The following is a 57671-nucleotide window of genomic DNA, read 5'->3' on the forward strand; positions in this document are numbered from 1 at the left end:
AAATTCGCGGATAAATGTCTGCGCCGTACCCGCTACCGAGGCGGTATCGTTGCCCAGCAGCGTGGCCAGCACGAACCGGTTGACAAGGGAATCCTGGAATCGGGGATACGAAACGGCGAAATACGTCGTATCGGTCGTCTCGCTGGTTTTGATCAGGTTTTCACTATACTTAATGTATTCCTCGTATTCGTAGGTCAGTGTGTCTGCGGCGGCCGTTTGCTTATCCGCATCGTCCTCGGTGTTGGCATTGAACTGACACGCGCCAAAGAACAAGAGGCCAATCAGGCCCGCCATATTTTTAATTGCTTTCATTCAGCTAAGTAAAAGTAAAAATCTAAAATCGTCAAGCTACCATCCATCCAACGACACATTCATCCACCCTCCATCAAAAGATGCACCATATTTTTTGTAGAAGTTGATGGCGGGTTCATTCCAATCCAATACTTGCCATACCATTCCGCTGTATTGCCGTCCACGGCACAGTTTCAACGTTTCTTCAAAGAGTAATTTGCCGATGCCCTTGCCCCGCATGTTTTCGGTGACGATGATATCTTCCAGATAAAGCCGTCGGCCTTTCCAGGTAGAATAGCGGATATAAAAAAGTGACATGCCCACCAGCGCGCCATCCACTTCAGCAACGAACGCCTCCCATACGGGGGTATCACCAAATCCAGCATCCACAAATTCTTCCATCGTTACCGTCACCGCCTCGGGCGCCTTTTCATACCTGGCCAGTTCGTTGACAAGCTCCAATAACTGCGGACAATCGGCCGCCTCCGCTTTGCGTATGGTTGTTTTCATTTCTTTTGTACATCACCGTCACCCTCCACCAATCACCGTTCACCGTCCACCGTTCACCGTCCACCGTCCACCAAACACAGTGCTTCCCAGGCGCACCATGGTGCTGCCCTGCTCGATGGCGATCTTATAATCAGCAGACATACCCATTGAGAGCGTGCTAAAATACGCAGCGTCTTTAAAAAAACTCGTCTTGACGCCGTCAAATAAGGTTTTTAGTTCACGAAACTCCTCCTTGACCTCCTTTTGATTGGGTGTGTTGGTGGCGATACCCATCAGTCCGATGATACGGATATTGTTCAATTCCGCAAATGCTTCAGATCGCAATAATTCGATGAGTTCAACATGGTCGAGTCCAAATTTGGTGTCTTCAGTGGCGATATGCACCTGCAATAGGCAGTCGATCACGCGATCGTGTTTCTGCGCCTGCTTATTGATCTCCGTCAAGAGCCTGAGACTGTCTACGGAATGGATTAAGGAAATGAACGGTGCGATGTATTTTACCTTGTTGGTTTGCAGGTGGCCGACGAGGTGCCATTCGATATCCTTAGGCAACACTTCTTGCTTTTCAACCAGCTCTTGTACCATGTTCTCACCGAACGCCCGCTGTCCAGCATGATAGGCTTCCAGTATTTCTGCCGGTGATTTGGTCTTCGAAACGGCGATGAGCGTCACCCCTAGGCGATTCAACTCTTCTGTAATAGCGTTAATCTGATCAGCAATACCCATAAATCCGGCCTTAATTTTGTATTTTTGCACAAATTTGCACAAAGCTACGAAACCCGGGGGTATCCACCAAGGCGGATTAGAATTTGAACCATGCGGCAACGGTTATTGATTGGATTGATCCTATTATTTTTTTGCGTTTCATGCGGAGACGGTATACCCGATGACGTCATCGCGCAGAAACAGCTGCCTGCACTGCTGGTAGACATGCATCTTGTCGATGGGCAGCTGGTGTCCATGCCCATCGATTCCGCCCGGACGTACCGCGAGGTGTATTACCAAGCGGTTTTCAATCGGTATGGTATTGATTCCAATCAGTTCCGGCGTAGCGTCGAATTTTATTCAACGCAACCGGCCATCATGAACGACGTGTATATCGATGTCGAAAAGCGATTGCAGGCTTTGAATACAGCTGAGCAGCAGGTCATAGACGAACAATACGCCGCGCAGCGGCGGGCGGACTCTATCAAGAATGCGCAACGGCTGGATAGCCTAAACCGCATCAGGCTGGATTCATTGGCCGTGCAGCGTGGCCGCCATTTGCTGTTTCTGTCCTATCCGGATAGTTTGGACAGTGTCCGGGTAATGCCGCGCTATGAACAATTCAGTGATCAGTTACTGGAGGCCGTTGGAATAAGAAGTACGCCAGCCAAGCGGGAGCCGGTACGGCCCGTCAATCAAGTGCGCCAGACACCCCCTAAGCCGGTACCGAAGGCTGGACAACAGCCGCTATTGCGGCCATTGGAAAAGATAAAATGAGCATGATCTACCCGGATAACGCTGTTGACAAGCTGGGCTTTGCCGATATAAAAGCATTGATCACCGCCAAATGCCTAAGCGAAGCAGGCATGGAGATGGTGGCCAAAATACAGCCTCAAACGCGGTTTGACCAAATCGATAAATTCCTTCGGCAGACCTACGAGTTCAAGCAGTTGCTCACCAATGATGCGCAGTTGCCGGTAGATCATTTGTACCCCATCCGTCCATTGGCGGAGAAGGCGCGCGTAGAAGGCACTTTTCTGTCTGAGGAGGAGTTTTTTAGTGTCTTGTTGTCCTTGAAAACAGTGTTTGCCATTATCCGCTATTTCAATGAGCGAAGCGGACAATACCCCAACCTGGAGGCCTTGTTTGAGCACCTTCCCATTGAAAAAGGCTTGGTAGCAGCTATCGAGCAGGTCATTGACGCAAAAGGTAAGATAAAGCCCAATGCATCGCCCGTATTGGCGGACATCATCGGCAACATTGCCCGGGCAGAGCAGGAAGCACGTAAGCGCATCGACCAGGTGTTCAGGATGGCCCAGCAAAACGGGTGGACGGCAGATGGCAACCTGACGGTGCGTGATGGCAGGCTATGTATCCCCGTGCTTGCTGAAAGTAAACGGAAGATTAAAGGGTGGATACATGATGAATCGGCCACGGGCCAGACCGCGTATATCGAACCCGAAGAGGTCTTCCATCTGCATAATCATGTGCGGGATCTCGAATTTGATAAGCGCCGCGAAATCATCCGCATCTTGACCGCCCTGACCGACGAGCTGCGGCCACATGTCGCCCTGTTGATCGATTATCATAAGTTGCTCAGTAAAGTAGATGCGGTACGGGCAAAGGCATTGTTTGCCATCGACATTGAGGGCGAGATGCCCGAGCTGAGCAAGGAAGCAGCAATCTCCCTGGTCAACGCCAGGCACCCCTTGCTACTGCTCAATTTTCGGGGAACCCAACAGACGGTGGTTCCGCTGAATGCCCGGATCGACGAACATCAGCGGATCATCGTAGTCTCCGGACCCAACGCGGGCGGCAAATCGGTCTGCATGAAAACGATCGGGTTGCTGCAATTGATGGTACAGGCGGGATTGCTGATCCCGGCAGATGCAACATCCAAGATGGGGCTATTCCGGCAGGTGTTTGCCGATATCGGCGATGATCAGTCCATCGAGAGCGACCTGAGTACGTATAGTGCACACCTATCCAAGATGAAATACTTCACCGAGCATGCCGATAGCAAAACGCTGGTGCTGATCGACGAGTTTGGCACCGGTACAGACCCGCTGTTTGGCGGACCCATCGCTGAGGCGGTACTGGACGTGCTCAACCGTCAGCAGGCACGGGGGGTGGTGACTACCCACTATTCTAACCTCAAAGTATTCGCCAGCAATACTGAAGGGCTCGAAAATGCTTCCATGCTGTTTGACAATGCGGCGATGCGCCCCCTGTATATCCTGCAAACCGGCAAGCCCGGCAGTTCGTACGCGTTTGAAATTGCGCAGAAAATCGGACTCAACGCCGCCATCCTGGATGCTGCCAAGCAAAAAGTGGGTGTTCAGCAAAAACGGGTGGATACCCTGCTGGTGGATCTGGAACGGGAGAAGAAAACCATCTATGACACCCAGGTAGCCGTAGCCCAAAAAGAACGGCAGCTGGCCAAATTGAAGGAGGAGAATGAACGCTTGCAGGCGTATCTGGAGGAAAATAAAAAGACTATCCTCACCAAGGCGAAGGAGGAAGCGCGCGACATCATCCGGAATGCCAATAAGCTGGTCGAAAATACCATCGCCGATATCAAGGAAAACCAGGCCGATAAGGAAAAGACCAGGGTACTGCGCAAACAACTGGATGACGAATTTAAGCGGCATGCCGCCGATCGGCCAAAACAACGGCCGGAAGTCAAACAAAACACACCGGAAACCGTTGCCATCAAGGTAGGTGACTGGGTCAACATAGCGGGCACGAATACAGAAGCGCAGGTCATCGGTGTTGCGAAAAATAACGTCGTACTGGCCATGGGCGAGCTCCGTACCGTGCAGAAGTTGAGCAACGTAGTCCGCATCAACAAAAAGAGCGCACCCTCCCGTTCGCGACAGGCCCATCAGGCCAAGATCACCGATGAGGCGGTCGGTTTCCGGCCCGAAGTGGATGTGCGCGGCATGCGTACAGAGGCTGCGCTGTATGAAATCGAGAAACACCTCGATAAGGCGCTCATGATGGGGTATCCCAACGTAAAAATAATACACGGGAAAGGGGACGGGATTTTACGTAAATTTATTCGGGATTACCTCCGTAAATACGGTCAGATATCGCGGATGGAGGATGAACATGCCGACCGTGGCGGGGAGGGAATTACCTATGCTTACTTTGATTGAGATGAATTTTTTGCCTGAAAATAACGACCTGATTGCATTGGGAGTTTCTATTCTCGCCGGAAGTCTGGTGGGAGTGGAGCGCGAATACAGAAACAAGTCAGCCGGCTTTCGCACCATTGTGCTCATTTGCCTGGGCGCGACGGCATTCACCATTGTCTCACGCTTTGGGGTGGGGAGTGATGACCGAATCTCCGCGAATATCATTACCGGCATCGGGTTCATCGGCGCCGGCGTCATCTTCAAAGATAAGTTTTCGGTGATGGGACTTACCACGGCGGCGGTGATCTGGGTGGTCGCGGGCATTGGTATGGCAGCGGGTATCGGGTACCATGGGTTAGCGCTGTTACTTTCGGCCATCACGGTGATTGTGTTGTCCCTCTTCGCTAAAGTGGAAGGCGCCATGGAGCGCTTATTCCTGACGCGCACATTGTTTGTCGTTTTTCAGGACATGGATATCAGCAACCTCGATAAACTCCGGGAGGTCATGGATAAACACCAGATCAAGCATGTCCGTAAAACCGTCAGCAAACGTTCCCGTAGGTTATCTGCGGTGCTGGAACTAACCGCTGATCGGAAAAACCTGCGGCGGTTCAATGACGATATGATCACCCTCCTTTATGTAGAGGAGTTTTATTATAATTCTTGACCCCCGACCGGGCCTCTGCCTATGTTTGGGGCCGCATCCAGTCCCGTTTTAAAAAAAGAAGCGGCAGCCTCGAACGAAATCGAGGCCGCCGCTTTCTTGTCGCGTTGACTACGCCATATTAGAAACTATACGTCAATCCGGCATTCCATGTAGTGCCTAAGCCATAGAAGTAGCCGAACCCGTCTTTACGACCGAAGTACTCCTTGTTGAAGACGTTGTACACATTGCCACGGAATTTGAGGGCTTGCGTTCCGATACGGAACCGATAAGTCAAGCCCGCGTCGACAACCCCGAAGGAATCCAATTTCTCTGGTTCGTACACTTCACCCTCTAATACGGCGCCAACGACATTCTCTGGCTCCACCTGTGCATACAGGTTGTCGTAAAAATTGAAGTCCACATCGACAGACAAATCGGGCAAGATGTTGTACTTGGTACCCAACCCAAATGACGTTTGGGGTGCGTTACCAACCTTTACGCCAGACAGTGGCAATTCTCCGTCCCCGATGATGTCTGAGGTCGATTCTTCCCGGAATCGGAAAGGTGAACTGCCGTCGTATTGCCAGTCGCCGACTGACCCGTAACCACGGAGCATCCATTCCGGAGTAATATGGGTCTCGAAATCGAGTTCCAAGCCCTTGTGCAATTGCGTGATGCCAGTAAACAAGTAGGTTCCTTCGATGTTGGCATCGGTATATACACCACCATTTGCCAAGAAGCGATTAGCCCATTCGGTATAATAACCGTTCAGGTTTACCACAACGTTCGATCCTGTAAAGCGATATCCGGCTTCTACACCGAAGATCTCCTCATTATCCACTACGGGATCGGTAAAATCGATGGTGTTTTGGATGAAGACGTTATCCAGGAAGGGTTGGCGTGAATAGAAGCCGGTATTGGCGAAAACCGTGTGGCCGCCTTCGAAGTTGTATGACGCTCCACCTTTGATGTTATAGCCAAATTTGCTTTCGGTGTCCGATTGGGCTTCGCCGCCTTCGTAATTCCAACGGTCATACTTGATGTATGATTGGTTTGATACCGAGCCTTGCGCAAACACGGTGAATCCGTCAACCTCGTATTCTACCTGTCCGAAAGCACCTTGGTAATTGATGTCTTCTGAATTGTCGTAACCTACGCGTTGATCTTCCGGAGCGTGGTTGAATAAGGCAGCCCATGGGTTGATCTTATAGGTTTCCGTCACTTCGAATTCTCCGCGAGCGGTATTGGCTTCGATGCGGCTGTCCAAGCCCAGCGTATTGATGAGCTGACGGAAGTGATCACCGTGGTAGAAACGAAGGTCGGCACCGACATTGAAGGTCAGGCCGAAATCGGTTTCGTGGGTGAAGTTACTGACCATGCCATACCAGAAGTGGTTGTTCATGGAAGCGCGCAGCAGGGAACCATTGAAGCCCTCGCTGACGCCGTTCGGAACGGTCGCGTTGTAGGCAGCAATATTGTCCCAAAGGATTTCGCCGCTGGAGCCATAGGCATCCCCGAACGCGCTGTTCAATCGGTTGACACCATTACCCAAGATACCTGTACCACCACCGCGTCCGATGGAAGCATACAATACGGTCGAGAGCGAGGATTGTTCGTCGATGTCAAAATCCCAGTTCAGGTTCGCCACCGGTTTATGGTAGAAGTTGGTGACCAACGACAGTCCTTCGCCGTTATAGTGGCCATAATTATGGTTGCCTTTGATGCCGGTCAAGTCGTACCCCGGGGTATTCACTTGACCCGCGATTCCGCCACTTGCATTATTCGCCCAATAACTCGTAGTCATCGCCTTTGAATAATTCTGGCCATGTTGTTGCGGTGCGCCGAAGATCATGAAGTTGAAATTATGGCGGTCGTTGGGCTTATACCCCACGGAGAAGAAATAGCTTTGACCCTCACCCTGCGTGCCGACAGCGTATTTCCCGTCCGCTCTCCAATAGTCGACCATCATCGAAAATCCCCATTTGTTTTGCAGTCCGGTGCTGTAGCTGACCGTCCCTTTGAGGTAACCGTTGTTAGCTGTCATGAAGCGAACAAATCCGCCTTTTTGCAGGTCGGTGGCCTTTGTCACGATGTTGATGGTACCACCTACGGAAGAGATCGCCAATTTGGATGAACCCAATCCGCGTTGCACCTGTACCGCATTGGCCACATCCGCGATCGAACTCCAGTTGGACCAATACATGTTGCCGTCTTCCATGCCATTGATCGGTTGACCATTCAGCAGGTAAGCCGTATTGGACTGGTCAAATCCGCGGAGGAAATTCTGGCCGTCGCCGAATCCGCCGGCTTGGTTGGTCACGAACACCGAAGGCGTGTTTTTCATGATTTCCGGAAATTCCACGTTGCCGATGCCTTTGTCCTGAATTTCGGCACGTGATACGGTCGATACGGCAATCGGCGTTTTCCGGTCCTCGGCAATGTCGATGATCCCGCGGCCGATCACGACCACTTCATCCAACGCCTCCGAATCCGAAGGGGACAGCACGATCGTCCCGAGGCTCGGGGACGATGAAAACGCCACGGTCTTGGTCGAAAAACCAAGAATGCTGATGACAAGCTCACCCGATTCCTGATCGGTAGAAATGCTGAAGCTTCCATCCGAACCGGTGGATGTGCCCCCTGCCGCGCCCCTGATAGAGACCGTAGCCCCGGCAACCGGATTGGTTCCATCGGTCACCCTTCCGGTGAGCATACGCTGTGCCCAGGAATAGTTGCTAATCACCATGAAAAAAGCAACTAACGTTGTCCATTTAGTAATCATTTTTGTCATACTTAAAAGAATTAATTTGGAATTTTTGAGTTGAAGGCAAAGTTTCTCTTTGGATTAAGAAAAATGTAATCATGTGCACGATGAGAAACGATACATTCATGAGATGAATGATAATTACGGGACAAAGATAGGGTATTCTATATTAATTTTGTGTTAACATACGGTTATATAACATTTTTTTGTTTTGCAAATGCAAAAAGCACCTTGCTATACGTATAACAAGGTGCTTTTTAACTGTTGTCGTTTTTTACGTTCTATAGGGTAGGCCCCGGTTCTTTACCGGCCTCCACTTCAGCCCTGATCTTGCTATGCCGCTTGCCATAGATGAAGTAAATGACAATACCGATGATCATCCAAATGGCCAGCCGCTCCCAGCTCTCAATGGGCAACGCCGCCATCATGGCGATACAGACCACGATGCCGAGGATGGGTACCAGCGGCACCAGCGGCGTGCGGAAGGGGCGAGGGGTGTCGGGGTTGGATTTGCGCAATACCATGACGCCGATGCAAACCAACGTAAACGCAAACAAGGTGCCGATGCTGACCATGTGCCCGAGGTCTGATACGGGAACAAATCCGGTAAAGAGGCTGACGAACACCATGAATACCAAGTTGGTTTTCCAAGGGGTTTGGCGTTTAGAAAGATCGGAGAAGAACTTGGGCAATAGGCCGTCTTTGCTCATCGAATAGAATACGCGGCTTTGTCCAAGCAGCATCACGAGCATCACGGATGTATATCCGGCCAGGATGGCGATGATCAATGCCGTGTTGAGAAAGGTGTATCCGGTATTGGCAAATGCCGTTGCCACAGGTTTCGCATCGCCGGCAAACATTTTATAATTTTCAAGGCCCGTGAGCACATAAGAAAAGAGCACGTACAGCAGGGTGCAAACCAGGAGTGAACCGATGATACCGATGGGCATGCCTTTCTGTGGGTTTTTGGCTTCCTGTGCCGCTGTACTGACGGCATCAAAACCAATGAATGCGAAGAAAACGACCCCGGCACCGCGCATAATGCCGCTGATACCGAAGTGACCGAAATAGTCGCCTTTGAAGAATTCGAAGAACCCTAGCTGACCTGATTTTACCAATTGTTCGCCCTCATTCACCGGAATGAACGGCGTATGGTTTGCGGGGTTCATAAAGCTCCATCCCAAGGCAATGAATATCAGTACGACGGCTACCTTCACGACCACCAGGATGTTATTGACCAATGACGATTCCTGGGTGCCACGCATCAGCAGCAGCGATAGCAGGCATACAATGAATATGGCCGGAAGATTGACGATGCCGCCTTCCCAGGGCCCATGTAAAAAATGATGCGGAAGATTAATTCCAAATTCAAGTAAAAACTGGCTGAAATACTGAGACCAACTGGAGGCCACTGTGGCGGCACCCAGCGCATATTCGAGCACGAGATCCCAACCGATCACCCACGCGACAAACTCGCCCATGGTGGCATAAGAATAGGTATAAGCGCTTCCGGCAACGGGAATCATGGCCGCAAATTCTGCATAACAAAGTCCCGCGAACGCGCATCCGATGGCCGCTACGATAAACGATAAGGTAACCGCCGGTCCCGCATTCTCGGCCGCCGTAATCCCGGTCAACGAAAAGAGGCCAGCACCGATAATGGCTCCAACACCCAATGCCACCAACCCACTACTTGTCAATGTTCTTTTTAGCGTACCTTCCCCCATTTCTTGAGCTTCCGCAATCAGCGTAGGTATCGATTTTTTAAATAACATATGGTTTTCTTTTAGTAATTCAGATTGTTTCACCCAATACGGGCCAAACCTACAAATTTTTATTTTTAAAAGAAGTAATTTTTTTCGTACATCAATCCATCTACTATCGCTAGGCTGGTTTTTGTGGAATGTTAGTAATGAAAAAGGGGGCATCGTCTTATCCGATATCCCCTTTCCTGTTATTTTTGGTGATCAATAACGCCATTCATTCAAAAGGGGGCGATCGATTGACTGCTTTTTGCTTGTTCAGGTTGATGCGTGATCTCCTTTTTTGGTTGCGGCATCTCAGCCGAAGCATGGGCAGCACCTTCACTGACGCTGATGTGCGGCGCGATGATCAATGAAACAATAGACATCAGTTTAATCAAGATGTTCATCGACGGACCAGAGGTGTCCTTAAACGGATCGCCTACGGTATCGCCGGTCACCGAGGCTTTATGCGGATCGGAACCTTTGTATTCCATTTTTCCGTTGATTTCCACACCTGCCTCAAACGATTTTTTGGCATTGTCCCAGGCGCCGCCGGCGTTATTCTGGAACATGCCCAGCAATACGCCCGATACGGTGACTCCCGCCAGCAGTCCGCCCAGGATTTCGGCTGAGGAGGTCTCTTCAAACATGCCCTTGAAGCCAAAACCGACCAATAGCGGGACGATCAGCGCGATCGCACCGGGTAAGATCATCTCGCGGATGGATGCTTTGGTGGATATGGCTACGCATTTGTCGTATTCCGGCTTTGCTTTGTATTCCATAATGCCCGGAATTTCGCGGAATTGACGCCGCACTTCCTCCACCATAGCCATGGCCGCACGTCCCACCGCGGCAATCGCCAGTGACGAAAAGATAAAGGGTATCATGGCGCCCACGAAGAGGGCACCCAATACCGGCGCTTTGTAGATATCAATGGCGTCAATGCCGGCGATGCCCACGAACGCCGCAAACAGCGCCAATGCCGTCAGTGCCGCCGACGCGATGGCGAATCCTTTTCCCGTAGCGGCAGTGGTATTACCCACAGCGTCAAGCTTATCCGTACGCTCGCGTACTTCTTTGGGTAGTCCGCTCATCTCGGCGATACCACCGGCATTGTCCGCAATGGGACCAAATGCATCGATGGCCAATTGCATGGCCGTGGTGGCCATCATGCCGGCTGCGGCGATGGCTACGCCATATAAGCCGGCAAACGCATAGGAAGTAATGATGCCCGTGGCCAGGATAATGGTCGGTATGGCAGTAGATTCCATGCCGACGGATAGGCCCCCGATAATGTTCGTCGCATGGCCCGTCGACGATTGCCGGACAATCGATCTGACAGGGCGTTTGCCCATGGCGGTGTAGTATTCGGTCACAAGACTCATCAATGCGCCGACAATGAGGCCCACCACGATGGCAGAGAATACATTGAGGGAGGTAAACGATACCCCGCGTAATTCCAATTGATCGGGCAACAACCAATCAACCACAAAATAGGCTGCAATAGCAGTAAACAGTATGGAGGACCAATTGCCTATATTCAAGGCCTTTTGCACATCACCCTGATCATTTTTCACCTTGACCAAGGCAGCGCCTATGATCGAAAAAATCAGCCCTAATCCCGCGATCAGTATGGGGAGCAACACCGGCGCAATACCCCCGAAATGATCCGCTGACACCATTTCCCGTCCCAATACCATCGTCGCCAAGATGGTGGCTACGTAGGAGCCGAACAAATCGGCACCCATGCCTGCCACGTCGCCGACATTATCGCCGACATTGTCTGCGATCGTGGCCGGGTTGCGCACGTCGTCCTCCGGAATGCCTGCTTCTACTTTTCCAACCAAATCGGCACCCACATCAGCGGCTTTGGTATAGATGCCACCGCCTACACGGGCAAAAAGCGCAATGGATTCGGCTCCAAGGGAGAATCCGGCCAATACTTCCAGGGCCTTTTCCATTTCGATCCCATTCACACTGGCCCCGGTGCTGACGACGAACACCTGATAAAGAATAATAAAAAGCGTGCCCATCACCATTACGGCTAAACCGGCCACGCCGAGCCCCATCACCGTGCCGCCTGTAAAGGAGACCTTCAGCGCTTTGGTCAAGCTGGTGCGCGCGGCTTGGGTAGTGCGTACATTGGCCTTGGTCGCGATGTTCATGCCGATGTATCCCGCGAACGCAGAGGTGACCGCCCCAATAATAAACGATATGGCGATGACCCAACTGGAGGTGGCCACGAGTGTGCCGGACCATGCCAACAAGATCGCCGCAATCACCACGAAATAGGACAGCACCTTCCATTCGGCTTTCAGGAATGCCATAGCGCCCTCGGCGATATGGCCAGCTAACGAGCGCATGTTGTCATCACCGGCATCTTGCTTGTTCACCCAGGCAGATTTGGCAATCATAACGATGATACCCACCAAACCCAATACCGGAATCAGATAGATCAAGTTTTCTTGTAAAAATTCCATATATAACCGATTCAATTGTTTATAAATTGCTACTATTGCTAAAATAGGTCCACATAAGGGAGTCGTCAAAAATAAGAGGCTTATTGTAATAATCAAATTTATTTGTACGTTTTCATCATATTTACCTACTTTCGACGGAACGAATCAACAGTAACGGTTTCCCCATGAATACAACTCCTGAACAGCCCGATAACATGAAGCGCGAACTGGGCTTGCTCGACGCGACGATGTTGGTGGCCGGGTCGATGATCGGCTCGGGTATTTTTATTGTCAGTGCCGATATCGTACGAAATGTAGGCAGCGCCGGATGGCTGATTTTCATTTGGATACTGACCGGTGTGATCACCATCATCGCGGCCGTCAGCTATGGCGAGCTGTCGGCGATGTTTCCGAAAGCGGGCGGACAGTACGTGTACCTTCGGGAGGCCTACAACCGGCTGGTGGCGTTTCTCTATGGCTGGTCCTTGTTCATGGTCATCCAAGCGGGCACCATTGCCGCCGTAGGTGTGGCGTTTGCCAAATTCGCTGCCTATATCTTTCCGCCACTGAGCGATGAAAATATCCTATGGGATGTAGGTATTGTCAGCATCAACGCCGCCCAGCTGGTCGCCATCGGCACCATCGTCATCCTGACGTGGGTCAACTCCCGGGGGGTGAAGAACGGAAAGATCATCCAGACGGTGTTTACGGTGGTCAAGATCCTTTCCTTGGGCGGATTGATCGTTATGGGACTTTTTGGGGCGTTCAATACCGAGGTGTGGAACGCCAACTGGTCTGCGGCATGGGAAACCATCCGCTGGGACCTGGATAGCGGAGCAGCGGTCTCCATAGGCGGGGCGGCGCTCTTTGCGGGTATCGTATCGGCCATGGTGGGCTCACTTTTTTCCAGTGATGCGTGGAACAACGTCACCTTTATCGCCGGTGAAATCCGCAATCCCAAACGGAATATCGGATTGAGCTTGCTGCTAGGCACGGTGATCGTGACCGTCATCTATGTTTCGGCCAATCTGATGTACCTAGCCACCCTGTCAATGGAGGAGATCGCCTATGCGCCGGCAGACCGCGTGGCGGTGGTGGCGGCACAGGCCATCTTTGGTCAGGTAGGCACCCTGGTGATCGCCGTCATGATCATGATCTCCACCTTTGGTTGCAACAATGGGTTGATCCTAGCCGGAGCGCGGGTATATTATACCATGGCACAGGATGGACTGTTTTTCAGGAAAGCGGGCGAGTTGAACAAGTTTGAGGTGCCCGGTTGGGGACTGTGGGCGCAATGCATCTGGACATCGGTGCTATGCCTCACCGGCCGGTATGGCGATTTGCTTAACTATGTGGTTTTCGTGGTGCTGATTTTTTATGCGCTCACCATCATCGGGATCTTCATCCTGCGCCGCAAACAACCCGACGCCGAGCGGCCGTATAAAGCATTCGGTTACCCGGTATTGCCTGCATTATACGTGTTGGCTGCTTTCACGATCTGTGTGGGATTGCTGATCTACCAGCCTACATTTACCTGGCCGGGATTGATTATCGTGCTGCTGGGTATTCCGGTGTTTTTTATGTGGAATAAGCATACGCCGAAAACGATAGAACGCGGATAACAGGGATGTCGTCCGCGTTCCATGGATCTATTTTATTGTCCACAGGTAAATGGTATCGTTGCCTACTTTGATCGTTTTTTCGGCCTCCCAATCGCCCATGTCAAAATCATGGGATACAATGCGGCTGCCGGGCTTCAATTCCTTTTGCAGCTTCGGACGCATTTTTAAATTAACGGAAGGCAAGAGGTACATCGTCACTACGTTTGCCTCGCTGAAATCAAACTCGAACAGGTCGCCCTGCACAAATTTCACTTTATCGGTCACGCCCGCAGCCTTGGCGTTGGCATTGGCCTCGGCAAGCCGCTGCGGATTGAGGTCCACGCCAACCCCTGTGGCACCGAATTTTTTGGCCGCGGTAATGACGATCCGCCCGTCGCCGCAGCCGAGGTCATACACCACGTCTCCGGGTTTCACACCGGCCAGTTTCAGCATTTCTTCCACCGTTTCCTGGTTGGTGGGGACGTAGGGGACATCCAGTTGGGGTTCTTGGGCGTACACCGCCGTGGTGATGCCGACAAATAGGGCGATCAACCAATTTTTAATCGTGCTCATCTTGTTCATTTTTAGTGTTTAACATTTGATAATCTATAAACAGTTTGATGTAAAATACGTTTGCAACGGACGATTAAGTTTGTATTAAATAGCTATCGTATCACCACGAAAAACAAGGTGCCCAACAGCAATACGCCTACACCTACCAATGCGCCGATCCCCGTATAGGCCAAGCTTGAATACAGGAGGTATGCGCAGGATCCGCAGAATACGATAGGGGTGAGCGGGTATAGCGGAACCTTGAAGGGACGGGGCGCCTGCGGCTCCTTGGCCCGCAAAACGAATAAGGCGATCCCCGTGGCGAGAAAGAAGAACCAGAAAATGGGTGCAGTGAAATCGACCATGGATTGAAATCCATCTCGTGTGAGTGCGCCCAACCCGATTAATGCCAAGGCGATAATCCCCTGCAACAACAACGCATTACGGGGCGAAGAGGTCTCGGTGTTCCATTTGCCCAACCGGGAAAAGACCTTGAAATCACGCCCCAATGCATAATTCGTGCGCGCTCCCGTAAAAATGGTGGCATTGATGGAAGTTAGGGTCGCCATGACGACCAGCACGCCGATCAGGAAAACACCTGATTCGCCCAGCGTAACCCGCATCAAATCAATGCCGACAGCCTCCGAGGCGGCTAGCCGTTCGATACCGAGCGCATGCAGAAATGCCCAGTTGACCAGCAGGTATAGGCAAGTAATAATCAATATACTAAAGACCAGCACCTGAACCATTTTTCGGCTACCGGCACGCAGTTCGGCGGAGATATACCCCGCCTCATTCCAGCCGCCGAAGGTGAGGAGCACAAACACCATGGCGAGCCCGATGGCGGGCTGATTGTCCAGCGGGGCAAGGGGGAGGCTCGACACCGCTGCGGCCGAAGGATTGACGAAAAAGCCAACGATCATGACACCCAGCGTGCCTGCAAATTCCAATGCGAACAAGAGCTTTTGCGTACCGGTACCGAAACGGACGCCCAGCATGTTGATGATCGTGAGGGTAATCACCACCAATGCCGCGAAAAAGGCAGAGGAATACGTGCCAACAGAATAAAGTTGTGACAGGTAATCGCCTATGATATAGGCAAGCAATGCAATCGATCCGGTTTGTATGACGCTCAGTCGCGCCCAAGCAAACAGAAAAGCCATGCGTTTGCCGAATGCCCGCATCAAAAAATGGTAGTCACCCCCGGTATTCGGAAACGCCGTGCTCAACTCGGCATAACACAACGCGCCAATCAGCGAGATCAGTCCCCCTAACAACCATACGGACAGGAATAGCTCCGGACTCCCCGTATTGGCCGCCACCAACGAAGGTGTACGGAAGATGCCGGCGCCGACGACAATGCCGATGATGATGGCCATGGCATCCACGATGCGGATCAGCGGACGGGGATTCGCGTTATCGGAAATTGGTGTGTGATGAGTAGACGACGCAGCATGGCCGTTTTTTGACGTGGCAGTGAAGGCATTAACAACCTTGCTTTCTTCTTTCATATACGGTCATGCGATTGGTGTACCCTTTGAAATACAAATAGATACGCGCTTTGTTTACCGTACTTTGTAATATTTTTGTTTGATTTTTCGCACCCTTACCGCCAGCTGACCGCACCAGAATAGCCAGCTGACCTCTGCATAATGCGATGCCGTTTAAGTCGGGACGGAAGGCGTTTGGCCGTCAAGAAAAAACTGCTCGCTGAAATTGACCAGAAACAATTCTTTGGTCGCCCGTGTGCAGGCGGTATAAAGCCATCGAAGGAATTCGACGTCGAGGAGCTCCTCGGTGAGGTACCCCTGGTCTACAAATACCGCCTGCCACTGTCCGCCTTGGGCCTTATGGCAGGTGACTGCCATTGCAAATTTGATTTGCAGTGCGTTGTAATAGGGATCAGCCTTAAGCGCCGCCAGGCGTTGTTTTTTGTCAGGGATATCCGCATAGTCGAGCATAACCGCATCGAACAGCCGCTGTTGTTCCGTTTGGGATAGATTCGGTGAGTCGCTGTGGAGGGTGTCCAGTATTACCCGGCAATCGATGGGTTCGATTTCATCGGTGTCCATGAATTCAAGGCTTACGTCAGCAAAGCGAAACCCATGTTGTTCATGGACATTGCGTACCCGGCGTACCTGCGCCATATCGCCGTTGGCGATGAAGCCCGATCGGTCTGAATCCGCGGAAAGCCAATAATAATTATTGCGTACCACCATGACATAGTCACCACCGGTCAGTTCCTCGTCCCTGAACAGAATTTGATTGCGGATATGCTGGTTATATTGGTTCGCATTCTTGTTGGAGCGGCAGATGACCATGGTGTTTTCCATGCCATATTTATCATAAGTGTAGTGCAGTCCGTCGAGGAGGCGTTCACCCGTCATGCGGAAGATATCCGGAAATTTCTTGACGGTAAAATGCGGGTATCCCACCGTTGTCGACTGATCCCCCGCAGTTTGTATCTGCTTGCGTATCGTGGTGGCGTTGTACAGGATACCCGAGTCCTTTTCCTGCCGTACCACGTCAGTAAGCTCATACGCAAATACCTGCACCGCGAATACCCGGGCGAGCCAAGCCGCATCCAACGCCGGACTCTGAAGATATCCAACCGGAGGAAGCTGCGCCGTGTCCCCCACAAACATCAGCCGGCAATTCTCCCCGCTGTTTACATAGTGGACCAGGTCTTCCAGCACGCTTTTCCCGTTATGTGCGAGCCGCTCATTGGAGATCATGGAGGCTTCGTCAACGATGAAGAGCGTGTCGGTATGCGGGTTTTCCGCCCGTCCGAATGCCATATCAGGCGACAGCGCTACCTTTTTTCGGTATATTTTCTTGTGTATGGTGAATGCCTTCTTGTTGGAATAGGTGCTCATCACTTTTGCGGCCCTTCCCGTGGGTGCGAGTAGTACCGAGCGCATGCTCAATGCGGGTAATACGCGCACCAGGGTACTGATGATCGTGGTTTTTCCCGTGCCGGCATAACCTCGGAGAACAAAGCAGCTGGTATTTCCGGGATGCGTCAAGAAATCTTCCAACCGTTGGAACGCTTCATATTGCTGCTCGGTAGGTCGGAGCGGGAACCGGCTGGAAATCAATTCAGCGATTTGCACGACCAAAGGTACCCAAAAGTTTGTTCAAAATGATTTATCTAAGTAAGTTTGTCGCGATAAACGAACGGTGATGACATATACTTCGGCAGATTTTGATCAATGGCATGCAGCAGATTACACCTTATTAGTCGGGGTAGGGTATGGCGAAAACGCGTTGGCAATAGTAGATCATGATCAGCAGCTGAAGTTGCTCACGACCTATGATCCCAACCATGTCGAACAGTGGATAGGGGATGTGCTGAATCAGCCATTTGGAAACGTGAAGCTGGCCGTTTCCGATAGCGCTTACTCGTTTGTCCCCGCTGATGTATTCGAGGAGCATCTCGTTGATACCTATCAGCAATACCTGCCAGGCGATGGGTTGTCGGATGTTGCCGTTTCAGCCGTTCCGTCATCGGGCATCAAGCTCCTTCACCGCATCAATCGGTTGGATTTAGCACCGTTTGCAGCGCGCTTCCCTCAACTGGCTATTTATCCGCGCATTCAATCCCTGTTGTCCGGCGTGTCCGAATATGCGCAATCCGGTGGACCGTCAGTCATCATTGATAAGCAGGCCTCGGCCGTGAGTATTTGCGTTTTTGACAAAGGCCATTTGGTGTACGCGAATGATTTTGAGGTTACTGATCCCGATGATTTCAATTATTATCTGCTCTCCGTGCTGGCAAACACCGGCTTAACGGAGGAGCAACCGGCATGTTGGTTGGCTGGCGACCTGACCCAGGATGATGCGTTTTATCAGCGGGTATCCAAATACAGCGAAGCGGTAAACTTTGTCGATAGTGGACAGCTTACCGGAATACACTTGCCTGATGAATTGAAGCGTGAACAGCATGGGTATTTCACGCTTTTAGCATTGTACTTATGCGAATAATCGGCGGTACTCATGGGGGGCTGCGGCTCCATCCGCCGCCAACCTTACCCGTCCGCCCGACAACGGATATCGCGAAGGAGGCGTTGTTCAACGTATTACAAAACCGGATTGATTTCGAGGGGATAGCGGCGCTGGACTTGTTTTCTGGCACGGGGAATATCGCATTTGAACTGGCGTCTCGTGGTGCGGCCGCCGTCACGGCAGTCGACATCCACTTCAAATGTGTGCAATATATTAAAGCCACCGCCGAAAAGCTGAAGCTGTCCGCGATTAACGCGATGAAAGCCGATGTACTCAAGTTTATACCTGCTTGCAACGATCAATTTGATCTCGTATTTATCGATCCGCCGTACGACTTGCCGCAACTGCCGCAGCTCCCTGGCCAGGTCATAAGCGACGGCTTGTTGAAACCGGGTGGGTTGCTGGTTTTGGAGCATGCATCCACGCGAAAAATCGAAACACAGCCGCATTGGGTGGAAACCCGCAAATATGGGTATTCGTCGTTTTCGTTTTACCAGGTTTGATACTTTGATACTTTTGATCGCAATGCCGTTCCGGCTCCGATGGATTTCCGTAAGGCTGCCCGCAGGTTAAGCCGATTCGGTCCCGTCTGCCTGCTCCGTTGCATTCGTTGCCGCATGCCGGCGGCGAACCGAAGTCACCCTTTCGCATTACCCTGCCCTTCGTTTGTCGGTCTGCCGTCTCTCGTAATGCTCCGCCTGGAAATCATCCTTGGCATGCCTAGCTGCCGATTGCTTCCTCCGCAGGCTATGTCGCTCCGAACCGGCTACCTGCTCCCATGGAATACGATAAGCTGCCCGCTTCAGGTGCCCGCAGGGAACCTCCGTACACCTTAAAATGCCGCCTTGACTAGCTGCGGTATGCACTGGGAAGCACTAACAACCGTAGCAGCTGGGCACAGCGGCGAGTTTTGCGGTACTTTTGCGATCAAAAGTACCAAGACCTGTCGCGGCAGCGACAGCAAGCTCGCACAAGTGCAAAATATTTGTCGTTATCATATCAATATTATACTTTTGAAAAAAACAACCCATGAAGATCGCGGTATTTCCCGGGTCGTTTGACCCCATTACGAATGCGCATATCGACATTGTCAAGCGGGGACAACGGCTTTTTGATAAAATTTACGTGGCCATTGGAACGAACACCACCAAGAAGGGTTTTTTCAGTTCTGATGAGCGGTTGGCGATCATCCAAGAGGTGTTTTCGCCACAAGGGTCGGTAGAAGCCGTGCAATTTGAGGGGTTGACCGTTGATTTTTGCCGAAAGATCGGGGCTGGCTATATCCTCCGCGGCATGCGCAATGTGGGCGACTTTGAATTTGAGAAAGCCATCGCGCTCAACAATACCGTACTTGCTCCCGATATCGAAACCGTATTTCTGGTCAGCAGCGCCGGTTTTTCGCACATCTCTTCTACGATTATCCGCGAAATCATCGTCAACCACGGCGACGTGAGCCAACTGGTACCCGAGGCGGTGGTAAGGGCTTTGGGCAGTAAGTCGTAAGGTCGTCGGCAACCGGCATCATCCCTGATCCGCCGGCGCGATGGTCTCCAATATATCTTCGATCAGCGGATAGGTATTTTTCCTGATTTTGTGCAGTTTATCCCTGCCCAGCCAAACCGCTTCCGTAATATCCTCTTCGAGCTGTGGCCTCAATTTGGGTATACGGTTTACACCCATCTCATACCAATTCGTTTTTTTGATCACCAGTTCGCCTTTCATGACATATGAGTGATAGGTAGACCTGATTTTCTGTCCGAGATAATCCACGTGAATTCCGCATTCTTCTTCTACTTCCCGTATAGCAGCGTTCCTTGTCGATTCATTTTCATCCACCTTGCCTTTGGGCAAATCCCATTTTCCCAGCCGGTGGATAAAGAGGAATTGTCCGTCGCCGTTTTTCACCAATCCGCCCGCTGCCTTAATTATTTTGATCCTTTTTTTAATGAGGCTGAAAAAGTCCTTCGGATTTTTTATTTGTATGACATACGTGGCCGGAATCGTGTTTTGCTTGGCTTGTTTGAAAAGTTTTTCGAAGTCAAAAGATTGATGGTCAATTGTTTGAATGTTGGTAAGGTTTTTGGGTATAAAATCTGCCAAAACAAGGGCCGATTGGTTCATATAAATTTTATAGATTTGCGCCATGAATAATACGAATGAGGTTGCACAAAAAGTTGCTGAATCATTGTTGCAAATTAAAGCAATTAAATTACAACCTAAAAACCCTTTTACTTGGGCATCGGGTTGGAAGTCGCCGATTTATTGCGATAATCGTGTAGCGTTGTCTCATCCACCTATCCGTACGTATATTCGTCAAAAGCTTTCTGAACTGGTCCAAGAAGAATTCGGGTCGGTGGAGATGATATCCGGTGTGGCCACCGCGGGCATTCCTCAAGGGGTGTTGGTGGCGCAGGATCTGGGATTGCCGTTCACCTATGTGCGCAGCAGTTCTAAGGATCATGGTCGGCAAAATCAGATCGAAGGGGATGTGGTCGGCGGCCAGCGCGTGGTTGTTGTAGAAGACCTGATTTCCACAGGCAAAAGCAGCCTGAAAGCCGTACAGGCCCTGCGGGAGGCCGGTTGCAATGTGGTTGGCCTCGTATCCATATTCACCTATGGCTTTGCGGACGCCGAGCAGAATTTTGCGAATGCCAAATGCCGGTACATCAGCCTCTGCAACTATGACACCCTGATTGAAGTCGCGGTAAAGCATAACTATATCTTGAATAGCGACATCGAGGTGCTCGAGCAGTGGCGGGCCGATCCGTCGGAATGGTCGCCAGCCGTCCGATAAACCTGGATACCCGTCATGACCACTATCCAAAACGATATCACCATTAACAGGCCAGTTGCCGACGTGTATGCGTTTTTGGCTGATTGCAATAATCATGAGCAGCTCATGCCGGAAAGCATCTACAATTGGTCTTCCACGCGGGATGAAGCCCGCTTTACCATTCAGAACATGGCCAAGCTGGCGCTCCGGGTAGCCGAGCGGACAGCGAACAGCGAGGTGGTGTTCATGCCTGCCGAAAAGGCACCATTCGACGTGACGCTTCGGTGGAGTGTAGCGCCCAAAAGCGACACCGAGACAACTGCCAGTTTCGTTATCGAAGCCGACCTCAATATGATGATGAAGCTATTGGCAGCTAAGCCATTGCAGCAGCTCGTGGATTTTCAGGTAGCGAAGCTGAAAGCAGTGATGGAATAAACGAAGTTACCTATACTTGTTCGGCTACAAAATCCCAATTCACCACGTTCCACCAATTAGTGATGTATTCCGGCCTACGGTTTTGGTAGTGAAGGTAATACGCATGTTCCCAAACATCGAGTCCCAGTAAAGGCGTGCCTTTTAATTCCGCATCGCCCATCAGGGGATTATCCTGGTTAGGGGTAGAGCCTATTTTCAACGTACCATTGTCACTGACCAACCATGCCCAGCCCGAGCCGAACCGTCCCGTGCCGGCCGCTGCAAATTGCTCCTTGAATTGATCAAATGATCCGAAAGCCCCATTGATGGCATCCAGCAATGCTCCGGCGGGTGCGTTGCCATCAACGGGTGCGCGCAGCGATTTCCAGAAAAACGTGTGGTTCCATGCACCGCCCGCATTGTTGCGCACCTTGGCAGATACATCGGCGATATTGGTAAACAATTCTTCCGGAGTGGTATAGGCTACTTCCTCCGCTTTGATGGCTTCGTTTACGTTGGTGATATACGTGGTATGATGCTTCGTGTAATGGATTTCCATCGTACGGGCATCGATATAAGGTTCCAATGCATTGTATTCATACCCCAAAGGTTCTTGCGAAAATGCCAGCGGAGCGTCCGATTGGGCGGCCGAATCCCCAGACGAAGTGGGTGCACTGCATCCGACTATTGCATTTAATGGGTTGACACCTAAGGCTGTGGAGGCTACTGTCGCAGCCGAAAATCCGATGGTTGTACGCAAAAACTTTCTTCTGTTGGTTGTTGCCATAATGGTTATGCAAATTTTGATTTACAGCTTATATACAACCAAAAGTAGAAATTTGTTTTTAAATACCATGGATTAATTGCCGTTTTGTATGGGTAATGTGACAAAGGTCGTCAGCATTCCCCATCGGGACCGCAAGCGGGGCCTTCCGTTACGTCAAACGGAACCGCTGGATTTGCTTGGCGCCATTCCGTGAACGCTTTCTCCAGCGTCTGTAGGAACACCTCGGGAGGCTGGGCGCCGGACACGGCGTATTTGCGGTCGAATACGAAGAAGGGTACCCCGCGAACGCCGATATTGCCGGCCTCCTGGATGTCCTGTGCTACTTCGTAGGCATATTGGTCGCTGCCTAATACCGCAGTGATGGTCGCTTCGTCCAACCCCGCTTCTTTACCCAGCGCAACCAATGTATCGATATCGCTGATGTTTTTCCCTTCGGTAAAATGCGTGCGGAATAGGTTTTCTTTTACCTGACTCCCCAGCCCTTCGGTTTGCGCCAGGTGTATCAAGCGATGGGCATCCCAGGTATTTGCGGGGATGGCCTTGTCAAAGTTGAGTTCCACACCGGCCTTTTTCCCGGTGCTGGCCACGCCGGCGGTCATTTCCCTTGCCTGCGTGATATTTAGACCTTTGCGCTCGGCGAGGTATTGATAGGTATTGGCGTAGGTGGGGTTTTTGGGAAGGTCGGGATCAAGCTGAAAGCTTTTCCATTCCACTTCAACGGCCTGTTGTCCATCGAACTGCTGCAATGCGGTTTCAAAATTATGCTTGCCGATGTAGCAAAAGGGACAAACGATGTCCGACCAGATTTCAATTTTCATGTTGATGTTTTTTTTCGTTTTATTAGTAGTCGCTGGCCTCATCCAGCAGTGCAATTTGTTCGGCCGAAAGCGCAAGTGAAGCAGAAGCGATAAGATCGGTCAGTTGCTGCTCGTTGGTCGCGCTGGCAATGGGAGCGGTAATTGCAGGCTTGCTCAGTTGCCAAGCGAGGGCAATCTGCGCCAGGGAAGCGCCGCTTTCGGCCGCCACCTGATCCATCGCAGCGAGGATACGGAATCCGCGTTCATTCAGGTATTGCTTGACGCCGCCCCCACGCTGACTTTTGCTCAAATCGGCTTCACTGCGGTATTTCCCGCTTAAGAAGCCGCTTGCCAAGGCATAATAGGGGAGGACGGCCAGCTGCTCGGCGTTGACGAGCGATAAGTATTCCGTTTCAAATTTTTGCCGATCGTAGAGGTTATACAGCGGCTGCAGGCTAACGTAGCCCTGCAAGCCATTCTTGTTGGCATAGTCGTTTGATTGGTCAATGCGTTCTGATGAAAGATTGGATGCACCGATGTAGCGCACCTTGCCGGCTTGGATGAGTTCATTGAACGCTTCGATGGTCTCGGCTACGGGTGTAGCCGGATCATCATAGTGCGACTGGTACAGGTCAATGTAATCCGTCCGCAGCCGTGTCAACGAGGCTTCCACCGCTTCACGGATATAAGCCGCGCGCAATCCCTTCTTTCCGGCGCCCATGTCCCCGCCCAACTTGGTGGCGATGACCAGGTCGTCACGTTTTCCGCGTTTGTCGAGCCATTTACCGATGATCGTTTCAGATTCGCCGCCACTGTTTGCCGGGACCCATGTGGAATAGGTATCAGCAGTATCGACAAAATTGAATCCGGCATCCACCCAGGCGTCGAGTATCCGGAAAGACTGTTGCTCATCCAATGTCCAGCCGAAAACGTTGCCGCCAAAGGCTATCGGTGAAATCTGTAGGGACGACTTCCCTAATATTCGTTTCGTTGCCATGATATCGTATACGTTAGAATGATGTTTTGGTTTTGGGTAAATGGTGGCCCTTGGACGAATTGATGCCGAGGACCACCGGATCTGTGTAAAGAAATGGCTAGACCAGTTGCAAGAAGATTCTCTCCTTAGGCGTACGTACCTTTTTTTGGCTTACAAGCCAGTCGTTCTCACTGTCGCGGTAGCCCAATGGAAGCAAGGTCACGCTTTTAAGTCCCTGCTGGGGCAGTTGAAGCAATTCGTCCAATGCGGCGTTATCAAATCCTTCCATCGGTGTGGCATCTACCTGGAGTTCAGCGGCAGCAGCGATGGCGAGACCAAAGGCGATATACGCCTGGCGCGCGGCATGCTCGAAATTAATGTTGGCTGGCCTGTCCAAAAAGAGGCCTTTCAACCGCACCTTGTAGGCATCAAATGTATCCGCGGGAAGCCCCCGTTCCACTGTCGTGTGATCCAGGATGCTATCGATTCGTTCAGCAGTATAATTGTCCCACGCGGCAAAAACCAATAAATGGGAGCCGTCCACAATCTGGCTCTGGCCATTGGCGATGGGCTGGATTTTGGCCTTCAGTTCTTTGTTGGTGATCACGAGCACGCTAAACGGTTGCAGCCCGGCAGCAGATGGCGCCAAGTGGGTGGCTTCTATTATTTTGTCCACCTTTTCTTGTGGAACAGGTTGACCGTTCATTTTTTTGGTGGCGTAGCGCCAGTTTAAGGCATCTAGTAATTGCATATTGATTTCGGATTTAATTAATTTTCTGAATTTCCTGATTACGATTCGGGTCAGTGCATGAGCGCTTTTATAAACCCCATTACCGCATCTTCCAAGGTGAGTTTTGCTTTTTCCGGGCATCCCGGCGCAGAAATCATCGCCATAGCCACCATGCCGTGCAGCATGGACCAGAAGGTGGTCGTTTTTAAATGACTATCCATATCCGGGTTTTGACCAGCGTGTATGGCCTCTTCAATAGTGCTACGCAATACACAGCTGACCTCTTTGATTTCGGGAATTCCACTCGCCATTTCACAGGTAGGTATCCCCAATCCATACATGATTTGGTAATGTTTGGGATGTTCATTCGCAAATTCCCAGTAGGCGCGAGACAATGACAAGAGTTGCTCGCTGGGCGTAGGGTAATGTGCTTTCGCTTGCTTCAATTTGTCCGCCAACAGCGCATAGCCCTCCCGGGAGCATGCCTCCAGTAGGGCATCCTTGCTCTCGAAATGTTTATAGACCACAGGGGTACTATATTCAATGGCGTCGGCGATCTTGCGGATCGAAAGCGCTTGCCAACCCTCTTCTTCCACAATCTGCCAGGATTGCCGGAGGATCGTGGATCGCACTTCTTCTAGCTGCCGTTGTTTGCGTTCTGAAATTCCCATTATTCGCTTACAGGATAATAAAAACTAACACTGTCAGCAAAAGTAACAACTGTAAACTGAATCCGAAGTATGTCGACCGGAAAACGACAATCGGATGACGGAGGTTAACGTTTGTGGTGTTGCCAAATCAATAGCCCTGCCAAATAGATGCTGTGTACCAGCTGCACGGATACAGCATCCCAGTTTTCGATCAATGAACTGCCGAAAATCAAAAGCGTCATCACCGTGAGGCCAGCCATCAAGGCTTGGTTGAACCAGCGCCCGCTGAGGAGCCAGATGCCGATAATGAACTCCGCGAATACCAGGAGATATCCGAAAATTAAGACCAGTCCCTGAGGAAGGATAGTATCCGAAAATGATTCGGCCATGCCGGTGGCAAAAACCTGTAATTTCGGCAACCGGACAAGCCCATGTCCGAGGAAAGACATCGCGATGGGCAAACGGATAAATAAAGCAGTCAATGGTGGAATACGCATGTTGAGCTATTTGGAGTAAACAAATATAAGCGTATATAGGCGCATTTGTTTCGCAGGCAATGCAACAATTTTAGGAAAGAATATTGGTAAGTAGTCCTGAAATAGTCAACTTATTTCAGGACTACTCATACAGAGTAGAGGCAGCTGTTGCGTGGTTATTGACTATTGATGCCAGCTACACCAGCTATCGTCGATGAAATTCATGCCTGGCATTCCAATGGGCGCTCCTGGTGGCATCGTCTCTGCAGGTGCTGGCTGAAATTTGTCAGGATCCTTGTCAAAGGCCTGCATTTGAGACAACGCAAATAGGAAAGAGGCTTTTTGCGTGGATGAAGCGCCCGACATGCTCGAATCGATCCATTGTTTAAGTTCCTGCAATTTCAACAAAGCCTGACCTCTTACGATTTCGGATGCACTTGCATCAGCGGCCAATCCCAGCAGGTATTTCAATGTGAGGTTATTGACTACGGTCTGCAAGGCGCCTGCATAGCCATCTGATGATGGTGTTTTCCACGTTTTATCAATGAGTTTATCCGCGACGTCCAAGAAGCTAGGTTGACTGGCATCGCGGGCGTTGAACTCAATCAAACGTGCGGCGCGTTGTGCATTGAGCAACGACGAGATGGTTTCCGCTGCCGCGGTTTCAGCAGCAGCAAGCGGGTCGAATGTTGGGCCGGTATGGGCGGAAAATGTTTCTACGGTGGCCGGGAAACCAGTGGGGCGCGGCGGAATCTTGGCGATTAGTTGATCGGGCAGTGCCAACGCCTCGGGTGTAATGGTGCTCATCAGCGCATCAAAAGCGCGCCACTGTTGGGCAGGTTCCACCATGTGGGTAGGTACTTGTCCGTCGTTTTTTACGGCATGCGTAAAGTATAACCCACCTACCGATTTCGCTACTGCTTCAATCTGGTACCGGTGCAATAAATAGATCGGTACGAGAACTTCTTGGAGGGTACTCATCGGACTGCCATCTTCGATTGCTTTCTCAGAGAATCGATCCAACGTTATCCGGCGAATCTTCATCAACTTGTCTAATTCATCAATGGGATTTCCCCCATCGTCCCATTGATGTGATGCGGGATGGGTATACCCACCGATGTCGGGTATATATTGATAGCCCAGGCGGATGGTTTCGTCCATGATTTTGTCCAACTCTGCGTCCTCATCTACCCCTTCGGGAAAATCAGCATATCCCCATAGGATGGCACGTTTATCCCAGCCACCTACACCTTTTGCGTACGCGTCAGACAGGTCCACGGTTCCGTCATCTTTCAGCGTGATACGGGGAAATGGGTAGTCCATGACCGATGCACGTTCTTTTGGACTTGCCGCAAAATTATGGGTGAATCCCAATGTGTGGCCGATTTCATGTGCCGACAGTTGTCGAATCCGGGCCAGCGCCATTTCTTCCATTTCTTTCGATGCCGGCTTTCCGTCCTCAAAAGGCTGTAGCAATCCCACGGCTATCAGGTAATCCTGCCGATGCCTGTCCGAACCCAGGGTAATCACCCCTTTGATAATCTCGCCTGTGCGCGGATCGATATAGGAGGCACCCGACGAAAATCCCCTGGTGGGGCCTGCCCGGTTAATCCAGTTGACTACATTGTACCGAATGTCCATGGGGTCTACGCCCTCCGGCAATTCTTTCACTTGGAAGGCATCTTTATAACCGGCGGCTTCAAAAGCTTCATTCCAGAAATTTCCCCCTTCGATAAGCGCTGTTTTAACGGGCTCTGGAGCACCTCGATCTACGTAGTAGACAATGGGCTCAATCGGTTCGCTTGTGGCTGCATTGGGATCCTGCTTAGCAAGCCGGTGGCGCCGGGTGAATCTTTTGATCAGCGGTTCGCTCATTGGCGCCGAGAAATCCCAGTAGCTGAACAGGTTGAAACTGGACCTCGGATCAAACTTCCGAGGCTTGTAACCGGCTGGGGGTAACTCGACAAACGACTGGTGTTCTTTCACGGTAATGGCCGTTGGGTCAGGAGCTACGCCACCGCTGTCACCCCTGCCTCTTCCGCCGGCTGCTGCTCCTCCTGTAAATGTCAATACCGCCTCGAATTCAGTGTTTTTGGGGAAGTTTTTGGTGTTTGGCATATAAACGGCGGAACGAGCTTCATCCACTCGGTAAGTGGCCCCGCCACTGCTGCTGCCGGCTGAAGGGCCGCGTCCACCACCGCTGAAGCCTCCCCCGCCAAGGCCCCCCGCGATACCTTGCGCATCGCGAATAAGAAATGGAGTTAGATCGACCAGGGCCTTGTCGCCCTCTAGTGCAACGGGTGGAAAGGCCCATATCACGGACTTTGCAAACGCATTCTCAACAGCGTTGATTTCATCTGGATTTTGGGTGATTGCCCGGTACGTCAGATTGGGTTCTTCCAGGAAAATTTTGGGCCCTACTTTGGTGAACTTCGCAACTTCAGCGGAAGCCCTTCCTCTTTCGGCTCCGCGTCCCGCACCATCCGTAAGCGACGTGAAATACAGAAACTCCTGATCAAACTTGTCGATTTCGAGAAATATTTTCCCCGTTTTTTCTTCATAGTAAAAATCAAAATAGCCTTCAAATTTCTGCATTCCCTGCGTAGCCGAAGCAATTGAAGATGCGGGGGATGCTGCCTGTGGTCGGCCAGCAGGTGCATTTTGGCCATGGGAGAACCCGCATACCGCGAGCAACCCCATCATTAATGATAATTTGTATAACTTCATTGGTTTTATTGTGTTATGGATTGGGTTCACATAATTTATTGATAGCCATCTCGTTGCCGGACATCGGCCATATGTATTTGCTGTCATCCGGATCAACCGTTGGCGAAATACCCCCTGCACTGGATTTGCCCGGTAGGGGAAGCTGCAACCGTAGGAGATCGGGGACGCGGGCGCCTTCGCCCAACAATTCGATTTTTCGTTCCTGCAAGATGGTATTGATCAGCGCTTCCTGTGAGCCTGTGCTGGCAGGGGCAAATTCATAGTTGCTGTCCGATCGTTGCCTTACCGCATTCAGCAGCGCCACGGATCTGCTCAAGTCAGAAGCGGATGTCCTGGCCAATGCTTCTGCCTGCATCAGCAGTACGTCAGCATACCGGATGACCGGAATCCAGTCCGAGAAGGTGGAGGGAACTTTATACTTAGACAACCATTTCTGTCCGGTATTAACCAATACCAGATTCTTACGCGCATCCGTCGATGACGCTGAAAATGTGGGGTCAGACAATGTGCCCAATGGATTGAGGTAAAACTCGGCATTGCCCGGCGCTGAATTGAAATAGTAAGCGAGCTGATTTTGTGTGCCCGGGGTCTCCTGTGCGGTGAAGGGCAAGGAAAATACCGACTCCGATCCTGCATAACTGCCGCCGAAAACGGCTGTAATATCGCCTTCGAGGCCGTTTTCGACTCCTGATGGTGCTCGGAACGGTGCGGTAGGCGAGACGATCTTATTGCCCTCAGTGACGACTTGTGAATATTCGCCGCGCACTAGGTAGACACGCATTTTTAATGCAATCGCGGTATTTTTGTGAGCCCTGATGGTGTTTTTTACCGCATCTCCCTGCGTATTTGGCAACCCGGCCTCGGCCTCGTCCAGATCGCTCAGTATCTGTGCATACACCTCAGCTACAGAGCTTCTTGCCAATTCGTTGTTTGCCGATGTCCGCTCGGCGTTCAAACGCAAGGGTAGTCCTGGGCTTGCGCCGTTATCCATGACATAAGGCTTTGCGTACATCTGCAACAGGGCAAAATACGAAAGTGCCCTAACGAACTTAGCCTCTCCGGCGTAGTTCGCATACAACTCGTCCGATATCTTATTCCGGTTGATTTCCAACCCCTCGAGAAAGGTATTAACGCGGTTGATGGTGGCATATCCGTTGCTCCAAAGTGAGTTCACTTCGCTCGTGCTGGAATTCACGCTGTGGAGCCATGTTTGCTGGCCGGTCACGATGTTGGGTTTATTCATGATGAACTCATCGGCCCGCAATTCGTTGTAGATGATCAATCGGCCGCCATAGAATCCGCCGTCCTTCATCGACGCATATAGGCCATTTACCTGCGCTTCTATCCGGTCTGGCGTATCAAATGCGCTGGCATCCGAAAGGCTGGTCAACATATCCGGTTCCAATAGATCTTTGCTGCACGATACCGCGGCCATGAGCAGGAGACTCAGTAGTCCCACTTTGGAAATATATCGTTTGTTAGCTGTTTTCAATGTGTTCATTGTTTCAGTTTTTAGTCGTTAAAACCCGATGTTAAGTCCCAATGTATATGACCTCCCCGCCGGGACCGAATTTTTGTCCCGTCCGGCGCCCGTGTTTGAATCTCCGTCGGCTGAGATTTCTGGATCGGAACCGGTATATTTTGTATAAAGGATGAAATTCCCCGCAGAGGCATAAAGCCGGATGGAACTGATGCCCGCTTTCGAGTAGAGCCGTTGTGGAAATCGATACCCAAGTGATACATTGCTCAATTTGATATACGAGCCATCTTCTACGTTTGCGGAGTGCATGATGACCGAGCCGCTCGCCTGCTGGTCATTGTAATGTAGTTTGGGAACATCCGTTATTTGACCTTCGTGTGTCCAGCGCCTCATGATTTCGGGCGAATTGTTGAAAAAGCGATTGTCGAGTAGGGTGGCCCGGGTGCCGTTGTACATCTTGTTGCCGCCGGAATAAACGATGTTGACCAACAAGTCGACATTGCCATAGGTGAGTGTGTTGTTGAATCCCCCGAAATAAGTGGGCATGGAATTTCCAAGGACAACACCGTCGCCATAGAGGTCGATTGCGGGAGCCGGGGAACCGTCGAGGTAGGTATACTCGGATCCCACCGGATTGTATTGGACTTCTTCACCATTTCGGTTGATGTACTTCCGTAGTCCGTTGGCTGGATTTACGCCGGTGGTCCTGACGACATAGATGGCACCGACTTGATAACCCACTCGCGTGATATTCGACGTTTCGATGCCTGATGACCAGATGTCTTGGTTTTCATTGGCCAGCGAGGTTACGCGGTTCTTTAGTGTGCTGATATTGAAGTTGGCGTTCCATGTAAATCTTCCATTGTTTACCACGTGTGCATCGATGTTGAATTCGAGTCCGCGGTTATACATCAAACCGACGTTGGTGGTGATGGAGTTGTCCGGAATTCCCTTGGAGGGAGCCTGTTGTGCATCCAGAATCATGCCGTCGATGTTGTTGTGGTAATAGTCGGCATCCAACGTGATGCGATCGTTGAGAAAGCCGATGTTGAAACCGATGTCCATTTTTTTGCTGGTTTCCCACTGGAGTTCTGGGTTGCCCGATTGCGAGGGTGCAAGTGAGGGCAAACCGTTGTACACGCCTGAGCTGTACAGTGAGAGCGATGGATAGTTGCCGATATTTACATTGCCAACCTGCCCATAACTGGCCCTTATCTTAAACGACGATATGGTTCTCGATAAGGCCGATTGTTTGAAGAACGCTTCCTCAGACAGGTTCCAACCCACCGATGCGCCACCGAAATCACCGTATTTGAGCCCTGCCGCCAATCCCGAAAATCCGTCTTTCCGGAAGCTGCCGCTCAGCAAATATTTCTTTTTGTAGTCGTAGTTGACGCTGGTGAAATAGGAGCGAAAGCCATTTTCGCCCAAGCTGCCACTGGAACCGCTTGTTTCGGCATAACTTCCCTCAAAGATTTCAAAAAAGCGATCGTTCAGGTTTCTCCTCGTAACCCCCCAATTGTTGGTGTTCGTATGGATTTCCTCGTATCCAGCCAATATATTTAGCCCATGGTGTTCGCCTATCGTACTTACGTAGTTTAATGTGGTGGTAAATGCGGTTCGCCGGTTTTTGTTAAAGGCGTTGTTTGCCTGCCCATTCCCCGCAAATCCACCTGCTTGATAGGGATTGTTGAACGAACGGTTTTCAGAAGTCAGGTCATTCAGGCTGTAGTTGATCTTAAATTTCAGTTCCCTGACGAATTCATATTCCAAAAACGCTGTTCCGAGAAGGGAGCGACTCTCGGAAGTGAATTGGTCATGTTCTAGTTGAGGCAACGGATTGTAATAACCCGTCAGTAGGGTGTTGGCACCGTAGCCGATCCCGGCACCCTCGATATTGTAGGAACCATCTTCGTTAAACGGCGATAGATTGGGAGGGAGCACCATCGCTTCGCGTGCGAGGTTGTTCAATCCAAACGCTGAGCCCACCCCATGTGTGAGGTTGTCATTGACTGAGTTGGACCAATTTAGGTTTGTACCGATGGTCATGTTTTTGGTTAGTTTATGGTCTAGGTTCAAACGTGCATTTTTACGTTCAAACGTGTTCTTTACCATGAAACCTTCTTGATCGGTATAGCCGAGAGAAACGAAATAAGAGGTAGACTCGCTTGCCCCCGAGATATTCAAGCTATGGTTGTGCGAGGTGCCGGTCTGATAGACATAGTCATACCAGTCGGTGCGGACAGTGGTGCCGTCAGACCAGGTTTGCAAGAAGTAAGCGGGATCGGATCCAATATTGGCAAGGGCTTCGTTTTTGATCATGATATAGTCCTCTGCTCCCAACACTTTCATCAGTTTCGGCGGTGTAGTTCGTCCGACCCATCCGTCATAGTTGACTCTGGCCTGTCCCTGTTTCCCTTTCTTGGTGGTGATTACGACGACACCATTGGCGGCGCGGGATCCGTAGATGGCCGTTGCAGAAGCGTCTTTTAACACTTCCATCGACTCGATGTCATTTGGGTCAAGCGTAGATAACGGATTGTTCTCTGCTGTATTTCCAACATCACCGGTAAAAGAGGTGATGCCGTCGATGATGATCAAGGGGTAGGAGCTAAGCTGGATAGAGTTGGTGCCGCGTATGCGGAATACGGGAGCGGCGTTTAACGAACCACCGCTGGATGTGATCTTGACACCGGCGGCCTGTCCGGCCAGCGCCTGATCGAAACTCGATACGGGCCGTGTTGCAATTGCGGCACCACTAATATGGGAAGAAGATCCAGTAAACTCGGCTCTGTTTTGCGTGGTGTAACCGGATACCACAACCTCCTCCAGTGAAGTGGCATCTGCTTCCAAGGCGATACTCATGTCAGCATTTGCCTTTATTCGCTGGGTTTTGTATCCGATATACGAGATGATCAAGATGGCGTTATCGGCGGTCCGGATTGTAAATCTTCCCGCTTCATCGGTCGTAACTCCTGTGGTTTTCCCTTCGACTTTTATCGAAACGCCTGCCAGGGGTTCCTTTGAGACGCCATCAACTACAACGCCTTGTATCGTAATATCTGCCATCAGTTTCAGGTTGCTGTTCCCCCTGATTGGTGTAGTTGGAGCAGCCTGCAATGTCTGAATGGTGCATATACACGGTACCATGCAGCAAATCAAGACGGAGGGCAAGGCTTTTAGCACAATTGGTAGCAAATCGCTTAGTTTTTTCATGCTTTCTTGTGAATGTTTGATGAGTCATTTAATGGGTTAATTGAACAAAAGGAGACAACCGCCCACTTGCTAATTTGCGTTGTTAACTAATCAAACATCTACAATCATCCGAGATGGGACACGTGATTTCCCATTTTTTTGACGCAATTGTAAATACTTTTGTATACCTTTGGCCATTTGATTGATACCGTAACGGTTTGATCAAAGCAAAAGGAGATATCAGTCTCGCAAATTCGTGTTTCGGACTGGTCTCATTAATTAAGCCGGCAAAGGATGCACCCTTTGTCGGTTTTTTTGTGATGTTTGTTGTGGATTCCTAGTTCATCGGCAATATTTTAGTTTGAGTTAAATTTATTTGTTGTTTGTGCTTCTATTTTCATTTTAAATATTGTCTATTGATCAATAAATGTATGCGAATTCAATATTAATGATAAAGTTAGTTGATTTCTATAAAAAATTAATACTTTAATAGAAAACATAAACAAAAAAATAAAACTTTTTTTAAATTAATGTTATGTATTGTGTTTTTGTTACAAAAAAACTCATTTTATTGAAAAATATATAAAATAAAATGTAAATTACATATATATCTAATCTATAAAATGGGTTTTTTTGTGTTTTTTGAATAAACTATTTTGCTTTTTCTTGTTGCTTTTTGCCATTCTAATTTTTTCACTTTCAAAATAGTGGTATTCAAATTTAAATTCGCTTAATTTCAATCGATCTGAGCGGCTTCGTCCAGGTGCTTGAAGTGGAGTGATTTGTTTGGGGCCTGATGCGGCAATTATCGCGAAAGAATGTTAATTTTGGCTCATGACACTAACTACCGATCGTCTTTCAACTACCGAGCAATTCATCGAAAAGGAATTACAGTACAGCGCGCATAATTACCACCCGTTGCCGGTGGTATTGGAAAGGGGAGAAGGCGTATTCCTATGGGATGTCGATGGCAAGCGTTATTATGATTTCCTATCGGGCTATTCGGCGGTCAACCAGGGTCATTGCCATCCAAAGATCATCGGCGCATTGGTGGAGCAGGCGCAAAAGCTTACACTTACCTCAAGGGCTTTCCACAGCGATTTGCTGGGCGAGTATGCCGAATACATCACGAAGTACTTCGGTTACGATAAGGTATTGCCCATGAACAGTGGGGTAGAGGCCGTGGAAACTGCCCTGAAGCTCGCCCGCCGTTGGGGTTACGATAAAAAGGGTATCGCGACCAACCAAGCGAAGATCATCACGGTAGCAGGCAATTTCCATGGGCGCACGCTCAATGTAGTCTCCTTCAGCACCGACCCGTCGTCGCGTGACGGCTTCGGACCGTTCATGCCGGGTTATGAAGTGATCCCTTATAATGATCTGGAGGCTTTAGCCAAGACGTTGCGCGATCCGCAGGTTGCCGGTTTTCTGGTCGAGCCCATCCAAGGGGAGGCCGGCGTGTATGTTCCGGATGAAGGGTACCTGGCAGCCGCGTACGACCTCTGCAAACAGGCTAACGTATTATTCATCGGTGATGAAATCCAAACGGGATTGGCGCGTACCGGCAAGATGCTCGCGTGTGATCACGAAAATGTGCGTCCCGATATCCTGGTTCTGGGCAAGGCCCTGAGTGGCGGCACATTGCCCATCTCAGCCGTGTTGGCCGACGATGAGGTGATGCTGTGCATCAAACCCGGAGAACATGGTTCGACCTATGGCGGCAATCCATTGGCCTGCAAGGTGGCCATCGCCTCGCTGGAGGTCATTCGCGAAGAACGGTTGGCAGAAAGGTCCGCCGAGCTGGGCGACTACTTCCGCAAACGAATTGGCGAACTGCATCATCCCAACATCAAGCAGATCCGCGGAAAAGGACTGCTCAATGCCATCGTCATTGAACACGACAATCCCGATGCGGCGTGGGACCTGTGCCTTGCATTGAAAGACAACGGCCTGCTGGCCAAACCTACCCATGGCGACAAAATCCGCTTTGCGCCGCCGTTGGTCATTACCGAGGAACAGCTGGACGAGTGTATTCACCTCATCGAGAAAAGCCTAAATATACTGGAATAACCCCGTGTGGGCATGTCGTCGACTTCTTTTCGATACCTGCCCGCACCTCGTTTGAGATTGCTCCGAGACTCCTTCGGTATGCACGCACCGTGCAGGCACGGTAAGTCCACGTTGAGTCCACGTTTTACCCGAAAAAACGTGCTTTCATCCAGGTCGCACGCCGACGGTACCCCGCTGGTATGGCGGAGCAGTCTCGGAGGGGTCTCGGAGCAGTGGTACAGCAATCCCGATCCATTGCCATTTTCATAATTGCCCTTCGACAGCCCATTTCCAGATTGATAGGGAGCATCGAAGGCTGTTTTTTAATTTTCTAAAAATAAACAAATATTTGATATTCAGTGTTTTGTATTACTATCTTGGTCCTATGTTTCACTAAAAATTGTTACTTATGGGAAAGATAGAAGACGGATACATCCGGGGATTGGTAGGGTCTGTGATCAGCCGGAGGGTCGGCAACTTGAATGTCGTACAGGGCCGCGCTCAATTCAGGGTAAAACGAACCGAAGCCACCAAGGCCGCCGGTGTGGATTTTGGTACGGCCAGCAGCTGCGCCCGCATGATCAGACGTGCTTTTTGGACATTGATTCTGGAGTATCACGATGGCGGGATGATCAACCGGCTTAACGCGCAGGTGCTGCGTGCCATGCGCGCCAATCGCAGTCAACAGCCGGGTTCCATGCAGCTTGCCGCCGGCAGATTGCATCGGCTGGCCGATTTCCAGTTCAACGACAAATCTCATCTGCAAGACTACCTGTTTGTCGATATACAGGTTGACCATAGCACACCTGGGTCGCTCGACATCGTGATACCGGCGTTCCACAGCGAACGGGATCTGCTATGGTCGGGCGATGTAACCCATTGTACCATCCAGCTCAGGGTTTTTGCGTTTGATTTTGAAAAGGAGGAATACCAATGCATGCGCAAAGATCAATTGTTGATCTCCCTGCGTGAACGGGAAAAAGAGGTGCCGCAACAGCATTGGCATCTCGATCTGGATAAACCGCCGGGGACAGTGATTCTTGTGGGGCTATCGCTGGAGTTTATGCGTTGGATGGGACACCGGCACCACTTATTCAATGACAAAAACTTCCATCCTGCAGCCCTTGTAGGTGCATTTGTGGTATAACGAATCCGACCGTAAATTGCAAGTCGGCCTAACTATGCTTAACTTCGTCCGCAAATACATCAGCATGCAGGATCAGCAGTGGCGCGGCGGCCATGAAAAACGCGAAACAAATCAACATATATACGGTATCCGGGCGGTCATCGAGGCCATTGACAGCGGCAAGGAAATCGAGTCCCTTTTCGTCCAGCGCGGATTGGGCGGTGGACTGTTCCTCGAACTGAAGCAACTGCTAAAGCAGCATAACATCAGCTACCAGCAGGTGCCGGTGGAAAAGCTCAACCGCATGACGCGCAAAAACCACCAGGGGGTCATCGCTGTCATCTCACCGATTACGTATCAACGGGTGGAGGATATTGTGCCGGTGATCTACGAAAAGGGAGAAGTGCCCTTGCTGCTCATCTTGGATGGTATTACCGATGTACGTAACCTTGGTGCCATTGCCCGTACGGCCGAGTGTGCGGGGGTGCATGCGCTCATCGTGCCCAGGAAAGGTTCAGCCGAAATCAATCCTGATGCCATCAAGACGTCCGCCGGGGCGCTATACAAAATCAACGTCTGCCGGGAAGATAATCTGGCTAAAACCGCGCGGCTGTTACAGGAATCAGGCATTCAGCTAGTGGCCTGTACGGAGAAGACAGACAATGACTTATATCAGCTTGACTACACGGTTCCGACCGCATTGGTGCTGGGTTCGGAAGAGTTCGGCATCTCCGATGAGCTCCTGCGCATCGCCGACCACCTTGCTAAAATCCCGATGGCAGGTTCCATTGCTTCCCTCAACGTATCGGTATCTGCCGGAGTGTCTTTGTATGAAGCGGTCAGGCAGCGGCAAGGGATCTGAAATGGAAAAAGCCTACCGTTTGCATGACTGTCTGATGGTTGTTGGTATCGAAGAGGGGCATATCAGGATTGCAAATGATGCAGCGTTCAAACGGATGGTCACCCTTCAGCCCGTACGCGCGGTGACCCAATTGGTCAATCTGATCAAGGCGGATTACCAGCGTCATTATGGGAAACCGATCGTCATTACCGATGACTCATTTGCCGTGGAGATATGGGCACACCTCTATTTTGAATACTTTTTGCTGAAATACCACCGCCTATTCCGATTCGTTTTTCGTTTCGGCTTGTATCGTCGCTTCCTGAGATCATGTGAAGTGATCGACTGCGGGGAGCGTGGCATCGATCCCAATCGGCGCATGTGGGATATACTTGCTCCTTTCCGTGGTCGGATTGCCAAGTGGTTGCCCAAGAATCCTTCGTTGCAGCAAAAATAGATGGCGTAATATAATGCCATTTTTCATGCCCGGTATAGGGTAAAAACGACAAAACGGCGGGTTGATTGCGACAATCGTTTGTCCTACCTTTGTAAGATGAAGAAAGTAAGCATACTCGTTCCCGAGACGGCGGTGCCAGCAGCCGTCGTCGATCCCCGTTACATGTTCACGGCGGTCAATGATTTTTTTAAGACCGCAGGGCACCGGCCTTTTTTTGAGGTGCAGACCGTGGGACTGACCAAAGAAGTGAAGCTGAACGATGGCTTGGTATCCATTCACACGGATGTCCTGCTTGCGGATGTTGAACGGACGGATCTGGTGATCATTCCTCCCGTCAGCGGAGATATCGGCGAAGCGATCGATCGCAACGGGGCATTTTATCCTTGGATCGTGAAGCAATACCAGCAAGGGGCCGAGGTGGCCAGCTTATGCATCGGGGCGTTCCTGCTGGCTTCCACGGGGTTGCTTGACGGAAAATCATGCTCGACACATTGGCTGTTTGCCAACGAGTTCCGAGCCCGGTTTCCGGCCGTGCAGTTGGCCGACGATCGGGTGATTACCCATCAGAAAGGGCTGTATTCCAGCGGGGGAGCAAGCACGTACTGGAATCTCCTTTTATACTTGGTCGAGAAATATACGAGCCGCGAAATGGCCATCATTGCGTCGAAATACTTTTTGCTCGACATCGAAAAAAATAGTCAGCTGCCGTTCAGTGTATTTAAGGGACAGAAAGACCACGGCGACAGTCTGATCCTGGCCATTCAGGAGCATATTGAGCAGAACTATGCTAACCGGCTTACGGTGGATGGGCTGGCGGACAAATTCGGTATCGGCCGCCGGACCTTTGAGCGCAGATTTAAGAAGGTCACCGCCAATACCGTGATCGAATACATCCAACGGGTCAAGATCGAGGCCGCGAAAAAGCAATTGGAAACCGGCCGGAAGACGGTGGCCGAGGTGATGTACGAGGTCGGCTATACCGACCCGAAAGCGTTTCGTGACGTGTTTAAGCGGATCGCGGGCTTATCACCGGTGGATTACGCCAACCGGTATAATTAATCGAGGTATTTAGGCGGTACGCCTATGCCGTTGGAATCGCCCGTCCAGACGATGTTGGCGATCCACCACCTGTCATTGAAATGAATCAATTGAAGGCTGTTGATGCCCTTTTCATCATGTTTGCCATTGTCCTTAGCATGATAGCTTTGGAATACGTGGGCAATGCCATTATATTCATCTACCGTCTTGCCGAGCTCCGCCTCCCGGAAACCACGGTCGCTCGGTTGGGCGCTGATGACCTGGATGAATTCGTCAACGGTCAGCGTTCGATAGGGTGTGGCCGGATTGTGGGTTAGCACGGTTAGCCGGGCCGTAGGCAAGAACAGATTCCGGAAGGCATCGATGTCGCGCGCCTTTCCTTCTTCGCCGGAGATGATGTGCAACACGGCTTTCACAATGCCGTCAATCGAATGGACAGCTGTGGTGTCAGTCGCCATTTTTTCTTGGGCGTTCACGTTCGTGGCAAACAAGAGGAGCAGCCCGATGATGATTTTATTCATAGTGCGATCGATTAGTTCTGATTAATTCATTGCTAAGCCACCTCCCGCATATCAACGGCCACTACACGCGACACACCTTGCTCGACCATCGTGACGCCATAGATGATATCGGTACTGGCGATGGTGCGCTTATTGTGCGACACGATAATAAACTGTGACTGGTCCGAAAACTTCCGGATGATGTTATTGAATTTATCGATGTTGGTATCATCCAGTGGCGCGTCAACCTCATCAAAGATACAGAAAGGCGCCGGTTTGAGCAGGTAAAGCGCGAAAAGCAGGGCCGTGGATGTCAAGGTTTTTTCGCCTCCTGAAAGCTGGTTGATGGACAGCGGCCGTTTGCCCTTAGGGCGGGCGATGATGTCGATGTCCGACTCAAGCGGATTGTCAGGGTCGCTCAGAATGAGATCGCACGAATCTTCTTCATTGAATAGCGACCGGAATACGTTGATGAAGTTTTCGCGCACGCTGGTGAATGCCCCCATGAATTTCTCGCGCGCAGTATCGTCGATTTCCTGTATGGTCGCTAACAAGGAATTCTTTGCGTCCAGCAGATCCTGCTTTTCTTTGATGATGAAGGTATATCGTTCATTCATCTCTTGATAAGCCTCCATCGCCATGGGATTGATGCTGCCGAAATCGTCGAGTTGCCTGCGCAGCTTTTCCGTTTTTTGGCGCAGGGTTTCCTCGTCTTCCAGTGGTTCAGGCGGCATAGTCTCGCCGATTTCGGAATGGGCGGATATCATCGCATTGATGTCGATGGAGAACTCCACCGACAGCCGTTCTTTCAAGGCATTGAGGTCGAGCTTTAGATTTGTTTTTTTATCGCGTAGCTCGTCGAATAAAACGTCCATTTGTTCCTTCTGCCTACGCAAGCGCGTAATCTCTTCCTCGGTTTCATTGATTTTCCCCCGCGATACATAGTAATCGTCTTCTACCGCTACCAAGCCTTTTTCATAGGCTTCCTTTTGGGCATACATCGCGATGAGGTCCTCATCCGAGTCGTCTACATGACGCAGTGTCTCGTTAATGCCGGCTTGTACGAGTTCATATTCAGCCGCATTTTTCGATATCCGGCTTTCGTACGTATCGCGGAGGCTTTCGCGGTATTCCAGGTCTTTGCTGATACCCGAGACCTTATTTTGCTGTTGGTGGAAGCGGATGTTCTCCTGGTTGTAGGCCGATGCCTTTTCGGTGAGCGTTTCGGAAAGCTCCTGAAAGGTCGCCTGCATACCCTGTAGTGAATTGCTTTTTTCTTCATTTTCGGCCTTCAGCGCTTCCAGCCGGGGTTCTGCGTCCTGAAGCTCCCGGGCGATACCGCCCATCTTTTGCTCGATGTCGTGCTTGCGGTTTTGGCTGTTGGTGATGAACGCCTGATATTGCTCCTGCTTGGTCCTTACCGATACCAGTTCATGGTCGAGCCTGTTAAGCTGTTGGGCCAGCTCTTCTATCCGCACTTTTTGCGAGCTTCCTTTCAAGGCAGCCGCCTGCTGGGTCGCTTCTTCCAGCTGCGCTTGTTGATGGGCGATGCGCTGTCCGAGCGTTTTGATTTCTTTGGCGAGGTTTTCGAGGTTTTTGGCGCGCCCGATGCGTTTCCCCTCGAAGAGGCCTACCGACCCGCCCGAAAGACCAAGCCGGTTTTTGCTGAATTTGCCGCTGCGGTGGAGAATCACCTTTTCTTCATCGGGTAGGGGATACGCCAATTCCTTTTCGTCGTCCGTTTGCAGCAGGAATACATTGCGGAGCAATATCCGGCACAGGGGGAGGTACTGTTGCTCCACAGTGACGATGTCGAGCGCAGGTATCAGCTGCGCATCGGGAGGAGGTGTCATCGCCGGTATGGCAAGGTCACGGATGGCATCGAGCACGAAGAAATGGGCCCGCCCACGTGCAGCATCGCTCAACAACCGTACGGCTTGTACGGCTTCTTCCTGTCGCTGCACGACATAATGATTCATATATGGCTCCAGGTAGTTTTCGATCGCAATGCGATATTCTTCCTTGCAGAAGAGGATATCCGAAAACAAGGGATGTTGTTTTTTCCAGCCTGCGTTTTTACGGAGAAAACGGATGGACTCCGGGAAGCCCTCCAGATTGTCTACCAGCGACTTGGTCAGGTTATATTCGTTCTGCTTGGCGTCTACTTGCCGGTTATCACGTGTGAGCGCATCCTTGTGTGCCTGAATGGTTGCTTCGGTGTCGGTAAGCAGCTGCTGCAGCTCAGTTTCCGCCTGCACGGCACGCCCGTATTCCTGCTGCAGGGCTTCCGTTTGGCCTTCCAATTGCAATACCAACGTGTTGAATTGGTCAAGTTCGGACGCTTTAGACTCGGCGTCCGTCACGTTGCGTAAGCTTTCCTGTTCGAGCGCATCGTATTGGATGCGCAACACCGCAATTTCCTTTTCGAGTTTGTAGATCTCGTTTTGCAATTCACTGTGCTGCCGCGCGGCATTGTCCAGCTTGTTCTTCGCCGTCTGCTGTTGTCCGCGCAGTTCGTCTACTTCCGCTTGTTGCCCCGTGAGCGCAGCGGTGATGGCGGTGAGTTTCTGCTGTTCAACGAGGTATTCTTCGTTTAGCCGCTTGATGTTATACAGGGCGTGGTTGAGTTGCTGCTTATCTTGGGACAGCTCTTCATTCAGCCGCTTTTCTTGGTCCTGCAGGTTTCGGAGCTGTTCGTTTTTTACCTTTTTTTCACTCTCGTAGGCCCGTATTTTGGATACATATTCATTCGTGGCCTTTTGTTGGGTCGCGAGGTTCTTTTCTTTAGCCAGGCTTTCCTGTTTGAGTTGTTGCAGCAGTGCTTCCAACGTGGCAATTTCGGTATTGATGCGGGTCTGCTCCGTCCGTTGCACCAGTTCCTGTTGATTCAGTCGGGCCAGCGAATCGCTGAAATGCGTAATGCGGTAAGTGGCCAAGGCAACGCTGACCGTTTTATACTCTTCTTTGAGTCGATAATACCGTTCGGCTTTCTTCGCTTGGTTTTCCAGCGTTTTTAGGTTTTTTTCGATTTCGAACAACAGATCCTCGACCCGGTCGAGGTCGGTCTCCGTGTCTTTTAATTTGCTGAGTGTCTGTTTTTTGCGGACCTTATATTTCGATATCCCCGAGGCCTCCTCAAAGAGGTTACGGCGTGAATTGTCCTTGTTGTTGATGATTTCATCGATCATCTTAAGCTCGATGATCGAATACGAGTCGGCTCCGATGCCCGTATCCAGGAATAGGTCAGTGATGTCTTTCAGTCGGCATTTCACATCGTTGAGCCGGTATTCGCTTTCCCCGCTGCGATAGAGTTTGCGCGTGACGGTGACCTGCGAAAATTCGGTGGGGAGGATGTTTTTGGTATTGTCGAATGACAGCGACACCTCGGCGAGGTTAGCGGCCTTGCGGTTTTTGGTGCCGTTGAAGATGATGTTTTCCATCTTTTCAGAGCGCAGCATCCGTGTGCTCTGCTCACCCAGCACCCAACGGATGGCATCCACCACATTGGATTTTCCGCAGCCATTAGGTCCTACAATAGCGGTTACACCTTCGTTGAAATGGATGGTGATCTTGTCGCCAAAACTTTTGAATCCTTTTATTTCAAGCTTGGTCAGTTGCATCTATGCCAATGGTCTACTTCTTTCCGTGGCGAATTTAAGAAATTGGATTGATTAAGTATAGGTATAGGCTATCTTTGTCCCAAACATCAAGATCATTATGGGATATAGCAGCCTCGCCGAATGTGTACACGATTTGGAACGCCACGGTCACCTCATCCGCATCAAACAAGAGGTGGATCCGTACCTGGAGATGGCTGCTATCCATATGCGCGTCTATGATGCGCAGGGACCCGCGTTGCTATTCGAGCACATCAAAGGAAGTCCGTTTCCGGCGGTATCCAACCTGTTTGGCACGTTGGCACGTTCACGATTCATGTTCAGGGACACCCTCGAAAAAATCAAGGTGCTCGTAGCCGTCAAAGCGGATCCCATGCAGGCACTCCGGAAACCTCTCAGCTATGCTCATGTGGCCACCACGGCCTTGTCTGCGCTTCCATGGCGCAAAGCAAGCGGTGCGCCCATTTTGCACGGGACTACCCGCATCAGCCAATTGCCGCAGATCGTTAATTGGCCGATGGATGGCGGGCCGTTTATCACCATGCCCCAGGTATATACAGAGGATGTAACCAACCCCGGGGTTATGCATGCCAACCTCGGCATGTATCGCATCCAGCTGGCGGGCAACGAGTATGTGCCCGATGCCGAAGCCGGTCTTCACTACCAGCTCCACCGCGGCATCGGCGTGCACCAGACCAAGGCCAATGCATTGGGACAGCCGCTTAAGGTGAGTATTTTTGTGGGCGGGCCGCCGTCTCATCCGTTGGCTGCTGTGATGCCCCTGCCCGAGGGGTTATCGGAATTGACGTTTGCCGGCGCACTGGGCAACAGGCGTTTCCGTTACTTTTACGATGCGGAAGGTTTCTGCATCTCGGCCGATGCGGATTTCGTCATCACGGGAATGGTGTATCCGCAGGAAAACAAGCCAGAAGGACCGTTTGGCGACCATCTTGGTTATTACAGCCTGGCACATCCCTTTCCGCTGATGCATGTGCATCAGGTGTACCACCGCAAAAATCCCATCTGGTCGTTTACCGTCGTCGGACGGCCTCCGCAGGAAGACACCAGTTTCGGTGCCCTGATACACGAAATCACGGGGGCGGCCATCCCGCAGGAAATCAATGGGCTCCATGCGGTACACGCCGTAGATGCCGCGGGAGTACATCCATTACTCTTTGCCATCGGCAGTGAGCGCTATACACCCTATTTGCAGGCCGACCGGCCGCAGGAAATCCTGACGATCGCCAATCAGATATTGGGCAAAAACCAATTGAGTCTTGCCAAATATTTGTTTATCACGGCTTACCAAGATAATCCCCAGCTGGATATTCACGACGTAGGCGCATTCCTGACACATGTTTTTGAGCGGATCGATCCGACGCGCGACCTGCACTTCCACACGCGGACGACCATCGATACCCTCGACTATTCGGGGGACGGATTGAATGCCGGCTCCAAAGCGGTCTTTGCCGCCGCAGGAAACAAAAAGCGCGTGTTGGCGGCTGAACTCCCCGGCGGATTTACCCTGCCTCGCCCATTTGATGCGTGCAAATTGATCCTGCCCGGCATCATCGCGGTAGAGGCGCCATCGTTTACCGATGACGATACAGAAGCCGACCGAATCGCAGCATGGTGCGAAGCGGTTATGGCTGTCGATTTCACCGGAATCATGTTGCTCGTGCTATGTGATGATGCCGCTTTCACATCCGCCAATGTCAACAATTTCGTGTGGGTCGCGTTCACGCGGAGCAATCCCTCGCATGATATTCATGGTGTAAATAGCTTCATCAAACACAAGCATTGGGGATGCCATGGGCCGATCATCATCGATGCGCGCAAGAAACCCCATCATGCACCGGAGCTGATAAAAGATCCCGATGTGGAAAAGCGCGTGGATGCATTGGGGGCGAAAGGTGGACCATTGGATGGGATTATTTGAAGATCCCTGTCGGAGTTAACATCAAGTTAACATTCAAAAAGTTAGCTTTGTGAAAACCGATTATGAAGGCAATGACATACACAAAGTACGGTCCACCTGAGGTGGTCCAACTTCAGGACGTCCCGAAACCGATGCCTAAAGCCCATCAAATCCTGGTAAGAGTGCATGCCACGACCGTGAACCGCACGGACTGCGGATTTCGGAGTGCGAATTATTTTATTGTTCGGTTTTTCAGCGGGTTGTTCCGGCCCAGAAATAAGATCCTAGGCTGCGAATTTGCCGGACAGATTGAGACCGTTGGTAAGGACGTCACCGCCTTTCATCCCGGTGATCGGGTGTTTGGTTTTGACGATTCGGCTTTCGGTGGGCATGCCGAATATAAAGTAATTGCCGAATCGGGCGCATTTACGACCATTCCCGATGGAGTTAGTTATTCGGATGCCGCACCACTGATGGAGGGCAGTCATTATGCGCTGGGCAATATCCGAGCGGCAAAGGTAAAAAATGGAGCAAACGCAATGGTTTATGGGGCGACAGGAGCCATTGGCTCGGCAGCCGTGCAATTGTTGAAGCATTTTGGGGCTTACGTAGTGGCGGTATCCAATACCAAAAACATCGAACTCGTCAAGTCGCTGGGTGCAGACGAAGTCGTCGACTACACGAGCCAGGATTTTACAAAGAGTGACCATCACTTCGATTTCATTTTCGATGCCGTAGGCAAAAGCTCATTCAGGCAGTGTAAACCCTTGCTGAAAAAAAGCGGTATTTATATATCCACAGAATTGGGTTACCTATCCCAGAATCCTTTCTTAGCATTGATCACTCCGCTATTCGGAGGCAAAAAAGTATTGTTTCCGATTCCGACCATCAGCAAGGAAAATGTGATTTTCTTGAAGGAGTTGGCAAGTTCGGGTCGCTTCAAACCAGTGATTGACCGGCAATACCCGTTCGAACAGCTGATTGATGCGTATCGTTACGTTGAAACAGGTCAAAAGACAGGCAATGTAGTGATCACGATGGTGTGATTTTCACGAACTTTGGGATACATGCACAGTACCAGTTATTACATCGTCAATGGTATCACGTTTTACCGGCTGATCGCTGCTCCCGTCCTGTTACTGCTTATCTTCACCGGGCAGCGGGATATCTTCAAATGGTTGCTTGCGTTCAGTTTCTTTACCGACGCCATCGACGGTTATCTTGCGCGCAAGTATAAGGCGGTAAGCGTGATGGGTGCCCGACTGGATTCCATTGCCGATGATCTGACTGTGCTGGTAGCTATTATCGGGCTGTTTGCCTGGCACTGGTCATTTATTCGGCAGGAGTACCTGTGGATACTGTTGCTGCTCCTGCTTTTTGTGGTACAGTTGGTGTTTGCGCTTATCCGTTACGGAAAGACCACCAGTTTCCACACTTACCTTGCCAAGGCGGCCGCGGTGTTCCAGGGCCTTTTCTTGGTATTCACATTCTTCCTGCCATCGCCACCTCTACTATTGTTTTACGTGGCGATGGTACTAACAGCGCTGGACATCATCGAGGAAACCGTCATGGTCATCCTGTTGCCGACATGGGAGGCGGACGTGAGTGGCCTATACCAGCTCTTGAAGCGTAGATCCGTTTGAGCGGGACGACCACCAATTCCGGGAATCAAGAATTCGCTGTTCGCAAGTTTTCCACAAGGAAAACAAATCAAAACCGGGATTGTAGCCTTAATAACGTTCATTGTTTTATTCATTAAAAAGGAGGTTTGTGATGAATCTGATCAAAAGTAACAGACATCGGTCGCCAATGCGGTCGTCACTATTCGACGATTTTTTCGGAAGGGGATCCCTTGATCCGCTATGGGACAATTTCCGGCAGCCGGGCAATACGATTCCTTCGACCAACATCCGGGAAACCGAAGATAACTATGAAGTGGAAATGGCCGCACCCGGACTTAAAAAAGAAGATTTCAATGTGGAGCTGGACGGCAATACGCTGACCATCTCCTGCGACCGGGAGCACTCGGAAGAAAAAAAGGAGGATGGCTACAGCCGCAGGGAATTCAGCTTCAGCGCGTTCAGCCGTAGCTTCGAGCTTCCCAATAATGTGGTGGATGAGGAAAGGATCAATGCCCACTATGAAGACGGCATCCTGAAGCTCCTCATTCCCAAGCGGGAGGAAGCCAAGGCTAGGACGCCACGGCACATCGACATTACGTAAAACGTAAAAACGGGAAATTCTTTGAAATCGACGTTTTAAGGGGCTTTGGATTTTTCCAAAGCCTTTTTTATTTAATCCGCCTTTTCCGCGCGTTGGTGGCCTTTGCCTTTCCGTTGAACGCCAGGCAAAGCTCCAGCCATTGGGCAAAGTCCTCCCCGTCGGCGAACCCTTCGGGGCTTACATAGCAATACCCGGCCAATCGGCGGCCATTCATCACCATGGGGAGGTAGCCCTTCCTCGTGGAGATTTCGGAAACGTCCTCGGGATCGAAACGGCACATGAGGCCATCCTCACTCACATTCACGCACATTTTTCCGTTCACCAGGAAAGCAAGTCCCCCGAACATTTTCTTTTCCCGGATGTCCAGACCCGGTACGGCGGATAGGTACTCCCTTACCCGTTCGGCCAATAGAACGTTGTATGCCATAATTAGTGTTTTAATCAAAATCGTCTTCAAAGACCGTCTCGCCGCGTGCCCCTTCCAGCCGGACATGATCGATGGAACCGGTCCCGCTGAAGATATAGGTAAGCGCCATGATATCGCCGAAATCTTCATGGAAAGTTTCCCGGAACAGCCCTTCGCCGTTCAACGTTATTTCGGCATGTTTATCTTTCACGCTTAGGCCTATTTCCTGCCATTGGTATACGTCGATACCGAGGGGCGAAAGGTCGTTGTCTCCACCGAAGCGGGTGATTTCTCCGATCTTGTAGCCCGCATTCCGTTCGCAGCCCCGCTGCTGCAGGTTTACCCAGAAGATGTGTTTCTCGGTCACGATCATGACTTGCATAAAGGGGCAGGCGCTGCCGGTCAAACTGTCCACTTTTACACGTGAGACCAAGTTGAAATGGTCCGAAGAAGCATGAAACACTCGGCTATTGGTAACCCTGGTCTCGAACGGACGGGAGAAATCCACATTCTTTTTCTTAAGCAGCTCAATGCTGAGATGAAGGCGTCCATCATCGATAAAATATTCGTTTTTGAAGTTCATTGGTTCCCTGTCCTGATAGTTGTCATACAGACGGGGTTCCCAGCCGTCGCTGAGTATATGTACGGGCTGCATGGCCAGGACGGAATCACCTGCAATCAGGCGTGCCCGGTGATATCCTGCGGCATAGTAAATGCTTGTGTAGGTGTCGCCAGCGGGATCAATCGCGACACGGTGCAACGGATTCCAGGATTGCTGGATAAAAAAGCTATCGGCAGCCACCTGGGATACATCGTAATTGAAGATCACGGTAGCCGGCGTGCCGGAGGTCACGGTTTTTTGAGCAGCGAAGCGAACCGGGCCGCTGACGTTCACGCCTCTTGGGGGCGGGTCCCCTGTCCTGATTGCCAGCACGATCGCAATGATCACTAGCAGGACCAAAACCGGAACAATGCCCACCCAAATGCTCTTTTTAGGCGCGATGCGGTTGACCGGCTGCGGGTTGCGCAGCTTGAAGTCCTGCCAGTCCCGGTAGTCCAGTATTGCAGCCAGGCATTCAAGGTGGCCAGTTGGGGACGTTGCTTGAAATCGTCCTTCCAGAAGCGTTTCAATGTAGACAGGCTCAAAACAATTCCTGTTTTTTCTTCGATGTGCCGCGCCAGCAGCTCAAGGTCCCGCTGGGTATACCCGCTGCCGTTACCGAAGGCAAATTTTTCTTCGATCTGCCTCCTGCATAATGCGATGTAAGATTGTTCTGAAAGGACCACGGACGATATCAGTTGCCTGCTCTTCAAGATTCCATTTGACCGGATTTTGACCCGGTTTTGATGGGAGCGCTGAAGCCGCAGCACCTACTTTTGCTTCAAAAATACCAAAATCATGAAAACAACGTGCATGCTTGTACTTACTTTATTGATGACTGTCAGCTATTCATCGGCGCAGCCACGCGTAGAGACGCCGACAATAAGCAGCGTGAATTTCACGGCATTCAACCGGAAAGCTTCCTACGAGCGTGGCGAAGCCCATTTAGATGCCAACGCCGATAATGGGATACTGTGGCTTAACGGTTCCCTGTTCGGGAACGGCGTCATCGAGCTGGAATTAAAGGGCCGTGACATCCCGGGGCAGAGTTTCGTAGGAGTTGCCTTCCATGGCCGCGATGACAAAACCTTCGACGCTGTCTATTTCCGGCCATTCAACTTCCGGCATCCGGAGCGGAATGGCCACTCCGTGCAATATGTTTCGTTGCCCGGAAATGATTGGTCCCTGCTACGCGAACGATTTCCGAATAGGTACGAAAACCGGATCGATCCCGTGCCCGATCCCGTGGACGCATGGTTTCATGTCCGGATTGTTGTCAATTATCCGGACATAACCGTCTACGTAAACCATGCCTCCCGACCGACGTTGGAGGTCAGGCAGCTCAGCGATCAAAAGGAGGGTGCACTCGGTTTTTGGGTAGGCAACGGTTCGGAAGGATGGTTTAGAAACCTAAAGATTACCCATCAATAAATATGTATATTATCCGACTATTCTTCATAAACCAGCGTGGCGTTATAGCCCAGCGCATGAAGTGCCTCGGCTATTGCCGTTCCTTTTAAATTGATTGCCTTTACCACCAGCAAGTTATAGATGGAATTGAAATCCAGTTGCCATTCCTTGATTTCCGAGAACCTGTCGAGGATGGATTTGATCCGGCCGATCTCCGTTGGGGAATCGATGTCTGTCATAAATTTTAATGTCTCCATACTTTAAAATTTAAGTATCCAATGATGGTTTATAACACCCAGTTGCAAACTCCTGTACGGTTTCAGGATCGCGTCCATTTCTATGGGGTATCAAATATAATGAATTTCCGTTAATGGAAAAACTGGAAAGGGAAGATTTGTACCGAACAGGAAGTTTTATGTAATGAACATCCATAACGGTATTGCAAGGCGCAATCAGATTGTTTTTTGATCAATATTTTCCCACACCATTACCACTTTCCCTTTGGTGCGCATGGCTTCAATATAGCTGATGGCTTCCGGAATTTCTGTATACGAATAGGTTTTTTCGATATGCACCATGATTTTTCCGCGCTGAATCAAAGATGCCAATGTCGCCAGATCTTTTGTGTTGGCCTCAGCCGTAAATTGGACCAAGGGAAACCGTTTGAAAGCCTTTTTCAACAGCAACGACATCATATGCCCCACCGTTGTGAAACCTACCATGACACCGCGCCGTCCCATTCGTTGGTAATCGTGATGGGTTAGGTTGCCGTGGGTATCGACCACCAGATCATATTTCCCCTCATGTTGGTGGATGTTTTGCTTGTCATAGGCAATAATCCGGTCAGCACCCAATGCCGCGACGAAGCTGCTGTTCCTGCTGGAACAGACTGCGGTTACGTCGGCGCCATAGGCCTTTGCGATTTGCACTGCGAAATGACCGACGCCTCCCGAAGAACCGTTGATTAACACCGATTCACCCTCCTTGAGTTGACCATGGGTGATGAGCGCCTGCAAAGCCGTTAATCCGCCAACGGGTACACCTGCCATTGTTAGAAAATCGGTTCCCTCCGGCATGAGGGCGCAAACATTTGCCGGTGCGCACGTATATTCGGCAAAAGCACCTCCTTGAAGCATCTCGCCGAATACCCGGTCCCCGACCTTAAAATACGCTGCATGTTCTCCCGTCTCTTCGACGATTCCGGCGAAATCAGCGCCGAGGATGTTATCCTTTGGCTTGAACAACCCGAAGGAGAACCGTGCAAAAAAAGGTTTCCCCCGGAGGACATGCCAATCGGCCGGGTTGGCCGAATTTGCCATCACCTTAACCAGGATATGATCTTTTTTTAATGGCGGCTTTTCCACTTCCTCGAGTTGAAGGATCTCCGGTCCACCATAGCTTTTTTTTGTAAATGCTTTCATGTAGTTACCTGCTTAAGTCCATATAAAGGTAGCGAGGTTGATCCAGATGCCGTTAACTAATTGTTATCTTTTACAAATAATTAATTTCCAAGCGATAACGAAAGCAGATATTGATTACCTTTATTGAAACAAAACCCAGGCCAAGCCATGTTCATCGGCGCTGTGAAATGGTTCGATAATAATAAAGGATTCGGTGTCCTCGCCCTACCGTTGGGTGAGGAATTGTTCCTGCATGTCCGTGGATTCAAGGGTCCACTTCAGGACGAAATAAAGCCGAATGAGGTAATCATTGGCGATCGGAAGCCAAACCAAAAACGCGAGGGCTACATCGCCCATAATTGCCGTGTTCTGGGACAGCCGGAGGACTGGGGGGCGATCGTTTCGCTGTTGGGGAGAGCCGACACGGTGCAGCTGACCGACAAACGAAAGAAAGGGCAGTACCACAGCTTGACGGAACTGGCGGCTAAACAATTCCTGCGGGGAGAGGATGCGGATAGCATATTCACCCTGGTGACTTCCCATTTTGACAGCAGTTTTGAGCCTTCATTGTTCGTTTCATATGCCTCGTTCCTGGAAAAAACCATTACCTGCCGGTTGGGGAGTAACCTAGCCACTCCCTTGCTTTCCCGCATCTTTGCCTATTTTGGTAGCCAAATGACACACGGCATCCTGTTCAAGGTATGGAAAGCGGGTGAGTTCCGTTACATCGGTTTTGATCAGGCAGGCGATTACGAAATACCGGAGGAAGTATTGAACCTGAATGCTACTGAAATCGATTATGAGGACCTGTTGAGGATCAGCAAATACAGTTTCGGGCAGGCGTTCTGCTCCAGTTTCGTGGGCGCCTTGTTCGATGCAACGGATACCGCCGAGATGGTGGCCTTGTTGCCTTACCTGGATTTCCTTGAAAACGGGGATCGGGCGTATTGGAAAAACATGATTAAGCAGTGAACCATATCGGCAGAGAGGGATTGAATGCAGAGGCCAATGAACCGTGGAGATGATATTTATTTTCCAAATTCTTTCGTATATTTCCGACGTATTCATCAAATTCAACTAAATTATGAAAAAGAAAATCCTATTGGTGCTCACCATCCTCTTTGGCCTAATGATGGTGAATTCTGGACTGAACAAACTGTTCAATTATATGCCAGCGCCCGAGCTCACACCCGAACAGATGACCATTTTCGGTGCATTCGGTACAATCAAATGGGTCCTTCCGTTTGTGGCTATCATCGAAATCCTCGGTGGCATCCTCATCGCCATCCCCCGATACCGGGCCTTGGGTGCCATCGTGATCCTTCCGGTGATGCTGGGAATCGTTGTGCACCACGCTACGCACGACCCGGCTACGATCGGGATCGCGTTGGTGATGCTCGCCATCAACCTCTGGGCAATCGCAGACAATTGGTCCAAGTATAAGCATTTGGTTAAATAAGGGTTTTTATCCGCGTGGATCATCTCGGTGGCAATGGTGGGGCCGGGGTTATCGTGCAGACAATAACACTTACACGATGACGATATTAGTGGTCGGAGCGAGCGGCGCGACGGGAAAACTGCTGGTAGCGCTGTTACTGCAAGCGGGACAAAAGGTTAAGGTCATTGTCCGCCCAACGAGTGTTATCCCTGCTTTTTGGAATAGCGATGACAACGTAACGATCATCAAGGAATGCATCGCGGAAATCCATGTGGAAGATATGGCCAAATACCTTGCCGACTGCCAAGCCATGGTGTCTTGTCTCGGACATAACTTGACCTGGAAGGGCATTTATGGGAAACCCAGAAAACTTGTTGCCGATGCCGTCCGGACATTGTGCGAAGCCGTTTTAAAAAATATACCCATTGAGCCAATGAAATTTGTGCTGATGAATACTGCGGGAAACTGCATCAGCGATCTGGATGATCCGATTTCATTTGGACAAAAAATGGTGATAGGGTTGCTTCGGCCAATCTTACCGCCCCTCCGTGATAACGAAAAGGCAGCGGACTACCTAAGAGTTGATGTTGGGCCAAAACATCCATTTATTGAATGGGTAGCAGTCCGTCCGGACAGTTTAGTCAACGAGGAATGCGTAACGGCATATTCGGTGCATCGCTCACCAACAAGGAGTGCGATTTTCGATCCGGGAAAAACAAGCCGTATAAACGTAGGGCATTTTATTGCCAGATTAATAACGGATGACATGATTTGGAATACCTGGAAAGGACAGATGCCGGTGATTTACAACGAAATATCCCGAACCAAATAGAACGGGAGATTATGCGCTGATTTTTTCCGTAGTTTTATACATTGGATAATAGGCTATTATTATGGCAGAACTGAAAACAAAGCGGACCGAAGCAGACGTCCACACATTCATCAACAACTTCGCCGATACAGAGCAGAAGCGGAAAGATAGTTTCGAACTGCTGGCGCTGATGCAGGATTTCACGGGTTATGAGCCGCGGATGTGGGGTCCGTCCATCATCGGGTTCGGCAGTTACCATTACAAATCGGATAGGAGCCGCCAGGAAGGCGACTGGCCGCTCGTCGGCTTTTCGCCCCGGAAAGCGGCGATATCGCTGTATGTCTATACCGGTTCCCCGGAACACGAACACCTGCTCAAGGACCTGGGCAAATTCACCATGGGCAAGGCCTGTATCTACGTCAAAAAACTGGCGGACATCGATACGGAGGCGCTCAAAAGACTGATGAGTGCGACAATCGGGTTCCTGCAATCGAAATACGGCAAGAACTGAATAACACGGTAAAGAAAAACCCCCTCATACAATCTGTATAGGGGGCTTGCTGTGGTACCACCTGGATTCGAACCAGGGACACAAGGATTTTCAGTCCTTTGCTCTACCAACTGAGCTATGGTACCCGATGTAAACAACGCTTGTTGTTGTTTTGGGACTGCAAATGTAGCGCCTTTTTTTATTTAAGAAAACTTTTTTTGAAAATTGTTCCCAAGCGTGTGGCAAGCGGCTGATAGCGTTGAGGATAAAATGACAAGCGTGCAACATATGGTAAGGAAAATAGGCTTATCTTTGCATTTTTAATCGACGACAATGAGCAAAAGGGGAAGAGTATTGGTTGCCATGAGTGGGGGAGTGGACAGCTCCGTTGCTGCGGTAATGCTCCACGAACAAGGATATGAAGTCATCGGGCTCACCATGAAAACCTGGGACTATGCATCCTCTGGCACCTCATCGAAGGAGACGGGCTGCTGTAGTCTGGATAGCATCAACGATGCCCGCGCATTGGCGGTATCGTATGGCTTTCCGCATTACATACTGGATATCCGCGGGGAATTCGGCGACTTTGTCATCGATAATTTTGTTGAGGAATACCTGGCGGGCCGCACACCCAATCCCTGTGTACTTTGCAATACGCATATCAAATGGGAAGCTTTGCTCAAGCGCGCGGATAAGCTGGATTGTGAATTCATCGCAACCGGTCATTATGCGAATATCCGGCAACAAGATAACGGCCGTTATGTGATTTCTAAAGGCAGGGATGCCCATAAAGACCAATCGTATGTGCTGTGGGGTGTGTCACAGGAAAACCTTGCCCGCACTCAATTTCCATTGGGCAGCTATACGAAGGCCGAGATCAGGCAGATGGCCGCCGATATGGGGCAAATGGAACTGGCTAACAAATCCGAAAGCTATGAAATTTGTTTCGTGCCGGATAACGATTACCGCGCCTTCTTGCGTCATCGCGTGGAAGGCATCGATGAACGTATTGGCCCGGGTAATTTTGTGCTAACAGACGGTACGGTTGTCGGCCAACATCAGGGATACCCATATTATACCGTAGGCCAACGAAAGGGTTTGGGAATCGCGTTGGGACGCCCTGTTTTTGTTACACAAATCCTTCCGGAAAGTAATACCGTGATGCTGGGTGATGAAGCGGATCTTCAACGTGGCGAAGCTTACGTAAAGAACGTCAATCTGGTGAAATATGCGGCCATTGACCAACCTATGGAAGCAGTGACCAAGATACGGTATAAAGATGCTGGAATGAATAGTACGATCGTACAGGAAGATGGCAAGATGAAGGTGGAATTTCACCATGCCGTCAAGGGCATTGCTCCAGGGCAATCGGCTGTTTTCTATGAAGGTGACGATCTGCTTGGCGGTGGTTTCTTGATGTAATGCACACGGGATAAGGTACCTGGCCCGGCTGCCCCTTGTTGGAGAGGGGTTCGGACACCTAACAAAACGGGGCATCCAAAATTTTGGATGCCCCGTTTTATGCTTGAAGGTAAATTTACAGCTTGCCTGCCAGTTCAACCAGGTCAACCAGTTTGTTGGAATAACCCCATTCGTTGTCATACCAAGACACGACTTTCACAAAGTGCTCATTGAGGGAGATCCCGGCTTTGGCGTCAAAGATGGACGTGCGTGCATCGCCACGGAAATCTTCGGAGACGACGTCGTCTTCGGTATACCCCAAGATGCCTTCCAACTCGCCTTCGGCAGCTTCCTTGAATGCTTGCTTGATTTCTTCGTAGGTGGCTGGTTTTTCCAACCGTGCAGTAAGGTCTACCACTGAAACGTCAGGCACGGGCACGCGGAATGACATCCCCGTCAATTTGCCTTTTAACTCGGGAAGTACCAATCCTACGGCTTTGGCTGCTCCGGTAGAAGAGGGGATGATGTTCTGGTAAGCCCCCCGTCCGCCGCGCCAATCCTTTACAGACGGACCGTCTACGGTTTTTTGTGTAGCGGTGACGGCGTGGATGGTGCTCATCAGGCCTTCTACAATGCCAAACTTATCATGAAGTACTTTGGCAAGCGGCGCCAAGCAGTTGGTTGTGCATGATGCGTTCGAAACGATGGTTTGCTCCGCTTTGAGCGACTTATGATTGACCCCCATAACAAAGGTGGGTGTATCGTCCTTGGCGGGAGCAGACATCACGACTTTCTTTGCGCCGGCATCGATGTGTTTCTGTGCGGTTTCTTTGGTGAGGAACAGCCCGGTGGATTCGATGATGACCTCAGCACCGACTTCACCCCATTTGAGGTTAGCGGGATCTTTTTCGGCGGTCACGCGGATGGTTTTGCCATTGACGACCAGGTTGCCGTCTTTGGCTTCTACCGTGCCGTCAAACTTTCCGTGAGTCGAGTCATATTTCAGCATGTACGCCATGTAGTCGGGGTCTACCAGGTCATTGATTCCAACGATTTCAATACCCGGGCGGTTTACCGCTGCCCTGAATGCTAAACGGCCGATCCGGCCGAATCCATTGATTCCAATTTTCATGTTATATTAGTTTTTATTTAAATAGTATTTCAGTAAGTTATGTATGGGTTCCTTGATGACTGTACCGATGGTGATGCCGTACTTGCCCGCTACCTCCCGTAGCCATTCTTCATACCCCGCGGCCACGCTTCCCGTAAAGTTAACGGTCATATCGGGGTATTGTTTTGTGAGCGGCAGCAGGTAGGTTTCGATATATAACGTGAGTCCATGATAGATCATTTTTTTGATAAAACGGTGTTTATGGTTCTCCATCACGAAATCGGCAAACGATGTCAGGAACAGCGTAGGGTTTGCCTGGTTATACACTTTGTCCAAAATGATCTTGCGATCGAGCGGGTAGCGGGCGATAAACTTTTCGCGCAGGTCGTCTGGCAGGGTCTCGTTGAGAAAGCTTTTGAGCAACATGCGTCCGATCCAGTTGGCCGATCCTTCGTCTGCTAGAATGTAGCCTAACCCAAAATTATTGTCGGCCGTCCGCTTGCCATTAAAGTATGCTGCGTTGGAGCCACTGCCCAATATGCCGATAAGTCCTTTGCCGTCGCCCAGTGTAGAAAGGGCGGATGCGTTGACATCATGATCCACCGTCATCTTTGCATTGATAAAAAACTGCTTGAACACCGCGGCGATCTTATCCTTACGCTCTAACGAAGAAGAACCCGCGCCGAAGAAATAGATCCGTTTGATCTGTTCGGCATAATTGATGAGGTTGTTGTTTTTGTTCAATAGCTGGAGGATGAACCGTTCGTCATGAAGATAAGGGTTGATTCCCATCATCCGGAAACCCGTGACAATTTTCCCTTTTTCTGCCAATCGCCAGTCTGAAAACCGTGAACCGCTGAAAACAACTGCTATCATATGGATAACACTTCCATCATCTCGAGCATATCCTCGCTCAGTTTGAACACCTTCTTGTTCAATACCTCTTCGAGGGAGGATGCCTGAATCTCATTTCCCCGGAGCCCGACCATCACCCGCGTCTCGCCGGCCAGTAACCGGCGCACGGCTGCAAATCCCAACCGGCTGGCCAATACCCTGTCGAAACTGCTCGGAGAGCCGCCGCGTTGCAGGTGACCTAAGATCGTCACTTTGGTGTCGTAGAAATTGAAGCGGGCCTTGACCTCTTTGGCCACATTGTAAGCCCCCCCGTTTTCTTCGCCCTCTGCAACAATGACGATGGTGGATGATTTTTTGCTCATGGCAGCGCTTTCGAGTTGCTTGCATAACTCTTCTATGCCGGTCGCTTTTTCGGGCATCAATATGGCCTCAGCGCCCCCGGCAATCCCTGCATTTAACGCAATGCAGCCGGAATCCCGGCCCATCACCTCCACGAAGAACAGCCGATCATGGGAGGCGGCGGTATCGCGTATTTTGTCTATGGCTTCGATGACAGTAT

General features: G+C 50.6%; 54 protein-coding genes and 1 tRNA gene (2 of these 55 only partly in view). 24 read left to right on the plus strand and 31 right to left on the minus strand.

Annotated features, from left to right (window positions below):
- The 3 genes in view from ACMGDE_RS08740 to ACMGDE_RS08750 are tightly spaced (at most 39 nt apart) and all read right to left on the minus strand, a layout consistent with a single transcriptional unit that may run on beyond the window.
- A protein-coding gene (locus ACMGDE_RS08740) for a DUF3298 and DUF4163 domain-containing protein (protein WP_436832393.1) crosses the window boundary here: on the minus strand, positions 1-312 show its 5' end (the start). Its footprint begins 489 nt before the window's first position; only the first 312 of its 801 coding nucleotides appear in the window; the start codon lies at positions 310-312; its stop codon lies beyond the left edge, outside the window.
- A 36-nt stretch (positions 313-348) separates the two neighbouring features.
- Positions 349-801, minus strand: a complete 453-nt coding sequence (locus ACMGDE_RS08745; protein WP_436832394.1) for a GNAT family N-acetyltransferase — start codon at positions 799-801, stop codon at positions 349-351.
- Between the two features lie 39 nt (positions 802-840).
- A complete protein-coding gene (locus tag ACMGDE_RS08750; RefSeq protein ID WP_436832476.1) occupies positions 841-1527 on the minus strand; it encodes a YggS family pyridoxal phosphate-dependent enzyme in 687 nt (228 codons plus the stop codon).
- Positions 1528-1617: 90 nt separating this feature from the next.
- On the opposite strand from ACMGDE_RS08750, the gene ACMGDE_RS08755 reads away from it, so the two are divergent.
- From ACMGDE_RS08755 to ACMGDE_RS08765, 3 genes are read left to right on the plus strand one after another with little or no spacing between them, the layout of a single operon-like run.
- Positions 1618-2283 carry a DUF4296 domain-containing protein gene (locus ACMGDE_RS08755; RefSeq protein WP_436832395.1) on the plus strand — a complete coding sequence of 222 codons (666 nt, stop codon included), beginning with the start codon at positions 1618-1620 and terminating at the stop codon, positions 2281-2283.
- Between the two features lie 2 nt (positions 2284-2285).
- Positions 2286-4664 (plus strand): endonuclease MutS2, encoded by a 2379-nt coding sequence (locus ACMGDE_RS08760; protein ID WP_436832477.1) that lies wholly within the window; start codon positions 2286-2288, stop codon positions 4662-4664.
- The gene (locus tag ACMGDE_RS08765) at positions 4648-5310 is read left to right on the plus strand and encodes an MgtC/SapB family protein (RefSeq protein WP_436832396.1); all 663 of its coding nucleotides are present in this window, start codon (positions 4648-4650) and stop codon (positions 5308-5310) included. The genes ACMGDE_RS08760 and ACMGDE_RS08765 overlap by 17 nt, the downstream gene beginning before the upstream one ends.
- A 118-nt stretch (positions 5311-5428) precedes the next feature.
- Here ACMGDE_RS08765 and ACMGDE_RS08770 read toward each other — a convergent pair whose 3' ends face one another.
- From ACMGDE_RS08770 to ACMGDE_RS08780, 3 genes are all read right to left on the minus strand, one after another.
- Entirely contained in the window at positions 5429-8071 is a 2643-nt protein-coding gene (locus tag ACMGDE_RS08770) for a TonB-dependent receptor (RefSeq protein ID WP_436832397.1), read from the minus strand.
- Positions 8072-8334: 263 nt separating this feature from the next.
- Positions 8335-9828 (minus strand): amino acid permease, encoded by a 1494-nt coding sequence (locus tag ACMGDE_RS08775; protein ID WP_436832398.1) that lies wholly within the window; start codon positions 9826-9828, stop codon positions 8335-8337.
- Between the two features lie 209 nt (positions 9829-10037).
- Positions 10038-12278, minus strand: coding sequence for a sodium-translocating pyrophosphatase (locus tag ACMGDE_RS08780; protein ID WP_436832399.1), 2241 nt, complete (start codon positions 12276-12278; stop codon positions 10038-10040).
- A 164-nt stretch (positions 12279-12442) separates the two neighbouring features.
- Here ACMGDE_RS08780 and ACMGDE_RS08785 point away from each other — a divergent pair, with 164 nt between their 5' ends.
- Positions 12443-13879: an APC family permease gene (locus ACMGDE_RS08785; protein WP_436832400.1), complete on the plus strand. Its 1437-nt coding sequence runs from the start codon at positions 12443-12445 to the stop codon at positions 13877-13879.
- 27 nt (positions 13880-13906) lie between these two features.
- On the opposite strand, the gene ACMGDE_RS08790 is transcribed toward ACMGDE_RS08785, so the two are convergent.
- The 3 genes from ACMGDE_RS08790 to ACMGDE_RS08800 form a co-directional block, all read right to left on the minus strand.
- Positions 13907-14431, minus strand: a complete 525-nt coding sequence (locus ACMGDE_RS08790; RefSeq protein WP_436832401.1) for an SAM-dependent methyltransferase — start codon at positions 14429-14431, stop codon at positions 13907-13909.
- A 92-nt stretch (positions 14432-14523) separates the two neighbouring features.
- Positions 14524-15921, minus strand: coding sequence for an APC family permease (locus ACMGDE_RS08795; RefSeq protein WP_436832402.1), 1398 nt, complete (start codon positions 15919-15921; stop codon positions 14524-14526).
- A gap of 153 nt (positions 15922-16074) precedes the next feature.
- Positions 16075-17523 (minus strand): ATP-dependent DNA helicase, encoded by a 1449-nt coding sequence (locus tag ACMGDE_RS08800; protein WP_436832478.1) that lies wholly within the window; start codon positions 17521-17523, stop codon positions 16075-16077.
- Between the two features lie 70 nt (positions 17524-17593).
- Between ACMGDE_RS08800 and ACMGDE_RS08805 the strand changes: the two genes are divergently transcribed.
- Entirely contained in the window at positions 17594-18394 is an 801-nt protein-coding gene (locus ACMGDE_RS08805) for a DUF3822 family protein (protein WP_436832479.1), read from the plus strand.
- Positions 18385-18918: an RsmD family RNA methyltransferase gene (locus ACMGDE_RS08810; RefSeq protein ID WP_436832403.1), complete on the plus strand. Its 534-nt coding sequence runs from the start codon at positions 18385-18387 to the stop codon at positions 18916-18918. The genes ACMGDE_RS08805 and ACMGDE_RS08810 overlap by 10 nt, the downstream gene beginning before the upstream one ends.
- A 147-nt stretch (positions 18919-19065) precedes the next feature.
- On the opposite strand, the gene ACMGDE_RS08815 is transcribed toward ACMGDE_RS08810, so the two are convergent.
- Positions 19066-19281 (minus strand): hypothetical protein, encoded by a 216-nt coding sequence (locus tag ACMGDE_RS08815; protein ID WP_436832404.1) that lies wholly within the window; start codon positions 19279-19281, stop codon positions 19066-19068.
- Positions 19282-19444: 163 nt separating this feature from the next.
- On the opposite strand from ACMGDE_RS08815, the gene coaD reads away from it, so the two are divergent.
- Positions 19445-19918, plus strand: a complete 474-nt coding sequence (coaD, locus tag ACMGDE_RS08820) for a pantetheine-phosphate adenylyltransferase (protein ID WP_436832405.1) — start codon at positions 19445-19447, stop codon at positions 19916-19918.
- Between the two features lie 18 nt (positions 19919-19936).
- On the opposite strand, the gene ACMGDE_RS08825 is transcribed toward coaD, so the two are convergent.
- A complete protein-coding gene (locus ACMGDE_RS08825) occupies positions 19937-20536 on the minus strand; it encodes an NUDIX hydrolase (protein WP_436832406.1) in 600 nt (199 codons plus the stop codon).
- Positions 20537-20558: 22 nt separating this feature from the next.
- Between ACMGDE_RS08825 and pyrE the strand changes: the two genes are divergently transcribed.
- Both pyrE and ACMGDE_RS08835 read left to right on the plus strand, forming a co-directional pair.
- Complete coding sequence (gene pyrE / locus ACMGDE_RS08830) at positions 20559-21209, plus strand: orotate phosphoribosyltransferase (protein ID WP_436832407.1); 651 nt, start codon at positions 20559-20561, stop codon at positions 21207-21209.
- A gap of 15 nt (positions 21210-21224) precedes the next feature.
- Positions 21225-21623, plus strand: a complete 399-nt coding sequence (locus tag ACMGDE_RS08835) for an SRPBCC family protein (protein WP_436832408.1) — start codon at positions 21225-21227, stop codon at positions 21621-21623.
- A 10-nt stretch (positions 21624-21633) separates the two neighbouring features.
- On the opposite strand, the gene ACMGDE_RS08840 is transcribed toward ACMGDE_RS08835, so the two are convergent.
- From ACMGDE_RS08840 to ACMGDE_RS08880, 9 genes are all read right to left on the minus strand, one after another.
- Positions 21634-22389, minus strand: a complete 756-nt coding sequence (locus ACMGDE_RS08840; protein ID WP_436832409.1) for a superoxide dismutase — start codon at positions 22387-22389, stop codon at positions 21634-21636.
- A gap of 110 nt (positions 22390-22499) precedes the next feature.
- Complete coding sequence (locus tag ACMGDE_RS08845; protein WP_436832410.1) at positions 22500-23207, minus strand: DsbA family oxidoreductase; 708 nt, start codon at positions 23205-23207, stop codon at positions 22500-22502.
- A gap of 22 nt (positions 23208-23229) precedes the next feature.
- Positions 23230-24183: an aldo/keto reductase gene (locus ACMGDE_RS08850; protein WP_436832411.1), complete on the minus strand. Its 954-nt coding sequence runs from the start codon at positions 24181-24183 to the stop codon at positions 23230-23232.
- 97 nt (positions 24184-24280) lie between these two features.
- On the minus strand, positions 24281-24913 hold the full coding sequence (locus ACMGDE_RS08855; protein WP_436832412.1) for a nitroreductase family protein: 633 nt from the start codon (positions 24911-24913) through the stop codon (positions 24281-24283).
- Between the two features lie 50 nt (positions 24914-24963).
- The gene (locus tag ACMGDE_RS08860) at positions 24964-25563 is read right to left on the minus strand and encodes a TetR/AcrR family transcriptional regulator (protein ID WP_436832413.1); all 600 of its coding nucleotides are present in this window, start codon (positions 25561-25563) and stop codon (positions 24964-24966) included.
- A 104-nt stretch (positions 25564-25667) separates the two neighbouring features.
- On the minus strand, positions 25668-26039 hold the full coding sequence (locus ACMGDE_RS08865; protein ID WP_436832414.1) for a DoxX family protein: 372 nt from the start codon (positions 26037-26039) through the stop codon (positions 25668-25670).
- A 162-nt stretch (positions 26040-26201) separates the two neighbouring features.
- On the minus strand, positions 26202-28745 hold the full coding sequence (locus ACMGDE_RS08870; RefSeq protein ID WP_436832415.1) for a zinc-dependent metalloprotease: 2544 nt from the start codon (positions 28743-28745) through the stop codon (positions 26202-26204).
- 13 nt (positions 28746-28758) lie between these two features.
- On the minus strand, positions 28759-30246 hold the full coding sequence (locus tag ACMGDE_RS08875) for a RagB/SusD family nutrient uptake outer membrane protein (protein ID WP_436832416.1): 1488 nt from the start codon (positions 30244-30246) through the stop codon (positions 28759-28761).
- A gap of 18 nt (positions 30247-30264) precedes the next feature.
- Positions 30265-33441, minus strand: coding sequence for a SusC/RagA family TonB-linked outer membrane protein (locus tag ACMGDE_RS08880; protein ID WP_436832417.1), 3177 nt, complete (start codon positions 33439-33441; stop codon positions 30265-30267).
- A gap of 813 nt (positions 33442-34254) precedes the next feature.
- Between ACMGDE_RS08880 and rocD the strand changes: the two genes are divergently transcribed.
- The 5 genes from rocD to ACMGDE_RS08905 all read left to right on the plus strand — a co-directional run bounded on the left by rocD (position 34255) and on the right by ACMGDE_RS08905 (position 38952).
- Entirely contained in the window at positions 34255-35490 is a 1236-nt protein-coding gene (gene rocD, locus ACMGDE_RS08885; RefSeq protein WP_436832418.1) for an ornithine--oxo-acid transaminase, read from the plus strand.
- A 388-nt stretch (positions 35491-35878) separates the two neighbouring features.
- Positions 35879-36616 (plus strand): hypothetical protein, encoded by a 738-nt coding sequence (locus ACMGDE_RS08890; RefSeq protein WP_436832419.1) that lies wholly within the window; start codon positions 35879-35881, stop codon positions 36614-36616.
- Positions 36617-36680: 64 nt separating this feature from the next.
- Positions 36681-37457, plus strand: a complete 777-nt coding sequence (gene rlmB / locus ACMGDE_RS08895; protein WP_436832480.1) for a 23S rRNA (guanosine(2251)-2'-O)-methyltransferase RlmB — start codon at positions 36681-36683, stop codon at positions 37455-37457.
- 1 nt (position 37458) lies between these two features.
- Positions 37459-37893, plus strand: a complete 435-nt coding sequence (locus ACMGDE_RS08900; RefSeq protein WP_436832420.1) for a hypothetical protein — start codon at positions 37459-37461, stop codon at positions 37891-37893.
- Between the two features lie 96 nt (positions 37894-37989).
- Complete coding sequence (locus ACMGDE_RS08905; protein WP_436832421.1) at positions 37990-38952, plus strand: GlxA family transcriptional regulator; 963 nt, start codon at positions 37990-37992, stop codon at positions 38950-38952.
- Here ACMGDE_RS08905 and ACMGDE_RS08910 read toward each other — a convergent pair.
- Both ACMGDE_RS08910 and smc read right to left on the minus strand, forming a co-directional pair.
- Positions 38949-39452 (minus strand): hypothetical protein, encoded by a 504-nt coding sequence (locus ACMGDE_RS08910; protein ID WP_436832422.1) that lies wholly within the window; start codon positions 39450-39452, stop codon positions 38949-38951. The genes ACMGDE_RS08905 and ACMGDE_RS08910 overlap by 4 nt on opposite strands.
- 32 nt (positions 39453-39484) lie before the next feature.
- On the minus strand, positions 39485-43051 hold the full coding sequence (gene smc / locus ACMGDE_RS08915) for a chromosome segregation protein SMC (protein ID WP_436832423.1): 3567 nt from the start codon (positions 43049-43051) through the stop codon (positions 39485-39487).
- A gap of 97 nt (positions 43052-43148) precedes the next feature.
- Between smc and ACMGDE_RS08920 the strand changes: the two genes are divergently transcribed.
- The 4 genes from ACMGDE_RS08920 (at position 43149) to ACMGDE_RS08935 (ending at position 47189) form a co-directional block, all read left to right on the plus strand.
- Positions 43149-44987, plus strand: a complete 1839-nt coding sequence (locus ACMGDE_RS08920; RefSeq protein ID WP_436832424.1) for a UbiD family decarboxylase — start codon at positions 43149-43151, stop codon at positions 44985-44987.
- A 71-nt stretch (positions 44988-45058) separates the two neighbouring features.
- Positions 45059-46012, plus strand: a complete 954-nt coding sequence (locus tag ACMGDE_RS08925) for an NAD(P)-dependent alcohol dehydrogenase (protein WP_436832425.1) — start codon at positions 45059-45061, stop codon at positions 46010-46012.
- A gap of 21 nt (positions 46013-46033) precedes the next feature.
- Positions 46034-46609, plus strand: a complete 576-nt coding sequence (locus ACMGDE_RS08930; RefSeq protein WP_436832426.1) for a CDP-alcohol phosphatidyltransferase family protein — start codon at positions 46034-46036, stop codon at positions 46607-46609.
- A 130-nt stretch (positions 46610-46739) separates the two neighbouring features.
- Positions 46740-47189: an Hsp20/alpha crystallin family protein gene (locus ACMGDE_RS08935; protein ID WP_436832427.1), complete on the plus strand. Its 450-nt coding sequence runs from the start codon at positions 46740-46742 to the stop codon at positions 47187-47189.
- A 67-nt stretch (positions 47190-47256) separates the two neighbouring features.
- On the opposite strand, the gene ACMGDE_RS08940 is transcribed toward ACMGDE_RS08935, so the two are convergent.
- Genes ACMGDE_RS08940 through ACMGDE_RS08950 form a run of 3 tightly spaced genes read right to left on the minus strand, consistent with a single transcriptional unit; the run spans position 47257 to position 48909 of the window.
- A complete protein-coding gene (locus ACMGDE_RS08940) occupies positions 47257-47616 on the minus strand; it encodes a TfoX/Sxy family protein (protein WP_436832428.1) in 360 nt (119 codons plus the stop codon).
- 10 nt (positions 47617-47626) lie between these two features.
- Entirely contained in the window at positions 47627-48529 is a 903-nt protein-coding gene (locus tag ACMGDE_RS08945) for a hypothetical protein (protein WP_436832429.1), read from the minus strand.
- Positions 48530-48543: 14 nt separating this feature from the next.
- Positions 48544-48909 carry a hypothetical protein gene (locus tag ACMGDE_RS08950; RefSeq protein ID WP_436832430.1) on the minus strand — a complete coding sequence of 122 codons (366 nt, stop codon included), beginning with the start codon at positions 48907-48909 and terminating at the stop codon, positions 48544-48546.
- A gap of 100 nt (positions 48910-49009) precedes the next feature.
- On the opposite strand from ACMGDE_RS08950, the gene ACMGDE_RS08955 reads away from it, so the two are divergent.
- On the plus strand, positions 49010-49627 hold the full coding sequence (locus ACMGDE_RS08955) for a 3-keto-alpha-glucoside-1,2-lyase-like domain-containing protein (protein WP_436832431.1): 618 nt from the start codon (positions 49010-49012) through the stop codon (positions 49625-49627).
- A gap of 17 nt (positions 49628-49644) precedes the next feature.
- On the opposite strand, the gene ACMGDE_RS08960 is transcribed toward ACMGDE_RS08955, so the two are convergent.
- Positions 49645-49863: a hypothetical protein gene (locus ACMGDE_RS08960; RefSeq protein ID WP_436832432.1), complete on the minus strand. Its 219-nt coding sequence runs from the start codon at positions 49861-49863 to the stop codon at positions 49645-49647.
- 195 nt (positions 49864-50058) lie between these two features.
- Entirely contained in the window at positions 50059-51027 is a 969-nt protein-coding gene (locus ACMGDE_RS08965) for an NAD(P)-dependent alcohol dehydrogenase (RefSeq protein ID WP_436832433.1), read from the minus strand.
- Between the two features lie 147 nt (positions 51028-51174).
- On the opposite strand from ACMGDE_RS08965, the gene ACMGDE_RS08970 reads away from it, so the two are divergent.
- From ACMGDE_RS08970 to ACMGDE_RS08985, 4 genes are all read left to right on the plus strand, one after another.
- The gene (locus tag ACMGDE_RS08970; protein WP_436832434.1) at positions 51175-51978 is read left to right on the plus strand and encodes a cold-shock protein; all 804 of its coding nucleotides are present in this window, start codon (positions 51175-51177) and stop codon (positions 51976-51978) included.
- Positions 51979-52090: 112 nt separating this feature from the next.
- A complete protein-coding gene (locus ACMGDE_RS08975) occupies positions 52091-52465 on the plus strand; it encodes a DoxX family membrane protein (RefSeq protein WP_436832435.1) in 375 nt (124 codons plus the stop codon).
- 76 nt (positions 52466-52541) lie between these two features.
- Positions 52542-53276, plus strand: coding sequence for an NAD(P)-dependent oxidoreductase (locus tag ACMGDE_RS08980; RefSeq protein ID WP_436832436.1), 735 nt, complete (start codon positions 52542-52544; stop codon positions 53274-53276).
- A gap of 61 nt (positions 53277-53337) precedes the next feature.
- A complete protein-coding gene (locus tag ACMGDE_RS08985) occupies positions 53338-53766 on the plus strand; it encodes a DUF1801 domain-containing protein (RefSeq protein ID WP_436832437.1) in 429 nt (142 codons plus the stop codon).
- Between the two features lie 52 nt (positions 53767-53818).
- Here ACMGDE_RS08985 and ACMGDE_RS08990 read toward each other — a convergent pair.
- Positions 53819-53891: transfer RNA gene (locus ACMGDE_RS08990), tRNA-Phe, on the minus strand.
- 187 nt (positions 53892-54078) lie between these two features.
- Between ACMGDE_RS08990 and mnmA the strand changes: the two genes are divergently transcribed.
- A complete protein-coding gene (mnmA, locus tag ACMGDE_RS08995; protein ID WP_436832438.1) occupies positions 54079-55167 on the plus strand; it encodes a tRNA 2-thiouridine(34) synthase MnmA in 1089 nt (362 codons plus the stop codon).
- Positions 55168-55282: 115 nt separating this feature from the next.
- On the opposite strand, the gene gap is transcribed toward mnmA, so the two are convergent.
- The 3 genes in view from gap to pfkA are tightly spaced (at most 6 nt apart) and all read right to left on the minus strand, a layout consistent with a single transcriptional unit that may run on beyond the window.
- A complete protein-coding gene (gap, locus tag ACMGDE_RS09000) occupies positions 55283-56278 on the minus strand; it encodes a type I glyceraldehyde-3-phosphate dehydrogenase (protein WP_436832439.1) in 996 nt (331 codons plus the stop codon).
- Positions 56279-56284: 6 nt separating this feature from the next.
- Positions 56285-57133 carry a hypothetical protein gene (locus ACMGDE_RS09005; protein ID WP_436832440.1) on the minus strand — a complete coding sequence of 283 codons (849 nt, stop codon included), beginning with the start codon at positions 57131-57133 and terminating at the stop codon, positions 56285-56287.
- On the minus strand, positions 57130-57671 hold the 3' portion of the coding sequence (pfkA, locus tag ACMGDE_RS09010; RefSeq protein WP_436832441.1) for a 6-phosphofructokinase. It continues 442 nt past the right edge of the window; 542 of the gene's 984 nt are visible here — the last part of the coding sequence; its start codon lies beyond the right edge, outside the window; it ends in the stop codon at positions 57130-57132. Before pfkA ends, ACMGDE_RS09005 begins: the two co-directional genes overlap by 4 nt.

It is taken from the genome of Parapedobacter brassicae (assembly GCF_051400755.1).
In the GTDB taxonomy this organism is placed as follows: Bacteria; Bacteroidota; Bacteroidia; order Sphingobacteriales; family Sphingobacteriaceae; genus Parapedobacter.

What these genes read in the sequence shown, in the direction of transcription:
- ACMGDE_RS08890 (WP_436832419.1), top strand. Translation starts at nt 35,879, where the DNA reads ATGGGAAAGATAGAAGACGGATACATCCGGGGATTGGTAGGGTCTGTG.
- ACMGDE_RS08855 (WP_436832412.1), bottom strand. Translation starts at nt 24,913, where the DNA reads ATGCAATTACTAGATGCCTTAAACTGGCGCTACGCCACCAAAAAAATG.
- ACMGDE_RS08770 (WP_436832397.1), bottom strand. Translation starts at nt 8,071, where the DNA reads ATGATTACTAAATGGACAACGTTAGTTGCTTTTTTCATGGTGATTAGC.
- ACMGDE_RS08925 (WP_436832425.1), top strand. Translation starts at nt 45,059, where the DNA reads ATGACATACACAAAGTACGGTCCACCTGAGGTGGTCCAACTTCAGGAC.
- ACMGDE_RS08955 (WP_436832431.1), top strand. Translation starts at nt 49,010, where the DNA reads ATGCTTGTACTTACTTTATTGATGACTGTCAGCTATTCATCGGCGCAG.
- ACMGDE_RS08755 (WP_436832395.1), top strand. Translation starts at nt 1,618, where the DNA reads ATGCGGCAACGGTTATTGATTGGATTGATCCTATTATTTTTTTGCGTT.
- ACMGDE_RS08785 (WP_436832400.1), top strand. Translation starts at nt 12,443, where the DNA reads ATGAATACAACTCCTGAACAGCCCGATAACATGAAGCGCGAACTGGGC.
- rocD (WP_436832418.1), top strand. Translation starts at nt 34,255, where the DNA reads ATGACACTAACTACCGATCGTCTTTCAACTACCGAGCAATTCATCGAA.
- ACMGDE_RS08805 (WP_436832479.1), top strand. Translation starts at nt 17,594, where the DNA reads ATGACATATACTTCGGCAGATTTTGATCAATGGCATGCAGCAGATTAC.
- ACMGDE_RS08920 (WP_436832424.1), top strand. Translation starts at nt 43,149, where the DNA reads ATGGGATATAGCAGCCTCGCCGAATGTGTACACGATTTGGAACGCCAC.
- ACMGDE_RS08935 (WP_436832427.1), top strand. Translation starts at nt 46,740, where the DNA reads ATGAATCTGATCAAAAGTAACAGACATCGGTCGCCAATGCGGTCGTCA.
- pyrE (WP_436832407.1), top strand. Translation starts at nt 20,559, where the DNA reads ATGAATAATACGAATGAGGTTGCACAAAAAGTTGCTGAATCATTGTTG.
- ACMGDE_RS08745 (WP_436832394.1), bottom strand. Translation starts at nt 801, where the DNA reads ATGAAAACAACCATACGCAAAGCGGAGGCGGCCGATTGTCCGCAGTTA.
- ACMGDE_RS08765 (WP_436832396.1), top strand. Translation starts at nt 4,648, where the DNA reads ATGCTTACTTTGATTGAGATGAATTTTTTGCCTGAAAATAACGACCTG.
- ACMGDE_RS08810 (WP_436832403.1), top strand. Translation starts at nt 18,385, where the DNA reads ATGCGAATAATCGGCGGTACTCATGGGGGGCTGCGGCTCCATCCGCCG.
- ACMGDE_RS08780 (WP_436832399.1), bottom strand. Translation starts at nt 12,278, where the DNA reads ATGGAATTTTTACAAGAAAACTTGATCTATCTGATTCCGGTATTGGGT.
- gap (WP_436832439.1), bottom strand. Translation starts at nt 56,278, where the DNA reads ATGAAAATTGGAATCAATGGATTCGGCCGGATCGGCCGTTTAGCATTC.
- mnmA (WP_436832438.1), top strand. Translation starts at nt 54,079, where the DNA reads ATGAGCAAAAGGGGAAGAGTATTGGTTGCCATGAGTGGGGGAGTGGAC.
- ACMGDE_RS08880 (WP_436832417.1), bottom strand. Translation starts at nt 33,441, where the DNA reads ATGAAAAAACTAAGCGATTTGCTACCAATTGTGCTAAAAGCCTTGCCC.
- ACMGDE_RS08940 (WP_436832428.1), bottom strand. Translation starts at nt 47,616, where the DNA reads ATGGCATACAACGTTCTATTGGCCGAACGGGTAAGGGAGTACCTATCC.
- ACMGDE_RS09005 (WP_436832440.1), bottom strand. Translation starts at nt 57,133, where the DNA reads ATGATAGCAGTTGTTTTCAGCGGTTCACGGTTTTCAGACTGGCGATTG.
- ACMGDE_RS08870 (WP_436832415.1), bottom strand. Translation starts at nt 28,745, where the DNA reads ATGAAGTTATACAAATTATCATTAATGATGGGGTTGCTCGCGGTATGC.
- ACMGDE_RS08750 (WP_436832476.1), bottom strand. Translation starts at nt 1,527, where the DNA reads ATGGGTATTGCTGATCAGATTAACGCTATTACAGAAGAGTTGAATCGC.
- coaD (WP_436832405.1), top strand. Translation starts at nt 19,445, where the DNA reads ATGAAGATCGCGGTATTTCCCGGGTCGTTTGACCCCATTACGAATGCG.
- ACMGDE_RS08850 (WP_436832411.1), bottom strand. Translation starts at nt 24,183, where the DNA reads ATGGCAACGAAACGAATATTAGGGAAGTCGTCCCTACAGATTTCACCG.
- ACMGDE_RS08835 (WP_436832408.1), top strand. Translation starts at nt 21,225, where the DNA reads ATGACCACTATCCAAAACGATATCACCATTAACAGGCCAGTTGCCGAC.
- ACMGDE_RS08930 (WP_436832426.1), top strand. Translation starts at nt 46,034, where the DNA reads ATGCACAGTACCAGTTATTACATCGTCAATGGTATCACGTTTTACCGG.
- ACMGDE_RS08965 (WP_436832433.1), bottom strand. Translation starts at nt 51,027, where the DNA reads ATGAAAGCATTTACAAAAAAAAGCTATGGTGGACCGGAGATCCTTCAA.
- ACMGDE_RS08845 (WP_436832410.1), bottom strand. Translation starts at nt 23,207, where the DNA reads ATGAAAATTGAAATCTGGTCGGACATCGTTTGTCCCTTTTGCTACATC.
- ACMGDE_RS08975 (WP_436832435.1), top strand. Translation starts at nt 52,091, where the DNA reads ATGAAAAAGAAAATCCTATTGGTGCTCACCATCCTCTTTGGCCTAATG.
- ACMGDE_RS08910 (WP_436832422.1), bottom strand. Translation starts at nt 39,452, where the DNA reads ATGAATAAAATCATCATCGGGCTGCTCCTCTTGTTTGCCACGAACGTG.
- ACMGDE_RS08960 (WP_436832432.1), bottom strand. Translation starts at nt 49,863, where the DNA reads ATGGAGACATTAAAATTTATGACAGACATCGATTCCCCAACGGAGATC.
- ACMGDE_RS08840 (WP_436832409.1), bottom strand. Translation starts at nt 22,389, where the DNA reads ATGGCAACAACCAACAGAAGAAAGTTTTTGCGTACAACCATCGGATTT.
- ACMGDE_RS08980 (WP_436832436.1), top strand. Translation starts at nt 52,542, where the DNA reads ATGACGATATTAGTGGTCGGAGCGAGCGGCGCGACGGGAAAACTGCTG.
- ACMGDE_RS08790 (WP_436832401.1), bottom strand. Translation starts at nt 14,431, where the DNA reads ATGAGCACGATTAAAAATTGGTTGATCGCCCTATTTGTCGGCATCACC.
- ACMGDE_RS08795 (WP_436832402.1), bottom strand. Translation starts at nt 15,921, where the DNA reads ATGAAAGAAGAAAGCAAGGTTGTTAATGCCTTCACTGCCACGTCAAAA.
- ACMGDE_RS08865 (WP_436832414.1), bottom strand. Translation starts at nt 26,039, where the DNA reads ATGCGTATTCCACCATTGACTGCTTTATTTATCCGTTTGCCCATCGCG.
- smc (WP_436832423.1), bottom strand. Translation starts at nt 43,051, where the DNA reads ATGCAACTGACCAAGCTTGAAATAAAAGGATTCAAAAGTTTTGGCGAC.
- ACMGDE_RS08985 (WP_436832437.1), top strand. Translation starts at nt 53,338, where the DNA reads ATGGCAGAACTGAAAACAAAGCGGACCGAAGCAGACGTCCACACATTC.
- ACMGDE_RS08905 (WP_436832421.1), top strand. Translation starts at nt 37,990, where the DNA reads ATGAAGAAAGTAAGCATACTCGTTCCCGAGACGGCGGTGCCAGCAGCC.
- ACMGDE_RS08860 (WP_436832413.1), bottom strand. Translation starts at nt 25,563, where the DNA reads ATGGGAATTTCAGAACGCAAACAACGGCAGCTAGAAGAAGTGCGATCC.
- rlmB (WP_436832480.1), top strand. Translation starts at nt 36,681, where the DNA reads ATGCAGGATCAGCAGTGGCGCGGCGGCCATGAAAAACGCGAAACAAAT.
- ACMGDE_RS08970 (WP_436832434.1), top strand. Translation starts at nt 51,175, where the DNA reads ATGTTCATCGGCGCTGTGAAATGGTTCGATAATAATAAAGGATTCGGT.
- ACMGDE_RS08875 (WP_436832416.1), bottom strand. Translation starts at nt 30,246, where the DNA reads ATGAACACATTGAAAACAGCTAACAAACGATATATTTCCAAAGTGGGA.
- ACMGDE_RS08775 (WP_436832398.1), bottom strand. Translation starts at nt 9,828, where the DNA reads ATGTTATTTAAAAAATCGATACCTACGCTGATTGCGGAAGCTCAAGAA.
- ACMGDE_RS08760 (WP_436832477.1), top strand. Translation starts at nt 2,286, where the DNA reads ATGATCTACCCGGATAACGCTGTTGACAAGCTGGGCTTTGCCGATATA.
- ACMGDE_RS08900 (WP_436832420.1), top strand. Translation starts at nt 37,459, where the DNA reads ATGGAAAAAGCCTACCGTTTGCATGACTGTCTGATGGTTGTTGGTATC.
- ACMGDE_RS08825 (WP_436832406.1), bottom strand. Translation starts at nt 20,536, where the DNA reads ATGAACCAATCGGCCCTTGTTTTGGCAGATTTTATACCCAAAAACCTT.